Here is a 57,671-nt window from a genome sequence, read left to right as displayed (position 1 = left end):
GCGCGCAATACACAGGCGCTGTTGCTGGCCGCCGGACAGGTTGGTGGCCGACTCGGTTATCCGGTCCTTGACCTCGTTCCAGATGGCCGCGGCCTTGAGCGCGGCCTCCACCTTGTCTTCCAGGTAGCTCTCCGATTTTTCACCACGCACACGCAGGCCGTAAGCCACGTTTTCGAAGATGGATTTCGGAAAAGGATTGGGCTTCTGGAACACCATGGAGATACGCATGCGAACCTCGATGGGGTCCACCGCGTGGTCCAGGATATCCACATCGTCGGGGTAGAGCTCGATCTTTCCGTCGTAGCGGTGGCCCGGGTACAGGTCATGCATGCGATTGAAGCAACGCAGGTAAGTTGATTTGCCGCAACCGCTGGGCCCGATCAGGGCCGTCACACGGTTCTCGTATATCGGCATGCTCACACCCTTCAGGGCTTTGAAGGCACCGTAATAAAAATCAAGATTCTTGGACTGAGCCTTGAGCCCGGGGGCGTTCTGGGGAAGCGTGATGGTAGATGGCATGGTGTTGTGTGTTCTCTGAGGAATTACCACTTGATGTTCTTGCGAAGGCGATAACGCAGCCAGATGGCCAGGCCGTTCATGCCCAGGGTCAGGAACACGAGGACAAGACTGGCCGCAGCGGCGTTGGCATGGAAGGCCGGGTCGGGCCGCGAGGTCCAGTTGAAGATCTGGATGGGCATGACGGTGAACGGTGAGAAAAGCCAGTCAAACAGGCCCGCCGCGGGATCACCGGCGAAGGGCACGGGCGGCAAAAAGGCAATGAAGGTCAGCGCACCAATAGTAATGATGGGTGCCGTCTCACCGATGGCCCGTGACAGCCCGATGATGACGCCTGTCAGGATGCCCGGCATGCCATAAGGCACCAGGTGGTCGCTGACCACCTGCCACTTGGTGGCGCCGCAGGCATAAGCGCCTTCGCGCACCGTCTGGGGAATGGCCCGCAGCGCCTCACGTGTCGTCACGATCACGATGGGCAGAATCAGCAGGGCCAGCGTCAAACCGGCTGACAGGATACTCTGCCCAAAGCCGAAGGTGTAGACAAAGAGGCCAAGCGCCAGCAGACCATAAACAATCGAAGGCACGCCGGCCAGGTTGCTGATGTTGATCTCGATCACATCGGTGAACCAGTTTTTGCGCGCGTACTCTTCCAGGTAAATCGCGCTGGCAATACCGACCGGAATGGCGAACAGCGCGGTGACAATCATCACGAAAAAGGAGCCGACCCAGGCCGACAGGATGCCAGCTTCTCCTGCCCTGCGTGACGGAAAGTTGGTGAAGAACCCCGAAGACAGGCGCGGGAAACCCTCAATGACCATTTCCGCAAACAGGGCCATCAGGGTCAGGATGGCCAGTGCGATGGCAGCCAGGCCCATCAAGCCAAAAATAATGTCCCAGCGCTTGTGCGACTTGATAATGGCGCGGAGTTCATCCGTGCGTTTGACATTGGGATTCATATCAATAGGCCTCCCGATATTTGCGGCGCATCCAGTGGCCCAAGAGATTGAACATCAGGGTAATGAGCATGAGCGTCAAACCTGCCGCAAAAATGGTCTGATAACCCACGCTGCCGTGCGGCAAATCACCCAACGCCACCTGCACGATGAACGACGTGATGGTGGCTGCGGGCTCCAGCGGATTGAGCGTCAGGTTGGGCTGCATGCCAGCCGCCACCGCGAGAATCATGGTCTCGCCCACAGCGCGCGAGATACCCAGGATGTAAGCCGACGCAATACCGGAGAACGCGGCCGGTACCACCACCCGGGTGGCCGTCTGGAACCGTGTGGCACCCATGGCGTAAGACCCCTCGCGCAGGCTCATGGGCACCGCGCGCATGGCGTCTTCGGACAGGGACGACACATAGGGAATGATCATGATGCCCATCACAATGCCCGCCGAGAGGATGTTGAATGTGGGCAGGTCGGGGTAGATCGTTTGCAGCAGCGGCGTGATGACCAGCAGGGCAAAAAAGCCGTAAATAATCGTCGGCACACCAGACAGCAACTCAAGCACGGGTTTGAGCACCTCGCGCAGGCGATGGTTGGCAAACTCGGACAGATAAATCGCGATGATGGTTCCCAGCGGTATCGCAATGGCCAAGGCGACCAGCGAGCTCGACAGCGTGCCCGAAAGCAGCACGATGATGCCGAAGTGCGCGTCGTCGAACAACGGCGTCCATTGCGTATCGGTCAGAAAGGTCCAAAGCGGGACATGACTGAAAAAAGAGAGCGATTCCTTGACCAGGATATAAACGATGGCCAAGGTGGTGAATACCGAGACACAGGCTGCCATGAGCAGCACAAACTCGATGATGTGGTCCTTGCGCTTGCGTGCAGCCTTGATTTGCGCAAGTTCGGCGAGGCGGGCAGCGCCCGTCAGTCGTTCAGCGATCACAATGCGGTCCGAAGTGGTGGAGGCGCTCATTGTAGGTTTCGTTTCATGAAAGCAGCTCTACAAAAAAGCTGCCTGAAGCTTCGGGGGAAGCCAGCAGGCAGCTCATGTTCAAGCCGTTGGGTAAATAGGCTTAAAGCTTCGCTTCGCGCTTGGCCAGCTCTTCGATGCTGATACCCACTTCGTTTTTACCGCCAAAAACGCTGCCTTTCCTGACTTCGGCGATGTGCTTCACGTTCGAGGCATACACGCTGGCCGGCAGGGGAACGTACTTGACCTCTGCGGCCATCTTGGCACCATGGGTCATGTAAAAGTCCACAAACTTCTTGACTTCAGGCTTGGCCAGCGATTTGACATTCACGTAGATGAAAATCGGACGGGCCAACGGCTGGTAAGTACCCTTGATCACTGTTTCAGCGCTTGGCGAGACGGCAGGCTTACCTTCTTTTTCGACGATGGGCAGGGCCTTGAGCTTGCCGGTATTTTCTGCGTAGTACGCATAGCCGAAGTAACCGATGGCATTGACGTCGCCTGCAACGCCCTGCACCAGCACATTGTCATCTTCCGAGGCCGTGAAGTCGCCGCGGCTGGACTTGGACTTGCCCACGATGGCTTCGGTGAAGTAATCAAAGGTGCCGGAGTCGGACCCTGCACCGAACAGCTTCATCGGCTGGTCAGGCCATGTCGGGTTGATCTGATTCCAGCGCATGATCTTGCCCTGGGCTGCGGGTTCCCACATTTTTTTCAGCTCGGCGACCGTGGCCTGCTTGAGCCAGGTGTTCTTGGGATTGATCACAACGGTCAGCGCATCAAAAGCCACTGGCAGCTCGACGTACTCGACACCAATTTTCTTGCAGTCGGCCATTTCAGAAGCCGTGATTGGTCGCGAGGCGTCGGAGATATCAATCTCGCCGCGGCAGAACTTCTTGAAGCCACCGCCCGTGCCGGACACGCCGACAGTGACCTTCAGGCCCTTGTTGGCCTTCTGGAACTCTTCGGCAACCGCTTCGGTCACGGGATACACCGTGCTGGAGCCGTCAATCTTGACGACTTGGGCCAGGCCAAGCGCGGGCATGGCGCCCAGAAAAGCCAACGCAGAGGTGGCCAGCAGGGATTTGAGAGGGGTAGATTTCATGATTTTCCTTTCAGGAAAGTAAGAAGCACTGGGAGAAGTTTATGACTCTAATATGACAAAACGGTGACAGAACTCAGACTGCCTTGCAGTTCTTCTGAATGGTTTTGCCGTTGTGAATCAGTTCCGCTGCGCCGGGGCCTTGTGTCACCAGTTTCCAGCCGTCGGATTCATAAACGCCGGCGCCTTTGTTGTCCAGTTCGTAGCCACCGTCATAACGTACGCGCACCGTGGAGCCGTCGGCGGCAGCACGTGCCTGGAAGCTCTTGCCACCTTCGCAATTGAAGGTGACAAACTGGCCTGCTTTCATGCCCGTGGGCACGGCAGGGCCGGTGGCGCAGCCGGCGAGCAGGGCAAGCGTGATCAGGGGGGCTGTAAATGCGAACTTCATTTCCGGAATCTCCTGTAGTAGGTTGGTAACAAGGCGTAGTTTCAAGGGCCCGCGTGACAAAGGCGTGACAAAACCATGAAATCCCGCAAGCTCAAAGCGCAAAAAAACAGATGCCCGGACAGACGGACTAGGAGTCTGCGCGGCAGAAGGCGTCGAAGCGAAAAGTGGCCCCGGCGAGCACAGTTTTTGCCGGGTTTGCAGCGCCATAGCCGTAGCTATGGGGCAAAAATCCGGTGAAAAATGGGCCGTCGCGGCCGCTTTGCAGCCGGCGCTCCTTCTGCCGTGCAGCCTCCTAGGCTGAGCCGGCCTTGCCCATGCGCACCACCAGATGCGCCTCATACCGGTCCCACAACATGGGAATCACGAAAGGTGCCGCCGCAAAACCGGGGGGTGCTACGCCCTCGCCTTGCGTGATCACACGAGGTGGCGAGATATCCATAGCCTCGCCAAAATGCCGCCGTGCGTAACCTGACATCTGGTTGGTGATCTCGCCGACTACATCGCGGTGGCTGGCATCGGTGTAGCTGCTCTCTCCCATGGTCAACAGCAGATGCGTCAGCAGACCCCGGGGCGCCGAGAAGGTGACGCTGCCGCGGTAATGCCCGCCGAGTTCGATGCGCCCCTGGAAATCATTCCAGACCACCGTCTCAGCCCCCTCCAGCAGATAGGCCGTTCGAACGGCCGCCTTGTGCCCGGTGGTCTGGGAGAAAAAAGCCATGGCTGCATCGGAAAAAATCTTGATGTCGTCGACTTTAAGCCGGTTGGTTGTCATGCCATCAACTCCTGCAGGGATTCGACCAATTGCGTATCCGAAAAAGGTTTCAGCAAAAACCCGTGGGCTCCTTTGGTCATGGCCTTCAGTGCGGTGGCCCGGTCACTCAGCGCCGACACGACCAGGACACGCGCATCCGGCAGTACCGTACGCAGGGCCTCCAGGCAAGCCGGGCCGTCCATCACAGGCATGGTCAAGTCCATCGTGACAAAGTCCGGCTTGTGCAGCTTGGCTTGCGCAATGGCCTGGCTGCCGTCTCCGGCCAAAGCAACCACCGTGACTCCGGGAAGGCGCTGGTCAGTCGCCAGCCGGGCGATCCGGTTGCGGAAGATCATGGAATCGTCCACCACCATCAGGCTTCTGGTCTTCATGACACCACCCCAAACTTGAGCACAAACTGTGTAGATACGTTGGGCCGGGTCATCACCCTCAATTTGGCTCCAGCCTTCTCCGCAATCTGCTTGACCAGGGACAGGCCCACGCCACGGCCCGCATGTTCAGTCACTTCGCTGGCTGTCGAAAAATGGGGGTCAAAAATAAACCCGAGCACCTGGCTGTCGGTCAGCTGGGTGGCGTCGGTCCGCAGTTGAGCCACGCGCTGCCGGACCTCGGGAACCATGATCCCGCGCCCGTCGTCGCTCAAGGTCACCTGGATGGCACCGTCCTCGGCTCGCCCGATATCCAGCCGAAGTTCACCTACGGGTGGCTTGCTGAGTTTTTGACGCTCCAGCGGCAATTCAATCCCATGGACCACCGCGTTGCGAACCAGTTGCGGCAGCGCCTCGCGCAACACCTGCTCCACCCCGGCGGGCAAAACCGTCTCGTTGACGTAGGCGGTCAAGCGAACCTGCTTGCCGAGCGAAAGCGCTACGCGCTCCGACAGCGACCGGAGATTGCCGACCATGGCGTCCAGCAGGCGCGGCTCATCCTGCTGGACCGCAGGCGATGCCTGGCCAATGCGTGCAAACACCCGGTGCAGGCGCTCAGCCTGGTCCTGTACCTTGGAGAGCTCAAACACGATCGGAATCAGGTCTTCACCGGACAGGTCACGACGCTTGAGCAGGGGTGCCAGTGCATTTTCCATTTCATGGCACTGGCGCGCGATGGCCGTGAGGCTGAGCGCGGCGCCCTCGCCCTTGATGCCGTGGATCAGCCGTGCTGCATCATCGACCAGGGCCCGGTAGGCCTCGGGGCGCCGCCCGACGGTGCGCATGGACTGGTTCAGGTCCGCCAGCCTGGCACGGGCACCGAGCAGGAACTCCTGCAGCAGCAGTGGCTCCTGCTCCAGCACACGTATCAGGTCTTCCACATCGCTCTTCGCAGCCTCCTGGGTCGCTGCCAGCTCGCGCTCCAGCTGGACTTTCCGTGTCACATCAAACACGGTCACCAGCAGTTCCTTGATGCGGCCCGCCTCGCGCAGCTGCGTGATCTGGAATGTCAGGAACCGGACTGCGCCGGAAGCGCCTGGTGCGGTGACCTCCACATCTTTCAACGGGTCCAGTTGCGTCAGCAAGGCCGGTTTGACCTTGGGGTCAAACAGCAGCTCCAGGTAACTCTGCGCCTCTTCGGCCCGCTCCGGCGTCAACACGCTACGCAGCAATTGGCGGAAGTCCTCCCCCGGCCGTATCTCGCGCATAAACAGTTTGTGTACCGACGCTGAAAGCTGGGTGCCCACACTGCCATCGGAGCGCACCAGCAGCAAACCTTCGGACACCGTTTTCAGGATGTCATCGGTTTCCTGACGGGCCGCGTCCGCCACGCGGTCGCTGGCATTGAGGCGTCGCAGAAACTTGAAAACGATGTAAACAAAATTGATCAGGGCAAGAACAATGGCCGCCACCTGAATCTGCCGCATGCGTTCCGTCTTGGTTCTGGCCGCAGCCTCGACACCGGTCGCGAGGTCATCACTGAGCGCCATCAGGCGAATGTTGCGGGCCACCGCCTTGGTGGCGGCAATATCAGTGTCTTCAAGCGTAGGGTCCTGCGCGGCGATCACCGGGTCAATGCTCTCCTTGAGCGGCAGCCATTCCCGCTCCAGTTTTCGAAGGGTGTCACGCAAATCATCCGGGTTCAGCCCGAAGATGGTGAACTCGGCATCCCGGCTCATGGCGTTTTTCAGTCCCGCCAGACCTTCAACAAAGGCGCCCGTTCCCTGGGTCAGCTGGGCCATGCTGGTCTGGATCGGAAGCTCTCCTTTTTTTTCAACCTGCAGGGTCAGCAGCGATTTGGTGATCTGCTGCGTGAGCATGCGAAGCTCACCCGCAGTATTGATGCGGCTGGCGTCGCGCTCCAGCTGCAAGGACGCAAAGAAGTTGAAAAACAGGATGCCCAAGTCCAGGACAATAAATAGGAGAATGGCGAACAGAAGATCGCGGTACTTGCCCAGGCCCAGGGAAGATTTCATTGTGTGGTTACGGAGTTGGAACGCACAATGTTGCAACTTCCAGGTGACCGAGCTGTGACAAACACAGAAATTTTCACGCCGCTGGTTTTCATTTTTCCCTGAATTGCTATCTTTTTAATAGCTGATTTCGCAGTATGGACGGCGGCTACAGCTCGATTTGTTCATGAAATGGCGCAGCCGCTCGATCTGGAGGCAGGCAACTGCCACGCGCGGCAAGTCCAGTTACCCCTCAAGGTGGGTTCATCCTTTGAAGTACACAACTCCCGGAGGATTCACAGTCTGGTCACATGGTGGCAGCACAATGCGCCTTTTGCCATTCCCGGGACGGCTCCGGCTGTCCGCGCTTTCCGCCTATGAACGCCAGCCCATGAGGCTCCCGCGCGAGTGCTATGCTGGTCGCGCCTCCAACAGCCGCACACTCTCCCCTACATGCAAAATGGAACTCGCCTCGCTGCGGTGGACCTCGGGTCCAACAGCTTTCGCCTTGAAATAGGCCGCCTCGACCACGGGCGGATTCACCGCACCGAATACCTCAAGGAAACCGTTCGCCAGGGCAACGGCCTGGACGAAGACCGCAACCTGACACCCGAAGCCATGCAACGCGGCTGGGAGTGCCTGGCGCGATTCGGGGAACGCCTGGCGGGCTTCAAAAAAGGCGAAGTCCGTGCCGTCGCTACGCAAACACTGCGTGAAGCGCGCAACCGCGACGAATTCCTTGCCGGTGCGCACCGCGTGCTGGGATTTCCCATCGACGTAATTTCCGGCCGCGAGGAAGCCCGACTGATTTACCAAGGCGTGGCGCACATGCTGCCGCAGTCCGATGAGCGCCGCCTGGTGATCGACATCGGCGGGCGCTCCACCGAAATGATTCTGGGCAAGGGCCTGGACGCGCTGGTCATGGAGTCCTATCGCGTTGGAAGCGTGGCCTGGTCCATGAAGTATTTTCCGGAGGGCCAATTCAATACACGGGCCTTCAATGCCGCCGAGGTGGCCGCCAAGGCGGTGCTCGACGAAGCCCTCAACCTGTACCCGGCCGGAAGCTGGGAGGTCGCCTATGGCTCGTCCGGCACAGTTGGCGCCGTCGCCGACGTGCTGGGCGCAGGGGGCTGGCCGCAGGGCCTGGTCACCCGCGAAGGCCTGGACTGGTTGCTGGACCGGCTGCTCAAGGCCCAAAGCGCAGACCGCCTCAAGCTGGAAGGCATGAAGGACGACCGGCGGGCCGTGATCGGCGGCGGCATCAGTGTGCTGCGGGCCGTATTCGATCTGTTGGACATTACCCAGATGCAGGCCGCACAGGGCGCCCTGCGCCATGGCGTGCTGTACGACCTGCTGGACCGCGAGCACGACACCACCGACCTGCGCTCGACCACGGTTCAGAGGCTCGCGCGCAAGTTCGACGTGGACGCGGCCCAGGCCCAACGCGTCAGCAAGACGGCCCGCACCTTGTTCCAGCAGGCCAGCAATGCCCTGCCACCGGCGGAACTGGCCCGTGTACAGCTCAAGCTGAACTGGGCGGCGCAACTCCATGAAATCGGCAGCCACATCTCGCACAGCGACTATCACAAGCACGGCGCCTACATCCTGGACAATGCCGACGCACCAGGCTTCGCACTGCCTGAACTGCACCGGCTGAGCCTGCTGGTGCTGGGCCACCGCGGAAAACTGCGCAAGCTGGATGTTGACTTCGAAGACCCTGTCTTCGTGCAACAACTGCTGTGCCTGCGGCTGGCCGTGATCCTGTGCCATGCCCGCCGGGACCCCGACCTCAAGGGCATGCAGATCGACAGCACTGCGGACAGCCACCGGTTCGTGCTGGGTTGCCGCACCGGGTGGGCAGCCGCTTATCCGCAGTCAGCGCATTTGCTGCGTGAAGAAGTGGTGGCCTGGCAAAAAACGCCGTGGACATTGATTGTGGCCAACCTGTAAATTTGCCGGATTGACCTCCCCGAATTGAACGGTATAAACTATATAAACCGTTTAACCAAAAGGACATCACCCATGGCAACCACGAAAAAAGCAGCGGCTCCCCGCAAACAAACAAGCACCACCGCCAAAAAAGCGCCGGCAAAAAAACCGGCACCGACTCGCCCAGCGGCAACACCCAAGCCGGTCAGCAAAACTGCCATAGCCAAAAAGCCCGCAGCCAAACCATCCCCGGTGACCAAGGTGGAAAAACCGGTAAAGACAAAAAAGCCCAAGCTGGTCCGCGACAGCTTCACCGTACCCAAGGCCGAGTATGTGGTGCTTGACGAACTCAAGCAGCGCGCCGCCCGGCTGACCCGTCCTGTGAAGAAAAGCGAATTACTGCGAGCCGGTATCAAGGCGTTGGCCGCCATGAGCGACACAGCCTTTCTGTCGGCACTGGACCAAGTGCCGGCGATCAAGACCGGCCGGCCCGCGGCCTAAGGCTTATTAGCCCTTAAAGCAGTTCCGGCGACTGCACCGTCACCACCACGGTCTGCAAAACCGCTTCACGGTCGCGCGCGCGCAACCACCAAAGTGCGCCCTTCTTGACCGCGCACTCCTCTTCCCGCAGGCCGAGTAACTGCGAGATCACCTGACCCAGCGTGGGCTGATGGCCAATCACAAGAATAGGCAACTTGTTGATCGGCCATTGCACCAGCTCCAGCAGCTGCGAAGGAGGCGCGTCGGGACCAAGCTCCGCGCGCACCTTGTACTTGCGGCCCAGCGCCAGTGCCGTCTGTTCACAGCGGCGTGCCGGACTCACCAGGATGCGTGTCCGCTCGGGCAATTGCCTGTCCAGCCAGCTGGCCATCCGTGCCGCCTGCTTTTCCCCGCGCGAAGTCAATGATCGCTCCAGGTCGCTCGCATCGCGAGAGTCTGCAGTCAACTCTTCGGCTTCAGCGTGGCGCCACAGGATCAGGTCCAAGGCTTAGCTCCGTGTGACGGCGCCACCGGCCGAGTAACGGGCCATCAATGCCTGCTGGGCGCCGTGCTGCTCCGCGGAGCCGCTGGCCCCAACCCGCAGATAGCTGCCATCGGCCTGCAGGTCCCAGGCGTCCCGGCTGTCGTGCAGGTAAGCCACCAGGCATTCGTCCACGATGCGCCTGAGCAGCAGCGGGTCGGTGACGGACCAGGCAAGTTCGACCCGCCTGAACATGTTGCGGTTCATCCAGTCGGCACTGGAGAGATACAGTGCCTCGTCTTCCTCGCAACGGAAATAAAAAACACGCGAATGCTCAAGAAAGCGGCCAATGATGGAACGCACGCGGATGTTGTCGGTCACGCCCGGCACACCGGCCGGCAGCATGCAGGCGCCGCGCACCACCAGATCAATCTTGACGCCGCGCTGTCCGGCCCGCACAAGTGCCAGCATCAGAGCCTCATCGGTCAGCGCATTCATCTTGGCGACGATACGCGTGTCCTTGCCGCCGGCCGCCGCCTCGCCCAGCGCATCGATTTTTTCAATCAGCTTTTTATGCAGCTGAAACGGCGCCAGCCACAGGCGATTGAGCTTGGGTAATTTGCTCTGGCTGGCCAGGTGCACAAACACGTTGTCCACATCTGCCGTCAACGCCGGATCAGCGGTGAAGTAACTCAAATCGGTGTACAGGCGGGCAGTCTTGGGGTTGTAATTGCCCGTGGACAAATGCGCATAGCGCCTGAGATGCTGGCCTTCGCGGCGCGTCACCAGCAGCATCTTGGCGTGCGTCTTGAGCCCGACCACGCCATACACCACCTGCGCGCCTATCGACTCCAACATTTCGGCCCAGTTGATATTGGCTTCTTCGTCAAAACGCGCCTTGAGCTCAAGCACCACCATGACTTCCTTGCCGCGCCGCACCGCCTCACGCAACAACACCATCATTTCGGAATCGGTGCCGGTGCGATATATGGTCTGTCGAATGGCCAACACCTGAGGGTCATTGATGGCCTCGCGCAGGAAATCAAGCACCCCGTCAAAGCTCTCAAAGGGCTGGTGGACGGAAACGTCGCCGCGCTTGAGCCGTTCAAAAAACGACTCGCCCGGCACCAGCTGCGTCGGATAGCAGCCCTTGTGCGGGGGAAACAGCAGGCGCGGATCGTTGACCAGATCCACCAGTTGGGTCAGGCGTACCAGGTTGACGGGGCCATGCACGCGGTACAGCGATGCTTCCGGCAGGTTGAACTGGCTCAGCAGAAAGTCCGACAGGTGCTTGGAGCACCCAGCCGACACCTCCAGCCGGACAGCCTGGCCGTAATGCCGCTGCTCCAGGCCCAGACGCAACGCAGTGCGCAGGTTCTTGACGTCATCCTCGTCCACCGCCAGGTCGGAGTGCCGCGTCACGCGGAATTGCGAGAACTGGCCAACCTCACGGCCGGGAAACAGCTCGCCCAGATGCGCGCGGATCACGCTGGAAAGCGACACGAAACAGGTGCGTTTACCCGCCACCTTGTCGGGCATGCGGATCAGGCGAGGCAACACCCGCGGCACCTTGACGATGGCGATGTCGTTCTCGCGTCCAAAAGCATCGTGCCCGCCCAGACGGACAATGAAATTGAGCGACTTGTTGGCCACTTGCGGAAACGGATGCGAAGGGTCCAGTCCAACCGGGATCAGAAGAGGCCGGACCTCTCGCTCGAAATAGGCCTGGACCCACTGCCGCTGCGCGCTGTTGCGCTCACCGTGCGAGACAATTTTGATGCCCTGCTTTTCAAACAGCGGCATGAGTTCGTCGTTGTACAGGGAGTACTGCCGCGCCACCATGTCATGCGCGGCTCCGGCCAGCGCCTCGAAGGAAGCCGAGGTGTAGGCGCCCTTCTGCTCCCCGGCCTGCGCGGCGGTCAGATGCGGGGCAGCGCGAACCTCGAAAAACTCGTCCAGGTTGGAGGAAACAATGCACAGGAAGCGCAGCCGCTCCAGCAAAGGCACCTCCGCACGCTTGGCCCAGTCCAGCACCCGCTCGTTGAAGGCCAGGATGCTGTGGTCGCGGTCCAGAAATTCAACGGTCGCTGCTGGCGGCACAGCCGGATCCATGGGGGGAGAGGAAGAATTCTGAAACATACCGGGCAAAGTGTTTTTTGTCATCTGTTTGACTTGTCAGTGTGCGCCGACTTGATGACAAATGCGTGACAAAGGCATGACAACCCTTTCATGCGCGTGCCTGTGCCGCAAGAAGTTCACCGCCCCTGGCCTTTTCGTGGGCAGACACCAGGTTGCCCTCGAAAAGCCGGGCCGCCTGCAGCCAGCTGAAATCCAGCGCTCGGGCTCGTGCCGCATGGCGTGGCACGGCCATTGCGCTGTAACAGGCTTGTTTCAAATCATCCTGCATGACACCGCCATGACAGCTGCCGTCAGGTTTTCCCAGCACTTCCAGCGGGCCATCCACAGGGTAGGCTGCCACCGGTGTGCCGCAGGCCATGGCCTCGAGCATGACCAGACCGAAAGTTTCGGAGCGGCTGGGAAAAACAAACACGTCGGCGGCGGCATAAACCCTGGCCAACTCATCCCTGGGCAGTACGCCGAGCCAGCGCACCTGCGGGTAGCGCTCTTTCAGCGAAGCTTCCAGCGGCCCGACGCCGCAAACCACCTTGGTGCCGGGAATATCCAGCCCCAGAAAAGCTTCAATGTTCTTTTCATAAGACACCCGCCCCACAAACAGAGACACAGGCCGGACCAGCGTGCCCATGCGCGGATACAGGCGCGCCTCCGGCTGATATGAAAACAACTGCGTATCCACACCATGTGTCCAGTTGCGCAAATTGCGGAACCCGCGTTTCTCAAGCATGCGCAGCACACCCTGTGTAGGCACCATCACCCCCGCAGAAGGTTTGTGGAAATGCCGGAACAGCGCATACCCCCAGGAAAGCGGAATTTTCAGGGCAGCGTTGAGAATCTCGGGAAACTTGGTGTGAAAGGCGGTGGTGAAACGCAGGCCACGCTTGACGCAATAACTGCGCGCAGCCCAGCCCAGCGGCCCCTCGGTGGCGATGTGCACGGCCTCGGGCGCAAACTTGTCGAGCTTTTCACGCAGCAGTGCTTTGGGACGCACCGCCAGGTCAATGCCGGCGTAGCCGGGGCAAGGACGCGTTTTGAACAAGCCCGGATGGACCACCTCGACCTGGTGCCCCAGGGCTTCCAGTTCGCGTACGAGTTCGACCAGCGTGGTGACAACCCCGTTGACTTGCGGCAGCCAGGCGTCGGTGATCAGCGCGATCTTCATGCAGTCACCATGGCGGCAACATGGCCACGGCCCTGAGTCTCGTGGGCGGGTGCCCAGTGCAGCAACTCCAGCTTGCCGTCGTAATGCTCGACCAGCGCGGTGCGGCTTTCGACCCAGTCGCCGTCGTTGCAGTAAAGCACGCCGTTGATGTCGCGCACCTCGGCCCGGTGAATGTGGCCGCAAACCACACCCTGGTGACCGCGCCGGCGCGCTTCGTTGGCCACAGCCACCTCAAAGTCGGTGACGTAATTCAGCGCACTCTTGACCTTTTGCTTGAGGTAAGCGGAAAGCGACCAGTACGGCAGGCCCATGCGCGCTCGCAGGCCGTTGAGGTAGCGGTTGAGCTTGAGAGTGAATTCATAAAGGTTGTCTCCCACGATGGCCAGCCATTTGGCGCACTGCACCACAGCGTCGAAGTAGTCGCCATGGACCACCCAGAGCCGGCGTCCATCGGCCGTGGTGTGAACCGCCTCGTCAATAACCTCAATGCCGCCAAACTGGTGACCAATAAATTCACGCGCAAATTCATCATGGTTACCGGGCACATAGATTACGCGGCAGCCCTTGCGCGCACGCCTGAGTAGTTTTTGAACCACGTCGTTGTGCGACTGCGGCCAGTACCATTTGCGCCGCAACTGCCAGCCGTCCACGATATCGCCCACAAGATACAGGTAGTCGCTCGGATGTGCTTTCAAGAAATCAAGCAACGCGCTAGCCTGACAACCCGGCGTACCGAGATGCAAGTCCGAAATGAAGATAGTGCGGTAACGCTTGCGCAACAGACCTTCGTCATGGTCGTCGCCGCCTTCCGGCAGATAACCTTGATTCAGGGGCCCCAACTTGTCAAACAGCGTGCGCATCAATCCCCCTTGCCCGAGAAGTGCTTGCGGTAGCGGGGCGGCAAATCGGCAATGCGCATCATCATGGGCAGGTCGGCCGAGTTGAACTCCGGGTCCCAGGCCGGTGGGCCCAGTACTTTGGCCCCGAGCCGCAGATAACCCTTGATCAGCGCAGGCGGTTCAACATCCAGCGAGTCATCAAGCCGGTCTATCGGCAACGGCAGGCGCGGCGTCACGTGAAACTCGATCGGGGCCAGATGCGCCTGGCGGACCTGGCGCCAGATACTGGCAGCGGCCTGGCCCATCGAAGCACCACTGTGCTGCATCGGAATACTGGCGCAGCCGATCATGGTGTCGAGCTGGTTGCGTGCCATGAACTCGGCCAGCGCCCCCCACAAGGCCAGGATCACACCGCCGTGGCGGTGATCGGCATGCACGCAGCTGCGGCCCAGCTCGACCATGCGTGGCCGCAAGAACCGCAGGCGCGTTAGGTCGAACTCGGTGTCGCTGTACGTGCTTCCGGCGCGTTTCGCCTGGGTAGGCGTCAGCACGCGGTAGGTACCGATGACCTCCTGCGTGGCTTCGTCGCGAACCAGCAGGTGCTCGCAGAAATCGTCGAACAGGTCGATGTCGTGACCGGGTAAGGTGTTGGGCAGTGTCGCGCCCATCTCGAGCGCGAAGACCTGATACCTCAGACGCTGCGCCTGCCGGACCTCATCCTGGTGCCTGGCCCAGCTGACCTGGATTTTCCCCAAGACAGGCCCTTGAACAGCGGCTGGAAGGGGAGCATGAGAGCTTTGATGAAGTAACCCCCGTGGCATTGCGACTGGCGACAATGCAAAGGTGGGATTGGGCAGTTCTTTCATGGTGGACTCCTTGTTGTCTTTCGATAAATCAAGTGAAAACGCTGTAAAAAAAACCCGTTGCAAGGACTGATGGAATGTTGAATTTCACTTAACGGCATTTGAATAATTTGCCCGACACAACCGTCGCGGCGCGCCCGGCAACATGGTGCCGGCACCCGGGAGACCGTCAAGCCAGGGGTGGGCCCCCGGCCGATACCTCAAACCACCGGGACTCGCAGCCATGGCTTTGGCTGTACACCGCAAAACGCGCAGACACTGCGCATAAAAATCGTGCGCATCGAACAAGGCCTGTCTATAGGTAGATTGCTTATCGGTGTCGAGATCAAATGTCATTGAGCACTCCAGGTCATGCTGTGGCGTAATTTTGCGCAGTGGAAGTGACGCGGACATGTCATTTGAATGGCACTTCCATGACAAATGACGGATGCTCGAAACGGATGGAGACGCCTTGTCTGTCACCGATTTGTCATGCCCGTGCTTCAGACTGTCGACGCCTTGATGCCTTGCAGGCTCCGATTTATCAACCCTCTCTGAAATATAAAAAATGACGCACACCCCTCCACGCCCATCCGATATCTTCAACAACGAAGACTCCAACACCACATCCAACCCCACCTTTGACTCGGTCCTGAGTGCTCGCCTCAGCCGCCGCAACATGCTGCGCGGGGGCGCAAGCGCTGCTGCATCCGCCGTGTTGGGTGGCGCCGCGTTGACCGGTTGCGCAACCGGCGCTGGCGATGCAATGACCCACTCCATGGCATTGCCTGGCGAAAAACTCCTTGGGTTCCCGGCAGTCGCCAAAAGCCTGGCCGACGTCGTCAGCGTGCCACCGGGCTACAAGGTAGAAATCATTTACGCCCTGGGTGACCCGATTCTGGGCAACGCAACCCCCTTTAAAAACGATGGCTCCGACGCTGATTTCGATAAACGTGCTGGCGACCATCACGATGGCATGGAGTGGTTTGGCCTGAGCGAAAGCGGTCAGCCCTCGCGCTCATCCGTGAGCCGCGGCCTGCTCGCCATCAACCACGAAGCCACGACCGACGAAAAGTTGACTTCTTTTTTCATTCACACCGATGGAGGCAAGGCCAGCCTGCCCCGACCGGCCGCCGAAGTGGACAAGGAAACAGCCATTCACGGCATTGCAGTCGTCGAGGTGCGCAAGTCTGGCGACAAGTGGAACTACCTGGCCAGTTCACCATTCAACCGCCGCCTGACGCCGCAGAGCGACATCGAAATCTCCGGCCCGGCACGCGGTAACCGCTTGCTGGTCACCAAGTATTCTCCGACCGGCACAAAAACACGCGGCACCATCAACAACTGCGGTACCGGTCTCACGCCGTGGGGCACCTTTTTGACGGGCGAGGAAAACTGGGCGGGCTACTTCCACCGCACCGCTGGTGACGACGCGCGCCGCAACAACGACAAGTCGGCCACTTCGCTGCGCCGCTATGGCCGCGGGCAAGGTGCAGCGTCCCGTCACGGATGGGAAACCGCTGGCACGGAAGACAAATATGCCCGCTGGAACAACAGCAAAACCGGGACCTCTGCCGACGGCAGCGATGACTACCGCAATGAATTGAACGGTCAGGGCTATGTGGTCGAGGTCGACGTGTATGAGCCCACCAAGCTGGCCAAAAAACGCAGCGCACTCGGTCGCTACGCGCATGAAAGCGCAGTGTTTGGTAAAGCGGTCGCTGGTCAGCCATTGGCTGTGTACATGGGTGACGATTCCCGCAACGAGTACATCTACAAATTTGTGTCCGATGCGAAATGGGATCCGGCCGATGCCAACCCAGCCAACCGCATGGGTGCCGGCGACAAATACCTGGATAGCGGCAAGCTCTATACGGCCAAGTTCAACAGCGACGGCACCGGTCAGTGGATCGAGTTGTCACTCAACACCCCGGCTGTCAAAAACTACACCGCCTATCCCTTTGCAGACCAGGCCGACATCTGTGTCAACACGCGCGTGGCCGCTGACGCAGTGGGCGCCACCAAGATGGACCGGCCTGAGTGGTGCGGCGTCAATCCAAAAAATGGCGAGGTTTACTTCACGCTGACCAACAACAGCAACCGCAGTCTCACCCCCACGGGCTCGTCGCAGTTGCTGCCTGACGCGAGCAACCCGCGTGTTTATACCGACATGAAGAACGGCAAGCCACAAAGCGGCAACCCCAATGGCCACATCCTGCGCCTGCGGGAAGCCGGCAACTCGCCATCGGCCACCACCCTGACCTGGGACGTGTACCTGTTTGGCGCAGAGGCGGGTGCACCTGCAAGCCCTGTCAACCTGTCCAACCTGACCGATGACCAGGACATGTCCAGCCCTGATGGCCTTTGGTTCAGCCCATACACCGGCATCTGCTGGATCCAGACAGATGACGGGGCCTACACCGACAAAACAAACTGCATGATGTTGGCCGCCCTGCCAGGGCAAGTAGGTGATGGCAAACAGGTGACCCTGAACTACCCGGGCGCCAATGGCAACCTGGCCGTTCAGACCCAGGTTGGCAAGGCACCAACCGCCAACACGCTCAAGCGTTTCCTGGTGGGCCCTGCAGGTTGCGAAATCACCGGCGCGTGTGAGACGCCGGACGGCAAAGCGCTGTTTATCAACATCCAGCACCCTGGTGAGGGCACTCCCATGGCTGCGATTTCCGATCCAGCCAAGTACCAGAGCCAGTGGCCGGGCAACGCGGGTTATGGTCCAGGGAAGCGCCCGCGGTCAGCCACCATCGTGATCACCAAGGCTGACGGGGGCCGCATCGGTACCTGAGGGATCCTGTTTCCGCCAGGTTATCGAGTGAAGAAGTGCAATCTGGCTTTTGCGGCCACGTGGCTTCGTCTTGGGAAGTAGTGGTCGCCCTCACTGAATGCTAAGCCCCCACACTTCCTCCCAACGCTCGCTGAGCCTCGTTTTCGAGCGCGATGGCATCGTCGAAGTGGCGAAGGCCGGTTTCGTTGAGCACCCGCTTGAACCTGGCAGCAACCGCCGGTAGAAGCGACGCCAGCTTGGCGCTGATTTGCTGGGAAGCCGATTCGAGCTCCTGATCGGGAACAACTTTCCAGACAAGTCCCCAAGCCTGCGCCTGTGCTGGCGAAAATTCCTCGCCCAGAAGCATCAGGGCCTTGGCTCGCGCAACACCTGCGTAGGCAGATAGTGTTGCGGTCAATCCGCCAGTCACGAAAACCCCGATCGATGCCTCCGGCAGCTTGAAGCGAGCGCTCTCCCCTGCGACCACGATGTCGGCATTGAGCATCCACTCGAACCCGGCACCAACGGTCCAGCCTTGAACGGAAGCGACGACCGGCTTGGGCAAGCTCACAAGCGCTTTGGCCACAGCCTGAACCAAAATCAGGTCATCCTCTGTTGGTGGACTGGTGACGTCCCTGCCTGCACAAAATGCCCGGCCGTTACCGCGCAGCAGAAGCACCCGAACAGCAGCATCACGCGAGGCCAGGTCAATGGCGGCAAGCAGTGCACGGGCAAGCTCATTGTCAATGGCGTTGAGTTTTTCGGGGCGGTTCAAGGACACAGTCATGATGCCGTCCGCGAACCCGGTCAGTAGCTTGGGAGTTGTCATGGGTGCGATTCTGGCCTACGCCCGTCTTCACGGTTCTAAGGACGAACCGTGGTGTGGGGCTCAAATCCGTCGAGCTTACCCAACACGTCGCAAAGAATGTCAAGGTAGGCATTGATTCGCGCTGGTCGAAAGCGGCCCGCTACAGTGACAGCTTCGATGGAAATCGGTTCCAGTTCCCATCCAGGAAGGATCCGCTTGACTCGCCCCTTTTCCAGATCGCCTTCGCAGAGCCAGCGCGCGCTGGCGCCAATTCCCAGTCCGTCGAGCACGGCCTTGTAGCTGGCCAGCAAACCATCGGTGGACACTGGCGTTTTGATGGCAATCTCTCTGCGATCTCTGCCCTTCGCTGAAACCAGAACCAGCTTGTCCGTAATATGTGGAATAAGGCCGACAAACGGCAACGCCAGCAGATCATTGGGGCCTGCCACCTTGTGTTTGGCGGCAAACTCCTTCGAAGCCACCAGGATTCTGCGCATTTTTCCAATGCGTCTGACGTGCAGCGACTGGTCGGGACTGCCGCCCACCCGAATCCAGCAATCAACGCCTTGGCCAATGACGTCAACATGCCGGTCAGTCAGACATAGTTCCACCTCCACTTCCGGATAAGTCTTGCGAAAAATTGTTACCGCGTCCATCAGGAAAGCATTCCCGTATCCATAGGGACCAATCAGCGTGAGTTTTCCTTTGGGCAGCATGGATGTCGTCTTGAGAACCTGCTCCCACTCGTTCCAGACGTCGGCCCAGGACGCAGCCCGGCGCAGAAGTTCATCACCTTCAGGGGTGAGATAAAAGCGATGCGTTGTCCGCGTAGCCAGGCGGGCTCCAAGCAATTGTTCAAGGTCCCGAAGCCGCCGGCTCACGGTGGGTTGTGTGGTTCCCAGTACCCGCGCCGCCAGCGACAGATTACCCGCCTCCGCGACGGCCAGAAAGGTCGTGATCAGTTGCAAACGGTCCAGCTTGGTGGTCATACGCGCCGTGCATGAGTGATATTGGCATCAGCATACTACCCGCCGGAAATCATTCACCAGACACTATGGTTTCATCCGCAACCCAGCGGCGTCTTTACCTGCTCATGTCAAAGGATTGGTCATGAATGTTTTCAAATTCCTGCTTTGCGCAAGTGCGTCCGTAATGGCATTCAGCCCTACCCTTGCCCAGACGCAGGATCGCCCACCACTGCGTCTGGTCGTCGGCTATGCCGCCGGCGGTTCCTCCGATGCTTTGGCGCGCATGGTGGCCGAGAGGCTTAAGGACGAACTGGGCCAGGCCATCATTGTCGACAACCGGCCAGGCGCGGGGGGCCAAATAGCGGCGGACTATGTGCGTAACGCGACCGGGGACGGAACGACCATTCTGGTGGCAAACAGCCACATGATGGTAATGCTGCCGTTGACTTCGCGGGCCGCGAAGTACAACCCTACGACAGACTTCAAATCCGTCGGACGGATGACGAGCTTTTACGAAGCTGTCACTGTCCCGGCCTCATTGCCCGCCACATCGGTGGCTCAATGGCTGGAACTGGCGCGCCGAGACCCCAAGAATGGGAATTTTGGAGTCCCTGCCCCAGGTAGCGTCTCTCATTTCCTCGGTTATCGTCTCGGCGTGGACGCAAAGGTTGGCCTGCAAGCCATCCCGTATAAAGGTGCCGCCCCACTGGTACAAGACTTGTTGGGTGGACAGATCAACGCCGGCATTCTCCCGGTCCTTGACGTCGCACCGCATCATGAAGCCGGCAAACTCCGGGTGCTGGCTGTGAACGGAGATAAGCGCGCACAGCTGCTGCCCGGTGTCCCGACGCTCAAAGAGCTGGGCATCCCTGGTTTCGAAACCCTAGAGTGGACCGCCTTGCTTGCTCCCGCTTCCACAGCCAGGCCGGTTGTCGAAAAACTGAACGCTGCACTCAACAAGGTGCTGGCGCAGAAGGAAATCCAGGAGCGACTTCTCAAGCTGGGCATGGAAGCCAACCCGAGCACTCCCGATGAATTGGGGCAACTTGTTGCGGGCGACATGAAGCGATGGGCGCCCGTCATCAAAGCTTCCGGCTTCACCGCCGATTAGTTACACCCAGCCTCATCGCCTGAGTCCCTGCGCCGCAGGGACGGTTTCTCTTCGACCCTTCAAAATCCATGTCACAACATACAAGCGCAGCACGAACTGTCGGCGACACACCGAAGGGTGGCTCGGTACTCGGTTTTTACGCTCCCAAGGGGACGCCCCGGCCACCACAGGTTGCGCACGCTGCAGGCGTGTACCTGTGGGACGTGCACGGGAAACGCTACCTTGACGCGACATCGGGCGCCGTGGTAACCAACATCGGGCACGGCAACCCCCAGGTTCTTCAAGCGATGCAGGAACAGGCGCGAAAGGTCACCTTTGCCTATCCGCGCTTCTTTGAAAGCGAGTTGAGCATCCGCCTCTCGGACAAGGTGTGCGAGCTCGCTGGCGAAGGATTCGATCGCGCATTCTTTGTGTCCGGTGGTTCAGAAGCCAACGAATCAGCCATCAAACTCGCGCGTCAATACGCGGTGGTAAGCGGTCAGGCAAGTCGGGTCAAAGTCATATCGCGCAACCCGAGTTATCACGGCGCCACCCTGGGAGCACTGGCAGTCACAGGAGACTCGAGCACGCTCGCTTTGTACGGGCCCATGGTCAAGACACTCCCCAAGGTAGCAGCTCCGCTGTCCTATCGCCTGCCCGAGGGTCACAGCGTTGAAAGCTTTGAAGAAGCCTGCGCAGCCAAGCTGGAAACGATCATCCTGTCGGAAGGGCCGGCGAGCGTACTCGCTTTCATCATGGAGCCGATCGGCGGGCTCTCCACCGGTGGGGTTGTTTCTTCACCCCGCTATTTTCAGTCCGTGCGAAAGATCTGCGATCACCATGGAGTGCTGCTGATTTTCGACGAGATCATGTCCGGGGCCGGCCGAACCGGTGAGTTCCTGAGCGCCCACCACTGGGCCGATTCGCGGCCCGACCTGGTAACGCTGGCCAAAGGTTTGGCCGCCGGGTATACGCCGCTGGGCGCAGTTCTGGCACCCAACCACATCGTTGATGCAATCGCCGGTTCCGGCGGGTTCGTCCACGGCCACACTTATTTCACCAACCCCCTGTCGTGCGCTGTTGCAAATGCCGTATTGGATGAGGTAACCCGGTTGAATTTGGTCGAGCAAGCCCGCGACAACGGCTGTTATCTGGAAAACAAACTCCGGGCGATGGCTGAGCGCTCTGCGCTGGTCGGCGATGTGCGGGGAAAGGGCCTTCTCCTGGCTATCGAACTGGTTGGTGACAAGGAAAGCAAAAAACAGCTCCCTGTTTCGTTCAACGCACCGGCTCGCTTGACGGCCCATGGGCTGAAGCGGGGCATTGCGCTGTACAACCGTCGCGCCAACAAGGGGGAATTTGGAGATTTTCAGATGATCACGCCTCCGCTCACATCAACGCGTGCAGAACTCGATGAACTGGTCGAGTTGCTGGAGCAGTCGCTATCCGATCTGCAGGCTGAAATCCATTCGGTGGGCCTGATTTGAAACTCGGAATATCGCTGGAACGCCGTGCGGACGGCACGCTGATCTTTGGCGACAACCAGCCGCTCGGCGACTACCAAAGAACGATGGTGGATTGGCTGGAAATATGGGCTGCCCAGTACCCGGATCGGGTCTTCATCGCCGAGCGCAAGTCGGAAGGTGGGTGGCGTACGCTGAGCTACGCACAGGCGTTGGATGGTGCCGCTCGCACGGCTGAACGATTGCTTGAGCTGTGATGGTCAGATGAAATCTCCTATTCCCCCGCACCGGGCGATCGAGCTGCCTGGGTTGCACGCCTATTCAAGCCGCATCAGTATTGCTGCCGGTGACAGCATTGGTTTTCACGTCAGCAGCACCGTCCCGTATCGATTCTCGCTCTGTCAACTGGGACCCGACGTTGACAATTTCTCAAGCGATATCGTTATCCACACCCTGGAATGTTCATCGCCGGTAGTCCAGGCCATTCATCCAGGCTCGTATGTGGCGGTTGATCAGGGGTTGCCCTCCGACGTGGTACTTGATGCATTGACACTGGAATGCTGGATCAAACCCTGGAGTTTTGAAAAGCGTCAGAGTGTCATTAGTCAATTTGACTGGCCACACCAATGCGGCTTCCAGCTTTCCATCGCACGTGACGGCGGTATCGAGTTCTATTGCGGTTCAGGTGGTGAATACGAGCCTGCCTGCCTGCTGACTGGGCCGAGGCTGGTGGAAATGCAGTGGACTCATGTCGTCGCCACCTTTGACCGGGGTGCGTTGACGCTTTGGGTCAACGGCCAAAATGCGGCCGTCGGGCGTGGCCCGGTATCCTGCTTGCCGGGACGATCGCCTCTGCGACTGGGTGCCTGTGCGATACACGGTTCCGCTGAGCATTTTCTTGATGCCGATCTCACCATGCCAGTCCTGTATGCAGAACGTCTGAATGATGCAGCGATCCGGCAGCGCTATTCCGAGTCAGGGTTGCACGCCGCAACGGGTAACAACGTGTTGGCATGTTGGCCTCTGTCTGAAGAAAATGGAGACTGTATCTGCGATGTGAGCCAGTACGGCCGGAAAGGCCGCATCATTAATCACGCCACCTGGATGATCGTCGGTCCGGCTTTCAATCCCGCCAAAGTGAACCGTTTCACCGGCCGAACCGGCGCCTACGAACCCAGCGACGATCCGAGCCGCGGCCACGGGTTACGGCTGGCCAGCGACGACCTTGTCGATTGCCGCTGGACCGAAACCCATCGTGTCGCCATCCCCAGTGACGCCAAGCCTGGGATCTATGTGGGTCGTTTCGATTTCGAGCTGGACGGCGACCGCATGCGCAATGACGTTACCTTTATCGTCAAGCGGTCATCGGAGCGCTCTGCTGCACCATGCATGGTGCTGTGCGCTACCAACACTTGGCTGGCCTACAGTTCATCTCCATTCGCAAAAAACCGGTCGGCGCCAGCGACCTGGCCGCGGCGCGGCGTGGGCCTTCCCAACAGCCACCCCGAGGCTCCCACCTACAACACCTACACAGCGCATAGCGGCGGACAGCCAACGTATTACGCCGGGCTGCGCATGCCCTGGCCCAATGCTTCGCCCACGGCGCTGTACGCCCCGGATGGAAGTGGCTTCAGTCAGTGGAGCCGTCTTGAGCGCCATTTGCACGTATGGCTGGACAGTCACGGCTACGACTATGACGTTATCACCGACCTGGATTTGCACCGCGATCCTGACTTGCTTACCGCCTACCGCACTGTCATCGTCAACGGGCACAGCGAGTATTGGTCGGCACCGGCTTACCAGGGCCTTGACGACTACCTTGCCAAAGGCGGCACGGCGATTGTCCTTTCGGGAAACACGATGTACTGGCGAGTCAGTTTCAACGCCGACGGCACCGTGATGGAGCAACGCAAGACAAACACACCGCAGCATCCCGGCGAAGGGCCCGGTGAAAAGCACGCAGCCCCCGGTGGGATTCACGGTGAGCAGTACCACAGTCAGGACGGCAAGCGCGGTGGGCTGTGGCGCTTTAACGACCGCACCTGCTCCAATGTCATCGGACTTGAGTCGGCTGGCTGGGGCTTTGCCAGCGCAGAGGACTTCGGCACCTACAGGGTAAAGGACGCAAAGCACTTCCTTTTTCATGAGCCATTTGAAACCAGCTTGACCGCCGGCGCCTCGTTTGGGCATGGGCCTGGCGGGTCTCTCCCCCGCGCCGTGGGTCATGAGTGGGATCTAACCATGGCAAGCATTTCCAAAATGACCCGGCACATTCCCCCAGATGCAGTGCTTCCTGCCACACAGGACGGCATCCAGGTCATTGCCCAGGGTATGCGACCGGTGCCGGGTCCCATGGACGCCTACATGGACTACTTCGAAGGATCGACAGCTTCGCTGGATGGGTTGTCAGCCGAGATGATCTATTGGGAGCGGCCCCAAGGTGGCCGGGTGTTCAATGCCGGAGCGGTCGGCGCAAGCTGGGTGCTGGCAGTTGACCCACATATGGATGCACTGGTGCGTAACGTACTGCATCACTTCGGCGTTTGTCCTGTGACAACACCATTGCCGAAGCCGTAGAAAAGCCCCCCATTAACGTATGGTGCATTCACGTTCGGCCCAAAAGGAAAGTATCTTTGCAACCCTCGTTCGCCGGCAGAGCGTCACCAGAGAGCCGAGTCGCGCAAGCTTTCGGTTTGCTCACGCTCTCGCCAGAGCCGGTGCCGTCGCCACAACTCCAAAAGTGCAAAGATCGCGACAGCAACAACAACCCCTTCCCAGAGCATGAGGGGGCGCCCCATAGCGACTGGAGCCACCGCCCAGAGCAAAGCGCCCAGCAGGACGGCGAGGACAAAGGTGCTGATAGGCGTAAGACGCATGGTTCGAATAGTCACAAGACCATTCTCCACATGAAAGGCGTCAAATTGTTGGGGAAAACTCAGATCGTGGCCTGAACGCAACGCGAGCGAATGTGACAAAAAGTGTTTTTCGATCGACCGACGCTATGTCATCCGGCCACCTCACACCTTTTCGCATTTTTAGGGGGGACAGATTAAAGTGGGACGCCATGGAAGCTCACCGCGTTGCTGCACACTCCACTCATGCTCATCACCCTCGCCCTTCCGGAACAACGTTTGAACAGCCGCCTCTCTCGCGTCGGTAGCATGCAGCGCCACAGTTTGGGCAACCTGAGTCAACTCAGGCACCCCTGACCATGAACCTGCGCAAGCACCTTCATCTTTTCCTGCAGGCGGTGTGTGCCTGGGCTGCGTTCTGGCTTGCCGGCCTGCCTTCCTACTACCAGCAGTACTCGCCGGTCGGGCAGGCTGTTGGCGCTATCCTTTTGTCAGTCGCCATTTCACTGGCTGCGATCTTCGTGCTTCAGCGTGGAAGAGTCGAAACCAGACTTAGCCGTGCCTTCTGGATCTCCACTTACTACACCATTCCGTTTGCCGTACTCGACGCGTTGTATTGCGGCGTGTACCTTGGCCATGGCCCGAGCTTTTTGTACAAGTACTGGTATCTCTCGGTCTTCTATGTCACGCCATGGTTGACCTTCATCCCCACTGCGCTGCTGCTTCGTAAAGAAGTTGTGCGCCCAGGAACGCAGCCTGCCCGGCTGCGTAAGGACGCCTGAGTCTTCCGACTCGGCTACCGGGCCGATGAGCTGTTCAGCGCGGCGGCGGCGCGTATGAGCGTCTTCAACGCCTTTTCATCAATCTTGTCACCTTCGTGGAAATCGATGGCGCGCCTGGTGTTGCCTTCGAGGCTGGAATTGAACAGGCCTGAAGGATCCTCCAGCGATGCGCCCTTGGGAAAGGTCAGTTTCACGGCTTTCTTGTACGTCTCCCCGGTGCAGATGATTCCAGCGTGAGACCAGACCGGAACGCTCCACTTCCACTCCTCAACGACGTCGGGGATGGCCTGCTTGACGAGCGTCCGGACCCGGGCCAGCGTCTCGCCCCGCCAGTCACCCAGTTCGCTGATTTTTGCGTCTATCAGCTGGGAGGCAGAGGCTCCGTCTTTTTCTTCCGTTGAGCTGCTCTTGCTTTTGCTCATGCCTGTTGCTCCATTTCTCATGGTTGTTGTTGTTCGCCCTTTCGCACTTGCGAAGGGAGATGACCGGGGTCCGCTCACATTCGTTCGCCGGGCAATTGGCTTGCCTGCTTTACCCAGTCGGAAAGCTGAGCTTCGTCGAACAGGTCGTCCTCGTGGATGTCGAGATAGCGCACTTCCTTTTGCTTGGACTCCCCGGGCGGTACAGGTCGTAGCAACGTGCCGCGGAAGAAAGCTACTTTGACGTACTTCGTGAAGACATGGATGCTGAGGAACCAGCCCTCGTCTGCGACACCGTAAACCGGCGAGTTCCATTTGACGGCCTTGCGCACACCTGGCACGGTGCGAACAATGAGCGCATCGAGGCGGCGCCCGAGCTCGCTTTTCCAGCCCGGCATGGCCGCGATGTAGGCCTGCACGGGGGCGTCGCCGTAGCCCTTTGCGATCTGCGGATTGCCGCCTGAAAGAAGAACCGGCTTGGCAGCCTGGGGCGGCTGCACCTTCGGCGCCGTCTTGCCCGGTTTGGCTACCTTGGCGCTGACTTTTTTTGCGGCCGCCCTCGGTGTCTCTGATGTACTTTTAGCCATTGCGTTCACTCCACGGGTTGGCTTTGAATGGTACTGCCCATGGGTTTCGTGTTTTATATTTGAATCACGAATATCCATAGCTTTCGACAAACGCAGGACCATCCTTTGACATAGTTTTCATTAAATTGTCCCACTCCGCCGACAGAACATTTCCATCTTTACGGACCACTCTTTGCATCAGTTCGCACATGCACAGAACACATAAGGAACAGAGCATCTCAACTATTGCTGCGATCTCTTGCATGCTTTTATCCCGGGGAGACCATTCGCCGTGTAATAGCGCGGAGCGCGCCTCATACACCTTTAACGGATCGTTCTGGAAGTCCACATCTTGGTAGTCTTCAAAACAGTTCAAGACTGCTCGGATAAGGACATATATCGCTACTCGTCACTATAGCGACAGGTCCATCCGGCAAAGGCACAAGGCAATCCGCTATAAATTAAATAGCTGTTTCTGCCTACCCCTGAAGGGCCAGATGCGGATTTAATTCATAAAACTCAGAGACCCCACTGATTCACCGACTTGGCCAGCGCCTTCTTGCGCTCGCCGTACCGGCCCAATCATGTAAGACGCGACGTCGCGCTTGGTCAGTGTGAACTTAACGATCTCTTCCATCGCGCCACCACGTGGCCGCAATACGAAGAAAGTTCCACACACCCGCCGCATCGAGCTACACAAACGCCTTGACCACTGGCGATTGGTTGAGCATCGTCAGTACGCGCAACTGGTTGATGTCGCCACACTACCAATTTTGGTGTGATTTATTTACACCCTCATTCATAACCGATGCAAGCGCCACGAAAGCGGACTAGCATGAAATCGAACGCATCGTCCCCAACGTCCCCGACATCCGCACGCCCGGCGTCTGAATATGTCGACGTGTGAAAGATAAAAGCCATGAACCACAAGCGCCATTCCCGGCCTGATTTGAAGTACCAGGCTGCAGCCTGAACCAGACAAACATGCGCAGTTTGACCTCTCAACAATTGGAGACACTCAAGGAAGCCGGCGCCTCTGAACCGAAGCCGTTCCACCTTGCCGATCTGAGTCGTCCGTTTGTTTACGACAGGGCTTTTGGTGTTTTTTACTGCGTTCCAGGCCACCATCGCTGCACCATGTCACTTCTGCTCGCTTATGCCAAAGGATATGAAAGCGGAATTGACGCCGCTGAAGATCTCGATTTGGACTTCCCCGACGAGACAGCAGACAGATGGCTGGAAGAAGTTCAGGGAACCGCTTTTCGCAGCTCTGTAGGTCACCGGGTACAGGTTGGAAAGCGGGCCAATCTCACGCTCATCGAAAAGCGCTGGTTGGGTGAGGTGGAGTATGTATTTGACTGAGATCTAAGTCCGCTCGACCACGCGCTACCAATTCAATAGCTGCTTGCGCCCGCACCTAAAGGGCTAATGGCCGATTTGGCTTATAAACCTCACAAACCTCGCTGGTTCACCCTTTTCGCCAGCGCTTCCGCACTCTCCTTGCGCTCGCTGTACCTGTCCACCAGGTAAGGCGCCACGTCACGCGTGAGCAGCGTGAACTTTACGAGTTCTTCCATCACGTCCACCACGCGGTCGTAATACGCCGAGGGTTTCATGCGCCCTGCCTCGTCGAACTCCAGGAAGGCCTTGGCCACCGATGACTGGTTGGGAATGGTCAGCATGCGCATCCAGCGACCCAGCACGCGCAACTGGCTGACGGCGTTGAAAGACTGCGAGCCGCCGCTGACCTGCATCACCGCGAGAGTTTTGCCCTGCGTCGGCCGCACCGCGCCCTGCGCCAGCGGGATCCAGTCGATCTGCGACTTCATGATGCCGGTCATGGCGCCGTGGCGTTCGGGCGAGGTCCAGACCATGCCTTCGGCCCACTGCGCAAGTTGCCGCAGCTCCTGCACCTTGGGGTGGCTGTCGGGTGCGTCGTCGGGCAACGGCAGGCCGCTCGGGTTGAAGGTGCGCGTTTCCGCGCCCATGGCCTGCAACAGGCGCGCGGCTTCTTCACTGAGCAGGCGACTGTAGGAACGCTCGCGCACCGAACCATACAGAAGCAGAATGCGCGGCGCATGCGCCGAAGGGCGAAAGGCCTGCAGTGCGCTGCTTGATGGCGGCGCAAACAGGGCTTTGTCTACGTTGGGAAGATCTTCAAGCGCCGGCAACACGTTCTCCCTTGTCATTGATGACTTGCTCGCCGTCTTCCTTGGTGAAAGCGCCCCGCTGCGGCGCAGGCAGGATGTCCAGCACCGCTTCAGAGGGACGGCACAGGCGCGTGCCCAGCGGCGTCACGACGATCGGCCGGTTAATCAGAATGGGGTGGGCGAGCATGGCGTCCAGCAGTTGTTCGTCGCTGAGGGCCGGATTGTCGAGCTGGAGTTCGGCATACAGCTTTTCCTTGCTGCGCATCAACGCCCGCACCGGCTCACCCGTCTGTGCCGCGAGCTGCTTCAGCGTTTCACTGCTGGGGGGTGTCTTCAAGTACTCAATGACTTCGGGCTCGGCGCCGCTGTTGCGGATCAGCGCCAGGGTGTTGCGGGAGGTTCCACACTGTGGGTTGTGATAAATCGTGATGTCGGCCATGCGCATTTCTCCTTGTTCGATTGCTTCAATTCGATAATTCAATTATATTTGAATTATGAAAATAAAATCCCTCGATGAAGCCGCCGCCGTCAAGGCGCTGGCCGCACTGGCCCAGGCGCAGCGCCTGCGCACCTTCCGCGCACTGGTGGTTGCCGGCCCGGACGGCCTGACCCCGGGCACCATTGCCGAGCAACTGGAAGTGGCGCCCAGTGCGCTGTCTTTTCACCTGAAGGAGCTGGCGCACTCCGGCCTCGTCAGCAGCGAGCCACGCGGCCGCAACCTGATTTACCGCGCCAACTTTGAGCACATGGTGGAGCTCATGAACTACATGACCAAGCACTGCTGTCAGGGTGAGGCCTGCGAAGTGGCCGACGCTGCTTCCTGCGCAACCTGCTGACAAGGCCGCCGCCATGAACCTCGCCGAGACCTTGAACCTGGGGTGCCTGTGCCGCACCCTCAACCCCGACCGCTTGCGCAAGCAGCTTGAAACCGACCCCTGCCTGCAAGGCATGCTGGACGGGCTGGCCACGACCCACCCGCACCTGTTTTCTGAAACTGCCGTGTTTGTGGACCCGGGCATGCGCGCCGCATTGGGACAGGCCATTGCGGCCATCGAACGTGTGGTCGCCCTGCCCGCCTACCAGCAACTGGTGCTGGCCCATGCACCCGAAACCGCCCAGCACAACTTTGGGCCCGCGAGCGTTTTCATGGGCTACGACTTTCACCTGGGTGAAGACGGCCCACGGTTGATTGAAATCAACACCAATGCCGGCGGCGCGTTGCTTAACGCCGCGCTGGCGCGTGCGCACCGCGAATGTTGTGAGCCGATGCAGGGGCTGATGGACGCGTCCGGCGACCTGCCGCAAATCAACCAGACTTTTGTGGACATGTTCCGCGCCGAGTGGCAGGCGCAGCGCGGCACGCAACCACTGCGCAGCATTCTGATCACCGACGATGCGCCCGAAGCGCAATACATGGCGCCTGAATTTGCCCTGGCGCGGCAGCTGTTCATCGCGCACGGCATCACGGCGGCTGTGGGCGATGCGAGCGAGCTGCAGTGGAAAGACGGCGCACTGTGGCACCCGGCCCTGCCGGGCGTGGCGGTCGATCTGGTTTACAACCGCCTGACCGATTTCAGCCTGTCTGAACCCAGCCATGCCGCACTGCGCAGTGCCTATGTGGCCGGCGCGGCCGTGGTGACGCCGCACCCGCGTGCGCATGCACTGTTTGCCGACAAGCGCAACCTCATCACCCTGGGCAACGATGCATTGCTAGCCTCATGGGGCGTGTCCACTGAAGATCGACGCGTCCTGCAAGCCGTGGTTCCGCACACCGAACTCGTCACAGCCGAACATGCTGATGCGCTCTGGGCCAAGCGGCGCCAACTCTTCTTCAAGCCCGTGGCAGGTTACGGCGCCAAGGCCGCCTACCGCGGCGACAAACTCACACGCGGCGTCTGGACCAACATCCTCGCCGGCGGCTTTATCGCGCAAGCCCTGGTGCCGCCGAGTGAACGGCTGGTGGATGTTGATGGCGTGCCCACCCGGCTGAAGCTGGACCTGCGCGCCTACACCTATCGCGGCCAGGTGCAGTTGCTGGCGGCGCGCACCTACACCGGGCAAACCACCAACTTCCGCACCGCCGGCGGCGGCTTTTCGCCGGTGGTGGTGTTGCCTGCGGTGGAGGGGCTTTCGCCAGCACCGCGACCGGGCGTGCCCGCCAGCGAAGGCCCCTGCGCCACGGCAGCAGGCGCGGTTTGCTGAGTTACGAACACTGCAATGAAAAGACAACGCGCCCCTGTCATACCGCCGTCATGGATTCCGGATCAAGTCCGGAATGACAAGCGGGCGAAGAGCTTCTCTGATCGATCGTCCTGTCAACAACCATTCTTGATGGAGAATTTCCGATGCCCGCGCGCCCCCTCAATGTCCTCTTTTTATGCACCCACAATTCGGCCCGCAGCATCCTGGCCGAGGCCACGCTGAACCACATTGGCAAAGGGCGCTTCCGGGCCTTTTCCGCCGGCAGCAGCCCGCGTGAGAACCAGCAGCCGAACCCGTTCGGGCTGAAGGTGCTGCAAAACGCGGGCATCTCCACCGAAGGCCTGCGCAGCAAAAGCTGGGACGAGTTCGGCAAGCAGGACGCACCCCACATGGACCTCGTGATCACGGTTTGCGACAACGCGGCCGGCGAGGTCTGCCCTTACTGGCCCGGCCAGCCGGCCACCGCGCACTGGGGTTATGCCGACCCGTCCGAAGGCGACGGTGACGACGTGCAAAAACTGGAGGCCTTCCGCAAGACCCTGATCGAGATACGCCATCGCCTGGAAATTCTGATCAACCTGCCGCCCGAGAAGCTTGAGCGAAACATGGTGCAGCAGACCGCACGCGATCTGGCCGGATCCTCCTGATTTTTCTTTACATCACTTCTTACCTGTCTCATGAAAAACATCATCTCAAGAAGCCTGTTGCCTGGCGCGCTATTGATCAGCGTTGGCAGTTTTCTTTATGCGCGGCACATCGGCGCCAACCTGGAACTGCCAATTTTGCTGAGCAGCCTGGGCGCCCTGGGGCTGGCCATGCTGCTGGAGCGTTACATGCCGCACCAGGCCGCGTGGAATGTGCCGCGGAGCGACGCCAGAACCGACTGGGTGAGCTTCGGCTTGCTGGCCGGAGCGGTGCAGCCATTGCTTAAATGGCTGTCGCCGCTTGCCGTCGTGGCGCTTTACGGAACGAGCGAGCCGGCAACCGGCGTGTTTCCCGATGGCACGCCCTTCGCCTTGCAGGTGCTGCTGGTCACGCTGTTGGCCGAGTTCGGAAAGTACTGGGTACACCGCTGGCACCACACCCAGACCAGCCTGTGGTGGCTGCACGCTCTGCACCATGGCAGCGAGCGTCTTTACGCCATCAACAATTTCCGCGTTCATCCGCTCGAATACGCACTGAAGCACAGCTTGAGCATGCTGCCCTTGATGCTTCTGGGAGTCCCCGCCGATGTTTTGCTCGGCTACATCGCGCTGACCCAGCCGGTGCAGATGCTTCAGCACGTCAACCTTCCACTGCGCCATGGCTGGCTCAACTATGTTTTCAGCACCAACGAGCTGCACCGCTGGCACCACTCGAACCGGCCAGAAGAAGGCAACAGCAACTACGGCAGCGCGTTGATGGTCTGGGATCAGATTTTTGGCACCTTCCACTACCCGCGCGGCGCCACAGGACCTGAAACCATCGGGCTGTTTGCCACCAGCAAATACCCCTCGCGCCGATCCTATTGGGCGCAGGTGCTGTCGATGTTCAGCCCGGCGTGCTGCAAGGCATGAGCGCGGCCACCACGCCGCCGCTGGTGCAACGCCTGTTGGCAGAGTTTCTGGGCACGGCCGCCTTGCTGTGCACCGTCATCGGCTCGGGCATCATGGCCGAACAGCTGTCCGGCGGCAACATGGCGATTGCGCTGCTCGCCAACACCCTGGCGACAGTGTTTGCGCTTTATGTGCTGATCGAGGTTCTGGGCCCGATCAGCGGCGCCCACTTCAACCCGGTGGTGACGCTGGTTATGTGGTCAAAAGGCATGTTCCCCCACGAACGACGGGCGCAAGCAGCTCTCTTTTTCATAGCAGCCCAATTGCTGGGCGCTGTTGCCGGCGCCTGGCTGGCGCACGCCATGTTTGACATGGAAGTGCTGCAGTTCAGCAGCAAGCTGCGCGGCGGCTGGAATGCCGCCGGCCAGTTTGCAGGCTGGGGCCAATGGCTGGCCGAAGCGGTGGCCACCGCCGGGCTGGTGCTGGTGATTCTTCGTGCACCGCCTGGCAAAGCTTCGGCACTGGTGGCCTGCTACATAGGCGCGGCTTACTGGTTCACGGCCAGCACCTCGTTTGCCAACCCGGCGGCGGTGCTGGGCCGCATGCTCTCCGACAGCTTTGCCGGAATCGCGCCCGCCAGTGCGCCCGGTTTCGTGATGGCCGAAGTTGCCGGCGCTGCGATAGGTACGTTGCTGGCCCGAGGGCTGGGAAGGACTGAAGCCAAGACCGGCTAGTGCCAGGTCAGCACGCGCCAAGTTTCACGCCAGCCACTTCTGAAGAAATTGCGCCTGCCCCATCGCCGGGTCAAGCTGGTAGCCAGCAAAGCCAATTCTCTCGTAGAGCGTGATGGCACTCCGGTTGCCCTGCAGCACTTCCAGCGTCAGCTTGCAGGCGCCGCGTTCGCGCGCAATCTGCTCAACCAGCGCCAGCATCTGCGCGCCGACGCGCTGGCCGCGGTGGCTGGCCAGCACCACCACGTCATGCACATTGACCAGCGGCCGACAAGCAAAGGTTGAAAAGCCTTCGATGCAATTGACCAGCCCGACCGGCTCCGTGCCGTCAAAGGCCAACACGCTGAAGGCCTGGGGCCGCGCGGCCAGCTCCGCCACCAGGTGGTTTTTGGCAAAGTCGCTGAGCGGCTGGCCGCCGCCTGCGGCGTCGCGGGCATAGGCGTCAAGCAGAAACACCAGCGCTTGGGCATGCGCGGATTGGTGGTAGTCGGCGCGGCAGATGCGCAGGCTGGAAGCAACAGGGTCGGTCACAGGCAGGTCTCGGTCAAAAGGGATGCGTTGATTCTAAGCATGCCCTCCTGATTCGCAGTCGTCGCCCCTGTTCCTTTTTTGCGTCCAATCTGCCTCTAGCCAAGACGATACGGACGCGAGCAGCTACCAATATGATAGCAATGCGCTTTAACACACAGTCGGCCTGCGGGTTCGTGCCACGGTAGGGAAACCGTCCCGCTTCTTTACAGGACGTTTACTTGGCTCTTTCGCACGCTACATCTCCCTGCGAGGGCTTGAAGTGATAATTCCTGAGCGCTGACGCAAGATCCCTGAGATCGCCAGCGGTGCCGATGACAGCACCATCAAAACAAAAATGCCGCATTGAATAGCGGCAGGCAAAAAAAGGACAGCTGATGGACCCGAAACTTGAGGCGCCTCCCGGCCCTGAAACTCTTCCCCACAAACGTCTGAGCCGACGCGCCATCATCATCGGCAGCCTGATCGCCGTGTTGTTCCTGGCCGGCATGGGCTGGCTGGCCTGGCACCTGACCCGGCCCGCATCCGACACGGCCACCGCAACCGGCCCGGGTGCACCCGGCGGCGGTGCCCGCCGCGGCGCACCGGCCACCACGGTCGGCATTGCCACCGCCGAAAAAACCAGTATTCCCATCATCCTCGACGCATTGGGCACGGTCACGCCGCAGGCCACGGTGCGGGTGCGCCCGCAGGTCACCGGGGTGATGCAGAAAGTCCTGTTCAAGGAAGGCCAGATGGTCAAGGCCGGCGAACTGATGGCCGTCATTGACCCGCGCCAGTTTGAGTTGGCCCTGCAGCAGGCTACCGGCCAGCGCCAGCGCGACGAGGCGCAGCTCGACAGCGCCCGCGTCACGCTGCAACGCTACAGGACGCTGCTGGGGCAGGATTCGATCGCACGCCAGGAAGTCGACACCCAGGCAGCCCTGGTCAAGCAGCTGGAAGGCACCGTGGTAATCGACAGGGCCAACGAAGGCGCTGCCCGCCTGAACCTGGGCTACACCCGCGTGGTCGCACCGGTCAGCGGCCGCGTCGGCCTGCGTGCAGTGGACATCGGCAATGTGGTGAACCCCAGCGATACCAACGGCATCGCCCTGATCACCCAGGTCATGCCGATCGACGTGGTGTTCTCCATCCCGCAGGATCAGGTGGGCGAGCTGCAGCAGACCGCAGCTTCGGGCGCCACGATGAAGGTAACGGCAATGGACCGCACGCGCGCCAACACGCTGGACACCGGCGTGTTCGCCTCGCTCGACAACCAGGTGGACACAACCACCGGCACCGTCAAGGCCAAAGCGCGTTTTGCCAACAGCAAGCTCGCCCTTTTTCCCAGCCAGTTTGTGAATGTGCAGTTGCTGGTCCGCACGATTGAAGACGCCGTGGTGGTACCCGTCACGGCCATTCGGCTGGGCAGCAGCGGCGACTATGTCTATGTGCTCAATGCGGCCGAACGCACCGTCAGCCTGCGGCCCGTCAAGCGCGGGCCAGCCACGGTGGACAAGATCGTGATCACTTCCGGGCTGGAGGCGGGCGAGCGCGTGATCACCGAGGGCGCCGACCGGTTGAAAGACGGCGCGCGCGTTGTGTTGCCGGGTGATGCGCCAGGCGCTGGTGGTGGCATGGGCCGCCAGGGCCGACGGGCACAGGGCGGCGCGTCGGCACCGCGCGGCAGTGATGCCGGCGCAGCAGCACCACAAGGTGCCGCGTCCGCAGCTCCCCCGTCTTCGGCTGCACCTTCTACCCCGGCCGCGGCTTCAGCTTCACCGACCGCTGCAGTGGCAGCGCCCTCTCCTGCGCCAGCACCCGCGCCGGCTTCCGCCAGCGCAGCGCCCACGCCCGAGCAACTCAAGCGCTTCCTGGACCAGGTCAAGGACGACCCGGAAGCCCTGGCGCGCCGCAAGTCGCTGGTCGAAAAAATCCAGAAGGGCGACCCTGCCGCGCTGGAACGCTGGCAGCAAATCAGGGAGCGGCGGCGCCAGGGTTCCGCTGCACCGGGCCAATGACGGCCGCCGGGCGGCTGCACCCATGAGCCCATCCAGTCCTTTCATCCTGCGGCCGGTGGCCACCGCGCTGCTGATGGTCGCCATCGTGCTGGCCGGCTTGCTGGGCTTCAGGTTCCTGCCGCTGTCAGCCCTGCCGCAGGTCGACTACCCGACCATCCAGGTGCAGACGCTGTACCCCGGCGCCAGCCCCGAGGTGATGGCGCAAACCGTCACCGCGCCACTGGAGCGCCAGTTCGGCCAGATGGCCGGCCTGCAGCGCCTGAGTTCCACCAGCGCGGCAGGTGTTTCCATCGTCACGCTGCAATTCGGCCTGGGCTTGGCACTCGACGTGGCCGAGCAGCAGGTGCAGGCCGCCATCAACGCCGGTGGTTCGCTGCTGCCGGCAGACCTGCCCGCGCCGCCGGTGTATGCCAAGGTGAACCCGGCCGATGCGCCGGTGCTCACCCTCGCCATCACCTCCGACAGCCTGCCGCTGACAGAGGTGCAGAACATCGTCAATACCCGGCTGGCACTGAAGATCAGCCAGGTCAGCGGTGTGGGCCTGGTATCGCTCAGCGGCGGCCAGCGCCCGGCCGTGCGCATCCAGGCCGACACGCGCGCGCTGGCTTCTTACGGCCTGGGGCTGGACTCGCTGCGCAGCGCCATCAGCTCGGCCAATGCCAATGCGGCCAAGGGCAGCATCGACGGGCCGACGCGTTCGTATTCCATCAATTCCAACGACCAGCTGCTGGCAGCGCCCGACTACAAAAACCTGATCATCGCCTGGCGCAACGGCGCTGCAGTGAGGGTGACCGATGTGGCCAAGGTGGTGGACAGTGCCGAGAACGTCAAGCTGGGTGCCTGGTCAGGACTGAAACCCGCCATCATCCTGAACGTGCAGCGCCAGCCCGGCGCCAATGTGATTGCCACGGTGAATGCCATCAAGGCGCGCCTGCCCGAACTGCAGGCTGGGCTGCCGACAGCCATGAAGGTCGATGTGCTGAGCGACCGCACCACCGGCATACGCGCCTCGGTGCTGCATGTGGAGATCGAGCTGCTGCTGGCTGTGGTCATGGTGGTGCTGGTGATTTTTGCGTTCTTGCGCAACCTGCGCGCCACCGTGATCGCCAGCCTGGCGGTGCCGATCTCGTTGATAGGCACCTGCGGCGCCATGTACCTGCTGGGCTACAGCCTGAACAACCTGAGCCTGATGGCGCTGACAATTGCCACCGGCTTCGTGGTGGACGATGCCATCGTGATGATCGAAAACATTTCGCGCTACATCGAAAAAGGCGAAACCCCGATGGCCGCCGCACTCAAGGGCGCACAACAGATCGGTTTCACCATCATTTCGCTGACGGTCTCGCTGATCGCCGTGCTGATTCCGCTGCTCTTCATGGGCGACGTGGTCGGCCGGCTGTTCCGCGAATTCGCCGTGACGCTGGCCATCACGATCCTGATTTCTGCTGTTGTCTCACTCACCTTGGTGCCCATGATGTCGGCTAGATGGCTCAAGCGTGATCCTGAAGCCGACAGCAGCCCGACCGGTGCGAAGCTGCAGAAATTTTTCGATGGGGTGATCACGCGTTATGACGATTGGCTCAGCTGGGTGCTCAGGCACCAGGGCGCCACGCTGGTGGTGGCACTGGCCACCCTGCTGCTCACTGTGCTGCTGTATGTGCTGATTCCCAAAGGCCTGTTTCCGACACAGGACACCGGCCAGCTGCAGGCCCGCATAGAAACTGCTCAGTCGGTCTCGTATGGACGCATGGCCGATTTGCAGCAGGCGGCGGCGCGGGCCATCCTGGAAGACCCGGATGTGGCCAGCCTGAGCTCCTTCATCGGTGTGGACGCCGCTAACAACACCATGTTGCACACCGGCCGCATGCTGATCAACCTCAAGAGCGCGCGCACCACCAGCCAGCAGGAAACCATGGACCGGCTGCAGCGCCGCGCCGCCGCGGTGGCCGGCGTCACCATGTATCTGCAGCCCACGCAAGACCTGACCATCGACGCCGAAACCGGGCCAACGCAGTTTCGTGTGTCTGTGGAAGGCTCGGACAACGCCACGGTGGCCCTGTGGGCGACCAAGCTGGCGCAGCGCATGCAGCAGTCGACGGCCCTGCGCAACATCGCGTCGGACGCCGGTGCCACGGGTGCGTCGGCTTATATTTCGGTCGATCGCGATACCGCTTCTCGTTTAGGCGTTACCACCTCGTCAATTGACGACGCGCTGTACAGCGCTTTTGGCCAGCGCATCGTATCGACAATTTTTACCGAGACCAACCAGTACCGCGTGATCCTGGAAGCCCTGCCGGACCCGCAGATGTCGGTCGCATCGCTGGGCACCCTACCATTGAAAACCGGCTCGGGTGCCACCACGCCGCTGGCGAGCATTGCCACCATCACCGAGCAGCCCGCACCGCTGCAGATCACCCGCGTGGCCCAGTACCCGGCCACCACGCTGGGCTTCGACACGGCGCCCGGTGTCTCCCTCGGCAAGGCGGTGAGCGAAGTCAAACAGGCCGCCAAGGACATCGCCCTGCCGGCCAGCGTCAGCCTGACCTTCCTGGGCGCAGCCGGCGCTTACCAGTCCTCGCTGTCCAGCCAGCTCTGGCTAATTTTGGCGGCTGTGATCTGCGTCTACATCGTGCTGGGCGTGCTGTACGAAAGCTACATTCACCCACTGACGATTCTCTCGACCCTGCCCTCGGCCGGCGTGGGCGCGCTGCTGGCGCTGATCATCAGCGGCTCCGACCTCGGGGTCATCGGCATCATCGGCATTATTTTGCTGATCGGCATCGTGAAGAAAAACGCGATCATGATGATCGACTTCGCCATCGACGCCGAACGCAGCGAAGGCAAGTCGCCGCAGGAAGCCATCCACCAGGCAGCGCTGCTGCGCTTCCGGCCGATTCTCATGACCACCCTGGCCGCGCTGTTTGCCGCCGTGCCGCTGATGCTGGGATGGGGCGAAGGGGCGGAGTTGCGCCGGCCCCTGGGCCTGGCCATCTTCGGCGGGCTGATCGTCAGCCAGATGCTCACGCTGTTCACGACGCCGGTGATTTATTTGGCGTTTGACAGGATGGGGCAGAGGTTTGGGCGAAGGGGTTCGGTGTGATTCCGAGCCCTCCCCGGCTTGTCATCCCGGACTTGATCCGGGATCCATCTGCATGTGCCTGTTCGCCGCTCAACGTCGGTGCAAGCCCGCGCTTTGCAAGTGCTTCGAACAAGCCGGGTCTCGCCCCGGCGGGCGAGGCACTTTTCTTTGCGTCGCCAAAGAAAAGTACCCAAAAGAAAGGCGACCCGATGGTCCGGGTCCCTCCGCTTCGCTGCGGGCAACCTGCGGTGCTCGCCGAAAACGGGGTCGAGCTCGAACTCGCTGCGCTCAGACAATCGCTCGCCCTGATCCGCTTTCGGCTGCGCTCCTCGGCCCAGCCCGACGGGTGGGGGAACAAATGCGCGCACGGGTTCGGGGAGGCGGGGACGCGCTTTGCGCGTCCCCGCCGGAGCCCGATGGCGTATCCGAATCCGATCCCGACCCCACCCCCCTTCTGTATGCGCCGAGGAGCGCAGGTCCAGACGGATCAGGGCGAGCGATTGTCTGAGCCGAAGGCGAGTTCGAGCTCGACCCCGGCTGGACCGAGCACCGCAGGTTGCCCCGTAGCGTTAGCGAAGGGGACGCAGACAGTAGGGTCGCCTTTTCTTTGCTTACTTTCTTTTGGCGAGACAAAAGAAAGTGAGTTGCCGCCGGGCAACCCCCGGCTTGCAGGCACACCACAAACAGTAGAAACAAAGACAGCTTCGACAGGCTCAGCCCGAACGGTTGAAGCAACACCTCCCGGCCAAGCGGCTGAGGCACCACCCTCAAAGCGGCAAACCGCCGCCGATGCAAGGGGCGCGAAGAAATGAACCTCTCCGAACCATTCGTCCGCCGCCCAGTAGCCACAGTCCTCCTGACCATAGGCCTCGCCCTGGCCGGCATAGGCGCCTTCTTCGTACTGCCAGTCTCTCCGCTGCCGCAGGTTGATTTCCCGACCATCTCGGTCAGCGCTTCGCTGCCGGGCGCGAGCCCTTCCACCATGGCCAGCAGCGTGGCCACGCCGCTCGAGCGACGCCTGGGGACGATTGCGGGTGTCAACGAGATGACGTCCAACAGCAGCAACGGGTCGACGCGGATCAGCCTGCAGTTTGACCTGAACCGCAAGATTGACGCGGCGGCACGGGAGGTGCAGGCGGCCATCAACGCCTCGCGCGCAGACTTGCCCTCAACCCTGCGCAGCAACCCGACCTACCGCAAGGCCAACCCGGCTTCTGCGCCCGTCATCATCCTTGCGCTGACTTCCAAGACCCGCGCGCCCGGGCAGATCTACGACGAGGTCTCCAACCTGGTGCAACAAAAAATTGCGCAGGTCCAGGGTGTGGGTGATGTCGAACTCGGCGGAGGCTCGCTGCCTGCCGTGCGGGTGGACTTGCTGCCGTTTGCGCTGAACCGTTACGGCGTGAGCATGGAAGATGTGCGCGCAGCGTTGCAGGCCTCCAACGCCAACCGGCCCAAGGGTGCCATTGAAGGCAATGGTCAGCGCCTGCAGATTTATTCTGGCGCGAACACCGCCAGTGGCGGACGCAAGGCAGCGGACTACCGCGACCTCATCGTCGCCTGGCGCAACAACTCGGCCATCCGCCTGCGCGATGTCGCCGAGGTGGTCGATGGCGTGGAAAACATCAACACCCTGGGCCTGTTCAATGGCGAGCCGGCGGTGATCGTGCTGGTCACGCGCCAGCCTGATGCCAACGTGATTGCCACAGTAGACGGTGTGCGTGCGCTGTTGCCCGAACTGCAGGCCCAACTGCCGCCGGACGTGGTGCTGCATGTGGCATCGGACAGCACCAACTCCATCCGCGCCTCGCTGAAAGAGATTGAGATCACGCTGCTGATCTCGATAGTGCTGGTGGTGCTGGTGGTCAGCGCCTTTTTGCGAAGCGCGCGTGCGACCATCATTCCCGCCGTGGCCACGGTGGTCTCGCTGCTGGGCACTTTCGGCGTGATGTATTTCCTGGGCTTCAGCCTGAACAACCTGAGCCTGATGGCGCTGACGGTGGCCACCGGCTTTGTGGTGGACGACGCCATCGTGGTGCTGGAGAACACCAGCCGCCACATCGAAGCCGGCATGGACCGCTTCAAGGCCGCGCTGCTGGGCGCGCGCGAAGTTGGCTTCACCGTGCTTTCCATCAGCCTGTCACTGGTGGCGGTGTTCATTCCGCTGCTTTTCATGGGTGGGCAAACCGGGCGGCTGTTCCGCGAGTTTGCCGTCACGCTGTCGGCAGCCGTGCTGATCTCACTGCTGATATCCCTGACCACCACACCCATGATGTGCGCCTGGCTGCTCAAGCCCGATGCGCACACGCGTCCGCCGGGACGGCTGGCGCGCTGGTTCGACGCCGCGTTCAAGCGCGTGCATCGCGTCTACGAGATCAGCCTGGACTGGGCACTGGCCAGCCGCGCAATCGTGATGCTGAGCCTGGTGGCGGTGATCGCGCTCAATGTCTACCTGTTTATCTCGATTCCCAAAGGTTACTTTCCGCAGCAAGACACCGGGCAGATCAGCGGGGGCATACGCGCCGACCGCAGCATCTCCTTTCAAGCCATGCAAACCAAGCTCAAGGCCATCGTGGACATCATCCGCGCCGACCCGGCGGTCGACACCGTGGTCGGCTTCACCGGCGGCTCGCGCGCCGGCGGCGGCTTCATGTTCATCAATCTCAAGCCTGTGAACCAGCGCACCGACAAGGGCCAGGCAGTGATCACCCGACTGCGTCCGCAGTTGGCACAAATTACCGGCATCAGCATCTTCCTCAACCCGGTACAAGACCTGCGCGGCGGCGGGCGGGCCAGCAACTCCACCTACCAGTACACCCTGAAAAGCGACAACAACAACGACATGAAAATCTGGGCCGTGAAACTGGCGGAACAGATGAAGCTGCAGCCCGCGCTGACCGACGTGGATACCGACCAGCAGGAAAACGGCGTGGAGACCATGGTTACCGTGGACAAGGAAAGCGCCGCGCGCATGGGCATCAGCTCGCGCGACGTCGACAACGCGCTTTACAACGGTTTCGGCCAGCGCCAGGTGGCCACGATTTATGCCGATTTGAACCAGTACAAGGTCATCATGGGCGTGGCGCCACGCTACATCCAGAGCCCGGAGGCGCTGAAAGATATTTACATTCCCGCCAAGGGCGGCAGCGGCACGACGCTGGCCAGCGCGGCACCGGCCGCCAGCACCAGCGTGGTCAACCCGGCCCTGCGCGACCCTTCTTCCGGCCAGGCACTGAGTGCAGCGGTCACCACCATGGTGCCGCTGTCGGCAATTGCGCGTTTCAGCGAGAACCCCACGGCCGCATCGATCAGCCATGAAGACGGCGAGCTGTCGACCACCGTGTCTTTCAACCTCGCGGAAGGCGTTCCGCTCAGCGAAGGTCAGGACGCGGTGAAACAGGCCGAGGCAGAAATCCGTATGCCAAGCAATGTGCGCGGCAGTTTCTCCGGCACTGCGCGTAATGCGCAGCAGTCGCAGAACGAGCAGCCGCTGCTGATTCTTGCGGCGCTGGTGGTGATCTACATCGTGCTGGGCATCCTGTACGAAAGCCTGGTGCACCCCGTCACGGTGTTGTCCACTCTGCCCTCGGCCGGCGTGGGTGCCGTGCTGGCGTTGATGCTGTTCAAGATGGATTTTTCCATCATCGCGCTGATCGGCGTTTTCCTGCTGATCGGCATCGTCAAGAAAAACGCCATCCTCATCATTGACTTTGCCATTGAGGCGGAACGTTCACGTGGCCTGTCCGCCGTGGAGGCGGTGCGGGAGGCCTGCCTGCTGCGTTTCCGGCCTATCCTGATGACCACGGTGGCCGCGATCCTCGGTGCGCTGCCGCTGGCCATCGGTTTCGGCGAAGGTGCCGAGCTGCGCCGCCCACTGGGCATTTCCATCATCGGCGGCCTGATTGCGAGCCAACTCCTGACCCTGCTAACCACCCCGGTGGTCTACATCCTGATGGACAAGCTGCGGCGGCGCAGTCCGCTGGAGCGCCAGCTCGGCCGCCACCCTGACGAGCCCGGCATGCCTCCGCCCGGCGCCCCGCTGCAACTGCAATGACAGGTACCGCCATGAACACCCTGAACACTTTCCCGGACACCCACTCCGCGCGCTCCCCGCGTAGCCATCGCTTTCCACTCCGCCTGATCACTGCAGCCTTGATGCTGGCGCTGGCTGGTTGTGCGGTTGGTCCGGACTACAAGCGCCCGGCGACCGTCGATGTCAGCGCTTTCAAGGAGGCTGAAGGCTGGGTGCCCGCTGCACCGGCTGATGCGCTGGAGCGCGGTCCGTGGTGGTCGCTGTTCAACGACCCCGTGCTGAACCAGCTGGAAGCGCGCGTGGTCGTGTCCAACCAGAACGTGGCATTGGCGGTGGCTGCCTATGCGCAGGCGCGTGCGCTGGTTCGTGAGCAGCGCGCTTCACTTTTCCCAACGGTCACGCTGGACGGCGGCGCCTCTCGCTCGCGCAGCAGCGGCAATACCACCACCGGGACTACCGGCCGCGTCGGCAACAACTACCAACTCAGCATAGGCGGCAGCTGGGAGCCCGACGTGTGGGGCCGCCTCGGTCGTGCAGTGGACAGCGCCACCGCGGGCGAGCAGGCCAGCGCCGCCGATCTGGCCTCGGCCAAGCTCTCGGCGCAGGGAGAGCTTGCGGCCAACTACTTCTCGCTGCGCCAGACTGACGCGCAAAAGACACTGCTGGAAAGCACACTGGCCGGCTACCAACGGGCGCTGGAGATCACGCAAAACCGTTATGCCTCCGGCATTGCCGCCAAGACCGACGTGTTGCAGGCGCAAACCCAGCTTGCCAATGCGCAGGCCGACAACGCCGGGCTGCAGCGCCAGCGCGCGCAGCTTGAGCACGCCATCGCCGTGCTGGTGGGCGAGGCGCCCGGCAACTTCACGCTGCCGCCGGCAGAGTGGAAGCCATCCGTTCCCGACGTTCCCCTGGTCGTGCCTTCCGAGTTGCTGCAGCGCCGGCCTGACATCGCCGCCGCCGAGCGCCGGGTGGCTTCGGCCAACGAACAGATCGGCATTGCCAAAAGCGCCTACTTCCCCAGCCTGTCGCTAAGCGCTTCCGCCGGATCCAGCGCCAGCCGCGTCGCCGATCTCTTCAAGGCTGCCACCAACGTCTGGTCACTGGGCCTCTCGGCCGCCCAGCTGATTTTTGACGCAGGAGCCACCGGCGCCCGTGTAGACGGCGCGCGCGCCGCGCACGAGCAGGCGGTGGCGCGTTACCGCCAGACCGTACTTGTTGCCTTCCAGGACGTGGAAGACCAACTGTCGGCAACCCGTGTGCTGCTGACCCAGCAGGAGCTGCGTCGGCAAGCCTCGGAGGCGGCCGACCAGGTGGAGCAACAGGTGCTCAACCGCTACCGCAGCGGCCAGGTCGGCTACACCGAAGTCATCACCGCGCAGGCCACAGCACTGAGCGCACGCCGCGCGCTGGTGCAGGCCATGGCCGACCGCCAGACCACCGCCGTGGCGCTGATCCAGTCGCTGGGTGGCGGCTGGCAGGTGCGGCCGGCGCCCTGAGCAATCAGGCCGCAGCTGGTTTCAGGCACCAACTGTTGACCTGCGTCAGGATGTATTTCAGGCAGAAAAGCCATAGTGATGGCAACACCAACAAGGAGTTTTTGCCATGAAACTGCTGACTGACCTGTTTTCCACCGACTACGGCCTCATGAGCATCATCGGAATTGCCTTCATGATTGGCATGGGTGTATTTTTCCTCATGCTGTTCATGGGCAAGATGGATCAGAATGCAAAACGCAACGGCAAATAGGTCGATCCGGCTCATGCCGCTTCCCCGGCGGCATCGAAGGGGCGGATCAGCGCATCGCTCTCTGGCAACCGCGCGTGGCTGGTGCCCAGCGCCAGGTTCAGTGCCGGCTTAAGCTTCAAAACTCCGGCTGGGGGACTCGCCGGACAGCGCAGCGAATGTCGCAGCTACGCGGTGTTTCGCTGCCTGAAAACACGGGCTGAGCCGGATGGCGAATAGGCTTTCAGCCCCGGGTGAATGCCTTCTGGCGTATGCTGGACGGTCTCACCCCCGATCAACAGCAAGCCGTGATGAGCGGCAATGCCCTGCGTTTTTACCGCATTGATCTTCCACCCTCTCCGGAACTGACACCATGAACGACTTCAACAACCTGATCAATGGCCAATGGCTTGCCGGTACCGGCACCAGCGCCAACCGCAACCCGTCCAACATCGCCGACGTGATCGGTGAATACGCCCAGGGTGATGCCGCCCAGGTGGACTCCGCGGTGGCTGCGGCCCAGGCGGCTTTTCCTGCCTGGAGCACAGGCTCCATCCAGGCCCGCTCGGACGCGCTCGACAAGATCGGCACGGAAATCCTGGCGCGCCGGGAAGAGCTGGGCACCCTGCTCTCACGCGAGGAAGGCAAGACCAAGGCCGAAGGCATGGGCGAAGCCACCCGCGCCGGCCAGATTTTCAAGTTCTTCGCGGGTGAGTGTTTGCGCCTCTCCGGCGAAACACTGCCTTCGGTGCGCCCCGGCATCGGCGTGGAAATCACGCGCGAACCCGTCGGCGTGGTCGGACTGATCACACCCTGGAATTTTCCGATTGCCATTCCGGCCTGGAAAATTGCGCCAGCACTGGCCTTCGGCAATTGCGTGGTGTTCAAGCCGGCCGACCTGGTGCCGGGCAGTGCCTGGGCGCTGGCGGAAATCATTTCGCGCTCGGGCATCCCGGCCGGCGTGTTCAACCTGGTGATGGGGCCCGGCCGAGTAATCGGCGATGCGCTGGTCAACCATTCCGGCATCCAGGCCATCAGCTTCACCGGCTCGGTTGGCGTGGGCAGCCGCATTGCCGAGACTTGTGCCAAAAGCCTCAAGAAGGTCCAGCTCGAAATGGGCGGCAAAAACCCGCAAGTCATTTTGGACGATGCCGACCTGACCCAGGCGGTTGAGCTGAGCGCGCAGAGCGCCTTTTACTCCACCGGCCAGCGTTGCACGGCTTCGAGCCGGCTGATCGTGACCGAGGGCATCTACCCGGCGTTTGTGAAGGCGCTGCAGGAACGCATGGCGCGCATCAAGGTGGGCGACGCGCTGGCGGCCGGCACCGACATCGGGCCGGTGTCCTCGCAGGCACAGCTTGAGCAGGACCTGAGCTACATCGAGATCGGCCAGTCCGAAGGCGCAACGCTGTCATTTGGCGGCGATCGCGTGCAGTGCCACACCGCCAGCGGCGCGGAAGGCTACTTCATGTCGCCCGCGCTGTTCACCGACAGCACGCCTGCCATGCGCATCAACCGCGAGGAAATTTTCGGCCCGGTGGCCAGCGTGATCCGCGTGAAAGACTACGAAGCAGCGCTGGCCACGGCCAACGACACGCCCTTCGGCCTGTCGGCCGGCATTGCCACCACCAGCCTGAAATACGCCACCCATTTCAAGCGGCACAGCCAGGCCGGGATGGTCATGGTCAACCTGCCAACGGCGGGCGTGGACTACCACGTGCCTTTCGGCGGTCGCAAGGGTTCAAGCTACGGCCCGCGCGAACAGGGCCGCTATGCGCAGGAGTTTTTCACGACGGTGAAGACGGCGTATACGCTGGCCTGACGCGGAGCGGGCGGTGGGCGGCATTTTTCACATCTGCGGGCAATTCCGCGTGGAGTAAGCTCATTACATGAACCACCCGTTGCGCTGCCAATGCGGCACTTTACGCGGCCACGTCAGCCGCCCCGAAACAGTATGCCGAGGCGTTTGCTACTGCAAGGACTGCCAGGCTTACGCGCACTTCCTTGGCAAGGCCGATGACATTCTGGATGAGATAGGCGGATCGGACGTGATCGCCACGCTCCCCCAGCATGTCACCTTCACCCAGGGCCTGGAAGCGCTGACCTGCATGTCGCTCAGTGACAAAGGCATGCTGCGCTGGTATGCAAGTTGCTGCAACACACCTGTTGGCAATACGGCGCGGGATTTCAGGATCTCACATGTCGGCCTGCTGCACAACTGTCTGGAAGACCCGTCGACCAGTCTGGACAGCGCTTTCGGCCCCGTGCGGATGCGCGTTGGCATGAAGAGCGCCAAGGGTACGCCCAAGGCCATGCCGGTCAGCACCACCGTGTCCCTTCTCCGGTTCATGGCGACGCTGGTACGCACAAGACTCAATGGAAGCTACAGGATCACGCCCTTCTTTAATCCGGACGATGGGACACCACGCGTACAGCCCAAGGTGCTCACGCCAGACGAACGGGCTCGCTTGACGGAGGCCCTCTAGGCCTTCCGGTTCGTTGACAACGCGCTATCGATTCGATAGCAACCCGCACCCATATTTAAAGGGCTACAGGTACTTTTTTCTGTAAGTGCGAGGTAAAAAGCCCCTCACATCGCCATGTAGCGGCCGGGCCGGTGGTTGATGGCCAGCGCCAGATTCAGCACCACCGCGCCCAGGACCGACAATGCAACGCGCTCCCAGTCGGTGACCCACAGGGCACCCAGCACGATCAGGCCGTCCATCACCATCTGCACTTTGCCGGCGCGCCAGCCGAAGCGTTCCTGCAGGTACAGCACCACGATGTTCAACCCACCCAGGCTGGCACCGTGGCGGAAGATAATGAGCATGCCCGCGCCGCATAACAAGCCGCCCAACACGGCTGCCAGTGCCGGCGACAGATGACCAAAGGCGAGGCCTTGCGGCAGCAGCCAGCTGAAAAGCGACAGCAGGCCCACGGCGGCAAAAGTCTTGAGGGTGAACGCCGGACCCATGCGCCGCCAGGCAAACGCGTAGAACGGCAGGTTCACCATAAAAAAAGCCAGGCCGAAACTCAGGCCGGTGGCGTAATGAATCAGGAAGGCGATGCCGGCCGTGCCACCCGTGAGCAGGCCGGCGTGGCCGAACATCACCACGCCCAGCGCCACGAACAGGGTGCCCGTGCTCAGGGCCTGGATGTCTTCGTGCAGGCGGTGGCGCAGTACCGCCGGTGCGCGGACGCATGGCACGGTGCTGGCCGGCGCGGTGGTCATGCCGCTTGGGCAGCGGGGACGGCAGGCTGTGCGTCGTCGGAGCAGCTGGCGCCGCCGCAACCGTGAATGATCTCCCTGGGCAAGGCCTCGGGCATGCTCACCACACCCGTGGCCGGGTCGTACCCGATGCCGCGCAGGTGCAGGGCCAGTGCGGCGTCCATGGTCTGCGCATGCTGTGGAAACCAGAGAGCCAGCTCGCGCGCCATATGGCGCAGCGTCTCCTGCTTGCCCGCCTCGGCAGCCGCCAGCCCTTCACGCATGACCTGCAGAACCACCTTGTGCTGCACGCTGTGGCAGTTGGTGGACGAAAAGCGCGTGTCCTGCATCCAGCGGTCTTCGCGGGCGAAGTGCTCGCCGGTGTGGTCCAGCAGCACGCGCCAGTGGTCCAGCAACGCGGCGTCTGCCGCCGTTTCCACCTGCGCCAGCAGTTCCACAAATTCACGGTGGGTGTCGTCCATGGCGGGCAGCTCGAGCGCCAGCGCATCGGACCATTCAAGACTCGGCATGTTCAGGGCTCCTTCAGGCAATGCACAAGCTTACGAAAAGGCCGCCTGAGGAAATTTGATCCATGTCATGGTTTCATGCGCCGGACACAATGAGTTTGCGTCTGCAGAAAGACCGGATTACTATGCTTTTTATAGCTACTTGCGCGCGAAATGATTGGGCTAACGGCCTGTTTGGCTATTGGATATCGGCTAGACCGGCACCAATGACCGGTGCGGCTGGGGCGGCAGCGCGATGCGGATGACATCACCTGCACCGACGTCGCCGCCGGCAAGCACCACCCCCATCACACCGGCCTTGCGTATGAGCTGGCCGCTGCTGTCGCGGTCCAGCACGGCGGCCATCAGGCCTTGCTGGAAGCGGTCAATCTGGCTGCAGGGGTTGCGCAGTCCGGTGATTTCCACCACCGCATCGCGGCCCAGATGCAGCAACGTTCCCGCGGGCAAGGCCAGCAGGGCCACACCATGCGTGGTGAAGTTTTCGCCGAGATCGCCGGGGCGCACGGTAAAACCAGCGCCCCGCAGTTCTTCGAACAGTTCGGCGTGCAGCAAGTGCACCTGCCGCAGGTTGGGCAGGCTCGGGTCGCGCGCCACGCGCGAGCGGTGCTGAACAGTCACTCCTGCATGGGCGTCACCCTCCACGCCCAGGCCAGCCACGAGTTTGACGGTGGCCTCTGGAAATTTGCTGAAATCGTGGCGGCTGCTGCGGTGAACCGCAAGAACCGTGGCCATGCCCGCAGCACCCGCCATTTGCTTTTAGCCGGCCTTGACCGCCGCGACCAGGCGCTCGGCGCAGGCCAGCGCCTGCTGCGCTTCGCGTGCTTCCACCATCACGCGCAGCAGTGGTTCGGTGCCGCTGGCCCGGATCAGCACGCGGCCGTTGTTTGCAAGCTCGGCCTGCACGGCCCTGGTTTCCGAGGCCAGCAGGGCATTGCTGGTCCAGTCCTGCCCCGGCTGCAGTCGCACATTGAGCAGGGTCTGCGGAAACAGGGTGACGTCGGCCAGCAACTGGGCCAGGCTTTTGCCGCTGCGCACACAGGCCTGCAACACCTGCAGGGCGCTGATCAGACCATCGCCGGTGCTGTGTTTGTCGAGGGCCAGCAGATGGCCGGAACCTTCGCCGCCCAGAAGCCAGCCTTTTTTCTCAAGCTCTTCAAGCACGTAACGGTCGCCCACCTTGGCGCGGACAAACTCGACGCCCCTGGCTTTCAGGGCCACTTCAACCGCCATGTTGGTCATGAGCGTGCCGACTGCCCCGGGCACCACTTCGCCGCGCGCCAGTCGCTCGGCCACCATCAGGTAAAGCACTTCGTCGCCGTTGAAAAGCCGGCCATCAGCGTCTACCAGCTGCAAGCGGTCGGCGTCGCCGTCAAGTGCCACGCCATAGTCCGCACCATAGGCCTTGACGGCCTTGATCAGCGCCTCGGGATGGGTCGCACCGACCTCGTGGTTGATGTTCATACCGTCGGGCGAGCAGCCGATGGCGATGACCTCGGCACCCAGCTCATGAAAGACCTCGGGTGCAATGTGATAGGCCGCACCATGGGCGGCGTCCACCACGATTTTCATACCCTTGAGCGTGAGGTCGTTGGCGAAGGTGCTTTTGCAGAACTCGATATAACGGCCAGCGGCATCGTCGAGGCGGCGCGTTTTGCCCAAACTCGGAGAGTCCACCCATACCGGTGGTTCTTCGATAACGGCTTCGACCTCCTGCTCCCAGTTGTCCGGCAGCTTGGTGCCCTGGGCGCTGAAGAACTTGATGCCGTTGTCAGGAAAGGCGTTGTGGCTGGCACTGATGACCACGCCCAGGCTGGCACGCTGCGTGCGCGTGAGGTAGGCCACGCCGGGCGTCGGCAAGGGCCCCAGCAACACCACATCGACACCGGCGGAGTTGAACCCCGATTCGAGGGCGCTTTCAAGCATGTAACCGGAAATCCGGGTGTCCTTGCCGATCAACACGGTAGGCCGCGCTTCGGTTTTTTTGAGCACCCGGCCAACTGCGTGCGCCAGGCGCAGCACGAAGTCTGGCGTGATGGGCGCCTGCCCTACCGTGCCGCGGATGCCGTCGGTGCCGAAGTATTTTCTAGTCATTGTTGTTGTCCCTTGGGTTGTCCTTGTTCTCTATCCCCGAATTTTAGAGGTGTCTACCTTGGCTCTACCGGGGGCTTCAGAAATTTGATTTCCGGGATGCAGGGCAAGACGCGCGGCGCGCAGGAACCGGAACGTACTCAGGTACGTGAGGATTCCGAGCACCGCGCAACGCCGCCATGCGCCCGGCAATCGGATTTATGAAGTCACCCGAGCGGCCGACCAGACTTTGAGCGCCTGCACGGTCTCCCGCACATCGTGCACCCGCACGATACGTGCACCGCGATCCACCGCCAGGACGGCAGCGGCAATGCTGGGCACCATGCGGTCCACGATGTCCAGCTGGGCGACGCTGGCCAGCGAGGTGCTGGTCACCGCGGCCAGTGAGGACTTGCGCGACCAGCCTGCCAGCAGCGGATAACCGGCAGACAGCAGCTCCCGCTGACGCGCCAGCAATGAAAAATTCTGCGCCACGGTCTTGCCGAACCCGATGCCCGGGTCCAGCACGATGCGGTTGGCGGCCACGCCCAGGGCCTGCAGCTCTTTGGCCATCTGCGCGAGGAAAGACAGCACCTGCGGCAGCACGTCGCCCGCCATTGGCTCGGCCTGCATGGTCTGCGGCTCGCGGTGCATGTGCATCAGGCAAACACCGCAGGCCGGATGCGCGGCCACCACGGCAGCGGCCCCCGGCTGGCGCAGGGCCCAGATGTCATTGATGATGTCGGCCCCCAGGTCCAGCACGGCTTCCATCACTTCGGGCTTGTAGGTGTCCACCGAGACCGGCACGCCCAGGGTGACGGCATGGCGTACCACAGGCAGCACACGCGCCAGTTCCTCGGCCAGCGGCACCGGGGGCGCGCCGGGGCGGCTGGATTCGCCGCCTATGTCGAGCATGTCTGCGCCGTCTTTCAGAAGCTGTTCGCAATGCTCAAACGCGGCCTGCTGCTGTCCGTTCACGGAGAAAAACTTACCCCCATCTGAAAAGGAGTCAGGCGTGACATTGACGATGCCCATGACACGCGGCTGGTTCAGGTCAATTTGGAAGCGTGAGGTTTGCCAGATCATCAAGTTCTCCTCCAGACAAAAAAACCGGGGACTTGCCCCGGTTGTTACTTTGGATTGCAGCTGTATCAGGCTACGGTGGTTGCCGGGTCGGTGCTGACCGCCGGCGTGCCGCCGCTTGGACCACCGCCGCCCACGGAAGGATTGCGCGGTGTCCAGTCTTTAGGTGGGCGCGGGTCTTTGCCGGCGATGATGTCGTCGAGCTGGTCCCCGTCGATGGTTTCCCATTCCAGCAGGGCCTTGGCCATGGCGTGAATCTTGTCCTTGTTGTCTTCAATCAGCGTGCGTGCCACGGTGTACTGTTGATCGATGATCCGGCGAACTTCGCCGTCGACTTTTTGCAGGGTGGCTTCGCTCATGTTGTTGGTTTTGGTCACCGAACGGCCCAGAAACACTTCACCTTCGTTTTCGGCATAAACCATGGGGCCCAGGGCCTCGGTCATGCCATAGCGGGTGACCATATCGCGGGCCAATGCGGTAGCACGCTCGAAGTCGTTGCTGGCGCCAGTCGTCATCTGATTCATGAAGACTTCTTCAGCGATTCGGCCGCCGAACAGCATGCTGATCTGGCTGAGCATGTACTCGCGGTCGTAGCTATAACGATCCTGCGCCGGCAGGCTCATGGTGACCCCCAGGGCGCGGCCGCGCGGGATGATGGTGACCTTATGCACCGGGTCACACTTGGGCAGCATCTTGCCGAGCAGTGCATGGCCGGACTCGTGGTAAGCCGTGTTGCGGCGCTCTTCCTCGGGCATGACCATGCTCTTGCGCTCGGGGCCCATGAGAATCTTGTCCTTGGCTTTTTCGAAGTCCTGCATCTCCACAGTGCGTGCACTGCGGCGCGCGGCCATCAGCGCGGCTTCGTTGCAAAGATTGGCAAGGTCAGCGCCGGACATGCCGGGTGTGCCGCGGGCGATCACGCTGGCGTTCACGTCCTGGCCGAGCGGAACCTTGCGCATGTGCACATTGAGGATCTGCTCGCGGCCGCGGATATCGGGCAGCGTTACATAGACCTGGCGGTCAAAACGGCCGGGGCGCAGCAAGGCAGCGTCCAGAATGTCGGGGCGGTTGGTGGCGGCCACCACAATCACGCCGACATTGGTTTCAAAGCCGTCCATCTCGACCAGCATCTGGTTCAGGGTCTGCTCGCGCTCGTCATTGCCGCCACCCAGGCCGGCGCCACGCTGGCGACCGACAGCGTCGATCTCGTCAATGAAGATGATGCAGGGTGCGTTTTTCTTGGCGTTGTCGAACATGTCGCGCACGCGGGCTGCGCCCACGCCGACAAACATTTCAACGAAATCGGAGCCGGAAATCGAAAAGAAAGGAACCTTGGCTTCGCCGGCAATGCCTTTGGCGAGCAGGGTTTTGCCGGTGCCTGGAGGGCCGACCAGCAGCAGGCCGCGCGGAATGCGGCCGCCGAGTTTCTGGAATTTCTGTGGGTCTTTGAGGAAGTCGACGACTTCCTTGACCTCTTCCTTGGCCTCGTCGCAACCGGCGACATCGGCAAAGGTCACGGGATTGGTGGACTCGTCCAGCATGCGAGCCTTGGATTTGCCGAAGCTGAATGCGCCGCCCTTGCCGCCACCCTGCATCTGGCGCATGAAGTAAATCCAGACGCCAATCAAAAGCAGCATCGGGCCCCAGCTGACCAGCAAGGTCATGAGCAAGGAGCCTTCTTCACGTGGTTTGACGTCGAACTTGACGTCGTTGGCAATCAGGTCGCCGACCAGGCCGCGGTCAAGGTAAGTGGCTGTAGTGCGGATTTTGCGGTCGTCCGTGGTGGTTGCCGTGATTTCGGTGCCGCCCTGGCCTTCTGCAATCGTCGCCGTCTTGATGCGCTTGCCGCGCACCTCTTCCAGGAATTCGGAATATCCAAGGTAGTTGGTACCAGCGCCGCCGCGTGTATCAAATTGCTTGAAAACGGTGAACAGCACCATGGCGATCACCAGCCAGATTGCAATTTTGGAAAACCACTGATTGTTCAAGGATGTCTCCGATAGAGGAACACAAGGCACATGCGCCTGATTTTAGGCGTTTCAAGGGCAGAAACCGTCCCGGCGTCCCGGGACATCCCTTGGTTTGGGACGGGATTGCGGTAATTGTTGCGTTTCAGCAAGCTCAGGAGGCTTCTTTGGCTGGCCTGTTTTTGAGACCCATGCCGACCAGAAAGGTTTCCGATGAATTGGAGCGTGAGGCCTTGGGTTTGAAGGGTTTGACCACCTTGAAAGTCTCCTTGAACAGCTTGACCAGGGGGCTGTAGGCGCCGCCATGAAACAGCTTGGCGACCAGCGCGCCTTCGGGTTTGAGGTGTTGCACGGAAAAATCCACTGCCAGCTCCACCAGATGGGCAATGCGGGCCGCATCGGCCGAATCAATGCCCGAAAGATTCGGCGCCATGTCGGAAATCACCACATCAACCTTGGTAAACCCTTTGTCGGCGGACAAAGTCTGCTCCAGAACCTGTAGCACCCCGGGCTCCCGGAAATCACCCTGGATGAAAGCCACACCCTCGATCGGATCCATCGGCAGGATATCCAGCGCGACGATACGGCCGTTCAGGGCGCCAGCCGCGGCGCCCGACGGCGACAGCTTGCGCCGCGCGTACTGGCTCCAGGCGCCGGGCACGCTGCCCAGGTCCACCACGCAGTTACCGGGCCTGATCAACCCCAACGTTTCATCAATTTCCTTGAGCTTGTAGGCCGCCCGCGCCCGGTAGCCCTCTTTCTGGGCCAGCTTGACGTAGGTATCGTTGACGTGGTCGTTTAACCACGCTTTATTGACCTTTTTGCTTTGGGTTTTTACTTTCATGCCCGTATTGTCCTCTCACCGATAATCGGGGCATGGCTCAAATACTACTTACCCCCGCCCAACGCAAAGATCACCGCGCCGAGGCCCACCACCTGGATCCGGTTGTCATGGTCGGCTCGGACGGCCTGACGGCTGCCGTCAAAAAGGAAATCGACGCCGCTCTCAAGGCGCACGGCCTGATCAAGGTCCGCGTGCAGTCAGACGACCGCCCCGGCCGCGAGGCCATGTTCCAGGCTCTGGCCGACGAACTTGGCGCTGCGCCCATCCAGCACATCGGCAAACTGCTGGTGCTCTGGCGGCCCATGCCGGAGAAGGAAAAGAAGGTCAACGAAGACCGCATGCCCGGCCCGCGCGACGTGAAAGTCCTGAAAAACAGCAGCCGCTACGGCCAGCGCCCTGAAGTCAAAACCCTGCGCGTGCTCGGCAACCAGCGCCTGACACCGGGTGGTACGGTCAAACGGGCCAAGCCCAAAAAACAGCAAAGCGTCAAGAAACGTGCTCAGGGTTAAACCACAGGCCGGGTCTTCTGGCCCGGCTTTTCCTTTTTAGTCACCACATCTCTTTAGATCCGGTGCCAGCGCCCACAGTTGATTGCCATGACCTCCACGCCCTCCATGTCCGCATCCAACCCGCTCCTCGATTTTTCCGACCTGCCGCTGTTTGATCGCATCACGCCTGAGCATGTCGGGCCCGCGATCGATGTGCTGCTCGGGCAGGCTGAAACGGCCCTTGAACAGGTCACGGCAACGGCTTTCCCGGCGCGCTGGGCTGACATTGCCGGAGTGCTCGACATTGCCACCGAGAACCTGAGCCGGGCCTGGGGCGCCGTTAGCCATCTCAACAGCGTGGCAGACACACCCGAACTGCGCGCAGCCTACAACGCGGCCCTGCCCCGTGTCACCGAGTTCTGGACGCGTCTGGGCGCGGATGAGCGGCTTTACGCCAAATACAAGGCCATTGATGTCGCCACGCTGAACCCCGAACAGCGCCAGGCGCACAAAAACGCCATGCGCAACTTTGTCCTGTCAGGCGCCGAGCTGGTTGGCGCAGCCAAGGAGCGTTTTGCCGCCATTCAGGAACGCCAGGCCGAACTGAGCCAGAAGTTCAGCGAAAACGCGCTGGACGCGACCGATGCCTACGCCTACTACGCCAGGGAAGACGAGTTGGCGAGCGTGCCGGACGACGTGGTTCAAACGGCACGCGCGCAGGCTGCAGCCGAGGGCAAAGATGGCTACAAGCTCACGCTCAAAATGCCCTGCTACCTGCCGGTCATGCAGTTTGCCGACAGTTCCGCGCTGCGCGAAACTCTTTACAAAGCCTACAGCACCCGCGCCAGCGACCAGGCAGCGCCCGAGTTCAGCCGCTTCGACAACAGCGCCGTGATGCAGGAAATCCTCGCGCTGCGCCTGGAAGAGGCGCAGTTGCTGGGCTATCGCAATTTCGGCGAAGTGTCGGTGGTCGCCAAGATGGCCGATTCGCCGGACCAGGTAATCAGCTTTCTGCGCGACCTGGGACAACGCGCCAAGCCTTATGGCCTCAAGGACGTGGCCGACCTGCGCACCTTTGCCGCGGAAAAGCTGGGGCTCAAGAATCTGCAGCCCTGGGACTATGCCTTCGTTGGCGAAAAGCTCAAGGAAGCGCGTTATGCCTTCAGCGAGCAAGAGGTCAAGCAATACTTCACCGCACCCAAGGTGTTGGCCGGCCTGTTCAAGATTGTCGAAACGCTGTTTGAAGTGGCGATCCGTCCCGACAGCGCCCCGGTGTGGAACCCTGGCGTCGAGTTTTACCGCATTGAGCGGTACCCGGAAGCAACAAGCGACCGCTCGTTGCCGGGCCAGCTGGTCGGCCAGTTCTACCTGGACCGCCCGGCCCGCACCGGCAAACGCGGCGGCGCCTGGATGGACGACGTGCGCGCCCGCTGGCTGCGGCCCGACACCGGCAAGCTGCAAACACCGGTGGCGCACCTGGTCTGCAACTTCGCCGACGGCGTGGGCGGCAAACCGGCCCTGCTAACGCACGACGACGTGACCACCCTGTTCCACGAGTTCGGCCACGGCCTGCACCACATGCTGACCCAGGTCAACGAGCGCGATGTCTCGGGCATCAGCGGCGTTGAGTGGGACGCGGTCGAGCTGCCCAGCCAGTTCATGGAGAACTTCTGCTGGGAGTGGGACGTGCTCAAACACATGACATCCCACGTGGACACCGGTGAACCACTGCCGCGTGCGCTGTTCGACAAGATGCTGGCCGCGAAAAACTTCCAGAGTGGCATGCAGACCCTGAGGCAGATCGAGTTTTCGCTGTTCGACATGCTGCTGCACACCCGGTGGCAGCCGGGCGGCGACGTGATGGCCCTGCTGGCCGAAGTTCGCAAGGAGTATGCGGTGATCACACCGCCGCCTTACAGCCGCACCGCGCACACATTCAGCCACATCTTCTCGGGCGGTTACGCGGCGGGCTACTACAGCTACAAATGGGCCGAAGTTCTCTCGGCCGACGCCTATGCCGCCTTTGAGGAAAGTGCACAAATCGCCACACCTGCAGGTATAAACACCGATGCCGAAGCCCTGCCCAGCACCGTTACGGTAGAAACTGGCAGAAAATATCGCCAGGCCATCCTGGAAGCGGGCGGCAGCCGCCCGGCGATGGAATCCTTCAAGGCCTTTCGTGGCCGCGAACCCTCGATCGATGCGTTGCTGCGCCACCAGGGCATGGCATAAGAGACCCAAACGGAGCTGGTATGACCCTATCGAACGCTATTAAATTTGCAGCAATCACTGCAGCCGTGGTGCTGGTTTCTGGCACTTTTCCTTCCCCTTCACAAGCCCAGCAGGTGTACCGCATCGTCGGCCCGGACGGCAAAGTGACCTTCTCCGACCAGCCGCCGCCGGCTACAAGCAAGGCCAAGGTCACAGCGGCCGGTGCCGGTGGCGCCGGGGGTATCTCGACCGCTTCGCTGCCTTTTGAGTTGCGCAAGGTCGTCGGCCAATACCCGGTAACCCTGTACACGGGCGCGAACTGCGGCCCCTGCGGCTCGGCTCGCACGATGTTGACTGCGCGCGGCATCCCATTCGCGGAAAAAACAATCTCAACAATTGAAGATCAGCAGGCCTTGCAGCGCATCAGCGGCGACAGCTCCGTGCCCTTCCTGACCATCGGAAGCCAGCAGCTCAAGGGCTTCTCGGATGCGGAATGGACACAGTTTCTCGACGCGGCGGGTTATCCGAAATCATCGGTGCTTCCGGCCAATTACATCCAGGCCGCTGCCACGCCCCTGGTCACAGTCGCTCCAGCACCCGCCCCCACCGCGGC

General features: G+C 61.3%; 51 protein-coding genes (1 of these 51 running past the window's edge). 24 read left to right on the top strand and 27 right to left on the bottom strand.

Annotated elements, in window-relative coordinates; translation table 11 throughout:
- From pstB to B0B52_RS13380, 8 genes are all read right to left on the bottom strand, one after another.
- Positions 1 to 519, bottom strand: partial view of a phosphate ABC transporter ATP-binding protein PstB gene (gene pstB / locus B0B52_RS13415; RefSeq protein WP_077594155.1) — the 5' portion only. Its footprint begins 276 nt before the window's first position; only the first 519 of its 795 coding nucleotides appear in the window; its start codon is at positions 517 to 519; the stop codon falls past the left edge of the window.
- 23 nt (positions 520 to 542) lie between these two features.
- Positions 543 to 1,472: a phosphate ABC transporter permease PstA gene (pstA, locus tag B0B52_RS13410; protein ID WP_077594154.1), complete on the bottom strand. Its 930-nt coding sequence runs from the start codon at positions 1,470 to 1,472 to the stop codon at positions 543 to 545.
- A gap of 1 nt (position 1,473) precedes the next feature.
- On the bottom strand, positions 1,474 to 2,439 hold the full coding sequence (gene pstC / locus B0B52_RS13405) for a phosphate ABC transporter permease subunit PstC (RefSeq protein WP_077594153.1): 966 nt from the start codon (positions 2,437 to 2,439) through the stop codon (positions 1,474 to 1,476).
- Positions 2,440 to 2,539: 100 nt separating this feature from the next.
- A complete protein-coding gene (locus tag B0B52_RS13400; protein WP_077594152.1) occupies positions 2,540 to 3,541 on the bottom strand; it encodes a PstS family phosphate ABC transporter substrate-binding protein in 1,002 nt (333 codons plus the stop codon).
- Between the two features lie 73 nt (positions 3,542 to 3,614).
- Positions 3,615 to 3,929 (bottom strand): hypothetical protein, encoded by a 315-nt coding sequence (locus B0B52_RS13395; RefSeq protein ID WP_077594151.1) that lies wholly within the window; start codon positions 3,927 to 3,929, stop codon positions 3,615 to 3,617.
- A gap of 292 nt (positions 3,930 to 4,221) precedes the next feature.
- Positions 4,222 to 4,701, bottom strand: coding sequence for a chemotaxis protein CheX (locus B0B52_RS13390; RefSeq protein WP_077594150.1), 480 nt, complete (start codon positions 4,699 to 4,701; stop codon positions 4,222 to 4,224).
- Positions 4,698 to 5,072 (bottom strand): response regulator transcription factor, encoded by a 375-nt coding sequence (locus B0B52_RS13385; protein WP_217349800.1) that lies wholly within the window; start codon positions 5,070 to 5,072, stop codon positions 4,698 to 4,700. Before B0B52_RS13385 ends, B0B52_RS13390 begins: the two co-directional genes overlap by 4 nt.
- On the bottom strand, positions 5,069 to 7,105 hold the full coding sequence (locus tag B0B52_RS13380) for an ATP-binding protein (protein ID WP_077594149.1): 2,037 nt from the start codon (positions 7,103 to 7,105) through the stop codon (positions 5,069 to 5,071). The genes B0B52_RS13385 and B0B52_RS13380 overlap by 4 nt, the downstream gene beginning before the upstream one ends.
- Before the next feature lie 429 nt (positions 7,106 to 7,534).
- Here B0B52_RS13380 and ppx point away from each other — a divergent pair, with 429 nt between their 5' ends.
- The gene (ppx, locus tag B0B52_RS13375; RefSeq protein WP_077594148.1) at positions 7,535 to 9,031 is read left to right on the top strand and encodes an exopolyphosphatase; all 1,497 of its coding nucleotides are present in this window, start codon (positions 7,535 to 7,537) and stop codon (positions 9,029 to 9,031) included.
- Between the two features lie 72 nt (positions 9,032 to 9,103).
- Entirely contained in the window at positions 9,104 to 9,511 is a 408-nt protein-coding gene (locus B0B52_RS13370) for a hypothetical protein (protein ID WP_077594147.1), read from the top strand.
- Between the two features lie 13 nt (positions 9,512 to 9,524).
- Here the strand turns inward: B0B52_RS13370 and B0B52_RS13365 are convergent, their stop codons facing one another.
- The 5 genes from B0B52_RS13365 to B0B52_RS13345 form a co-directional block, all read right to left on the bottom strand.
- Positions 9,525 to 9,995: a histidine phosphatase family protein gene (locus B0B52_RS13365; RefSeq protein ID WP_077594146.1), complete on the bottom strand. Its 471-nt coding sequence runs from the start codon at positions 9,993 to 9,995 to the stop codon at positions 9,525 to 9,527.
- A gap of 3 nt (positions 9,996 to 9,998) precedes the next feature.
- The gene (gene ppk1, locus B0B52_RS13360; protein ID WP_371327399.1) at positions 9,999 to 12,110 is read right to left on the bottom strand and encodes a polyphosphate kinase 1; all 2,112 of its coding nucleotides are present in this window, start codon (positions 12,108 to 12,110) and stop codon (positions 9,999 to 10,001) included.
- Between the two features lie 88 nt (positions 12,111 to 12,198).
- Positions 12,199 to 13,269, bottom strand: a complete 1,071-nt coding sequence (locus B0B52_RS13355) for a glycosyltransferase family 1 protein (protein ID WP_077594144.1) — start codon at positions 13,267 to 13,269, stop codon at positions 12,199 to 12,201.
- Entirely contained in the window at positions 13,266 to 14,129 is an 864-nt protein-coding gene (locus tag B0B52_RS13350; RefSeq protein WP_077594143.1) for a UDP-2,3-diacylglucosamine diphosphatase, read from the bottom strand. The genes B0B52_RS13355 and B0B52_RS13350 overlap by 4 nt, the downstream gene beginning before the upstream one ends.
- A complete protein-coding gene (locus B0B52_RS13345) occupies positions 14,129 to 14,974 on the bottom strand; it encodes a GNAT family N-acetyltransferase (protein ID WP_077594142.1) in 846 nt (281 codons plus the stop codon). Before B0B52_RS13345 ends, B0B52_RS13350 begins: the two co-directional genes overlap by 1 nt.
- A 544-nt stretch (positions 14,975 to 15,518) precedes the next feature.
- Here B0B52_RS13345 and B0B52_RS13340 point away from each other — a divergent pair.
- Positions 15,519 to 17,753 (top strand): PhoX family phosphatase, encoded by a 2,235-nt coding sequence (locus tag B0B52_RS13340; RefSeq protein ID WP_077594141.1) that lies wholly within the window; start codon positions 15,519 to 15,521, stop codon positions 17,751 to 17,753.
- Between the two features lie 100 nt (positions 17,754 to 17,853).
- On the opposite strand, the gene B0B52_RS13335 is transcribed toward B0B52_RS13340, so the two are convergent.
- Both B0B52_RS13335 and B0B52_RS13330 read right to left on the bottom strand, forming a co-directional pair.
- Complete coding sequence (locus B0B52_RS13335; RefSeq protein WP_077594140.1) at positions 17,854 to 18,561, bottom strand: enoyl-CoA hydratase/isomerase family protein; 708 nt, start codon at positions 18,559 to 18,561, stop codon at positions 17,854 to 17,856.
- Between the two features lie 35 nt (positions 18,562 to 18,596).
- Entirely contained in the window at positions 18,597 to 19,529 is a 933-nt protein-coding gene (locus tag B0B52_RS13330; protein WP_077594139.1) for a LysR family transcriptional regulator, read from the bottom strand.
- Positions 19,530 to 19,650: 121 nt separating this feature from the next.
- On the opposite strand from B0B52_RS13330, the gene B0B52_RS13325 reads away from it, so the two are divergent.
- The 5 genes from B0B52_RS13325 (at position 19,651) to B0B52_RS13300 (ending at position 25,695) form a co-directional block, all read left to right on the top strand.
- The gene (locus tag B0B52_RS13325) at positions 19,651 to 20,619 is read left to right on the top strand and encodes a Bug family tripartite tricarboxylate transporter substrate binding protein (RefSeq protein WP_077594138.1); all 969 of its coding nucleotides are present in this window, start codon (positions 19,651 to 19,653) and stop codon (positions 20,617 to 20,619) included.
- 68 nt (positions 20,620 to 20,687) lie between these two features.
- On the top strand, positions 20,688 to 22,085 hold the full coding sequence (locus B0B52_RS13320) for an aspartate aminotransferase family protein (protein ID WP_077594137.1): 1,398 nt from the start codon (positions 20,688 to 20,690) through the stop codon (positions 22,083 to 22,085).
- Complete coding sequence (locus B0B52_RS13315; RefSeq protein WP_077594136.1) at positions 22,082 to 22,318, top strand: hypothetical protein; 237 nt, start codon at positions 22,082 to 22,084, stop codon at positions 22,316 to 22,318. The genes B0B52_RS13320 and B0B52_RS13315 overlap by 4 nt, the downstream gene beginning before the upstream one ends.
- Complete coding sequence (locus B0B52_RS13310) at positions 22,278 to 24,638, top strand: LamG domain-containing protein (protein WP_077594135.1); 2,361 nt, start codon at positions 22,278 to 22,280, stop codon at positions 24,636 to 24,638. The genes B0B52_RS13315 and B0B52_RS13310 overlap by 41 nt, the downstream gene beginning before the upstream one ends.
- Before the next feature lie 634 nt (positions 24,639 to 25,272).
- A complete protein-coding gene (locus B0B52_RS13300) occupies positions 25,273 to 25,695 on the top strand; it encodes a hypothetical protein (RefSeq protein WP_077594133.1) in 423 nt (140 codons plus the stop codon).
- 14 nt (positions 25,696 to 25,709) lie between these two features.
- Here B0B52_RS13300 and B0B52_RS13295 read toward each other — a convergent pair whose 3' ends face one another.
- Entirely contained in the window at positions 25,710 to 26,117 is a 408-nt protein-coding gene (locus tag B0B52_RS13295) for a DUF1801 domain-containing protein (RefSeq protein WP_217349799.1), read from the bottom strand.
- 74 nt (positions 26,118 to 26,191) lie between these two features.
- Positions 26,192 to 26,701 (bottom strand): DUF1801 domain-containing protein, encoded by a 510-nt coding sequence (locus tag B0B52_RS13290; protein ID WP_139351935.1) that lies wholly within the window; start codon positions 26,699 to 26,701, stop codon positions 26,192 to 26,194.
- A 963-nt stretch (positions 26,702 to 27,664) separates the two neighbouring features.
- Between B0B52_RS13290 and B0B52_RS13285 the strand changes: the two genes are divergently transcribed.
- Positions 27,665 to 28,042, top strand: coding sequence for a hypothetical protein (locus tag B0B52_RS13285; RefSeq protein ID WP_077594131.1), 378 nt, complete (start codon positions 27,665 to 27,667; stop codon positions 28,040 to 28,042).
- Between the two features lie 89 nt (positions 28,043 to 28,131).
- On the opposite strand, the gene arsH is transcribed toward B0B52_RS13285, so the two are convergent.
- On the bottom strand, positions 28,132 to 28,869 hold the full coding sequence (arsH, locus tag B0B52_RS13280) for an arsenical resistance protein ArsH (RefSeq protein ID WP_077594130.1): 738 nt from the start codon (positions 28,867 to 28,869) through the stop codon (positions 28,132 to 28,134).
- Entirely contained in the window at positions 28,838 to 29,269 is a 432-nt protein-coding gene (gene arsC / locus B0B52_RS13275) for an arsenate reductase (glutaredoxin) (protein ID WP_077594167.1), read from the bottom strand. The genes arsH and arsC overlap by 32 nt, the downstream gene beginning before the upstream one ends.
- 55 nt (positions 29,270 to 29,324) lie before the next feature.
- On the opposite strand from arsC, the gene B0B52_RS13270 reads away from it, so the two are divergent.
- The 5 genes from B0B52_RS13270 (at position 29,325) to B0B52_RS13250 (ending at position 33,301) form a co-directional block, all read left to right on the top strand.
- Positions 29,325 to 29,666, top strand: a complete 342-nt coding sequence (locus B0B52_RS13270) for a helix-turn-helix transcriptional regulator (protein WP_077594129.1) — start codon at positions 29,325 to 29,327, stop codon at positions 29,664 to 29,666.
- A gap of 13 nt (positions 29,667 to 29,679) precedes the next feature.
- Complete coding sequence (locus B0B52_RS13265) at positions 29,680 to 31,032, top strand: hypothetical protein (RefSeq protein ID WP_077594128.1); 1,353 nt, start codon at positions 29,680 to 29,682, stop codon at positions 31,030 to 31,032.
- A 143-nt stretch (positions 31,033 to 31,175) separates the two neighbouring features.
- Positions 31,176 to 31,679, top strand: coding sequence for an arsenate reductase ArsC (locus B0B52_RS13260; protein ID WP_077594127.1), 504 nt, complete (start codon positions 31,176 to 31,178; stop codon positions 31,677 to 31,679).
- A gap of 30 nt (positions 31,680 to 31,709) precedes the next feature.
- A complete protein-coding gene (locus B0B52_RS13255; RefSeq protein ID WP_077594126.1) occupies positions 31,710 to 32,588 on the top strand; it encodes a sterol desaturase family protein in 879 nt (292 codons plus the stop codon).
- Positions 32,585 to 33,301 carry an MIP/aquaporin family protein gene (locus tag B0B52_RS13250; RefSeq protein ID WP_077594166.1) on the top strand — a complete coding sequence of 239 codons (717 nt, stop codon included), beginning with the start codon at positions 32,585 to 32,587 and terminating at the stop codon, positions 33,299 to 33,301. The genes B0B52_RS13255 and B0B52_RS13250 overlap by 4 nt, the downstream gene beginning before the upstream one ends.
- A 24-nt stretch (positions 33,302 to 33,325) precedes the next feature.
- On the opposite strand, the gene B0B52_RS13245 is transcribed toward B0B52_RS13250, so the two are convergent.
- Entirely contained in the window at positions 33,326 to 33,829 is a 504-nt protein-coding gene (locus tag B0B52_RS13245; RefSeq protein ID WP_077594125.1) for an N-acetyltransferase, read from the bottom strand.
- A gap of 374 nt (positions 33,830 to 34,203) precedes the next feature.
- Between B0B52_RS13245 and B0B52_RS13240 the strand changes: the two genes are divergently transcribed.
- The 7 genes from B0B52_RS13240 (at position 34,204) to B0B52_RS13205 (ending at position 47,149) form a co-directional block, all read left to right on the top strand.
- A complete protein-coding gene (locus tag B0B52_RS13240) occupies positions 34,204 to 35,826 on the top strand; it encodes an efflux RND transporter periplasmic adaptor subunit (protein WP_077594124.1) in 1,623 nt (540 codons plus the stop codon).
- A 22-nt stretch (positions 35,827 to 35,848) separates the two neighbouring features.
- Positions 35,849 to 38,926 carry an efflux RND transporter permease subunit gene (locus B0B52_RS13235; protein ID WP_077594123.1) on the top strand — a complete coding sequence of 1,026 codons (3,078 nt, stop codon included), beginning with the start codon at positions 35,849 to 35,851 and terminating at the stop codon, positions 38,924 to 38,926.
- 787 nt (positions 38,927 to 39,713) lie between these two features.
- Entirely contained in the window at positions 39,714 to 42,959 is a 3,246-nt protein-coding gene (locus B0B52_RS13225) for an efflux RND transporter permease subunit (RefSeq protein ID WP_077594122.1), read from the top strand.
- Between the two features lie 11 nt (positions 42,960 to 42,970).
- Positions 42,971 to 44,437 (top strand): efflux transporter outer membrane subunit, encoded by a 1,467-nt coding sequence (locus B0B52_RS13220; protein WP_371327398.1) that lies wholly within the window; start codon positions 42,971 to 42,973, stop codon positions 44,435 to 44,437.
- 106 nt (positions 44,438 to 44,543) lie between these two features.
- Entirely contained in the window at positions 44,544 to 44,687 is a 144-nt protein-coding gene (locus tag B0B52_RS13215) for a DUF3149 domain-containing protein (protein WP_077594121.1), read from the top strand.
- Between the two features lie 349 nt (positions 44,688 to 45,036).
- Entirely contained in the window at positions 45,037 to 46,485 is a 1,449-nt protein-coding gene (locus B0B52_RS13210; protein WP_077594120.1) for an aldehyde dehydrogenase family protein, read from the top strand.
- A gap of 67 nt (positions 46,486 to 46,552) precedes the next feature.
- Positions 46,553 to 47,149, top strand: a complete 597-nt coding sequence (locus B0B52_RS13205) for a DUF6151 family protein (protein ID WP_077594119.1) — start codon at positions 46,553 to 46,555, stop codon at positions 47,147 to 47,149.
- A gap of 104 nt (positions 47,150 to 47,253) precedes the next feature.
- Here the strand turns inward: B0B52_RS13205 and B0B52_RS13200 are convergent, their stop codons facing one another.
- The 7 genes from B0B52_RS13200 to B0B52_RS13170 all read right to left on the bottom strand — a co-directional run bounded on the left by B0B52_RS13200 (position 47,254) and on the right by B0B52_RS13170 (position 54,359).
- Entirely contained in the window at positions 47,254 to 47,895 is a 642-nt protein-coding gene (locus B0B52_RS13200; RefSeq protein WP_077594118.1) for a YitT family protein, read from the bottom strand.
- Positions 47,892 to 48,401 carry a hemerythrin domain-containing protein gene (locus B0B52_RS13195; RefSeq protein WP_077594164.1) on the bottom strand — a complete coding sequence of 170 codons (510 nt, stop codon included), beginning with the start codon at positions 48,399 to 48,401 and terminating at the stop codon, positions 47,892 to 47,894. The genes B0B52_RS13200 and B0B52_RS13195 overlap by 4 nt, the downstream gene beginning before the upstream one ends.
- Positions 48,402 to 48,590: 189 nt before the next feature.
- Positions 48,591 to 49,130, bottom strand: coding sequence for an MOSC domain-containing protein (locus tag B0B52_RS13190; protein WP_077594163.1), 540 nt, complete (start codon positions 49,128 to 49,130; stop codon positions 48,591 to 48,593).
- A 24-nt stretch (positions 49,131 to 49,154) separates the two neighbouring features.
- The gene (glmM, locus tag B0B52_RS13185; protein ID WP_077594117.1) at positions 49,155 to 50,489 is read right to left on the bottom strand and encodes a phosphoglucosamine mutase; all 1,335 of its coding nucleotides are present in this window, start codon (positions 50,487 to 50,489) and stop codon (positions 49,155 to 49,157) included.
- 195 nt (positions 50,490 to 50,684) lie between these two features.
- A complete protein-coding gene (folP, locus tag B0B52_RS13180) occupies positions 50,685 to 51,551 on the bottom strand; it encodes a dihydropteroate synthase (RefSeq protein ID WP_077594116.1) in 867 nt (288 codons plus the stop codon).
- Between the two features lie 65 nt (positions 51,552 to 51,616).
- Positions 51,617 to 53,536, bottom strand: coding sequence for an ATP-dependent zinc metalloprotease FtsH (ftsH, locus tag B0B52_RS13175; protein WP_077594115.1), 1,920 nt, complete (start codon positions 53,534 to 53,536; stop codon positions 51,617 to 51,619).
- Positions 53,537 to 53,669: 133 nt separating this feature from the next.
- Complete coding sequence (locus tag B0B52_RS13170; protein ID WP_077594114.1) at positions 53,670 to 54,359, bottom strand: RlmE family RNA methyltransferase; 690 nt, start codon at positions 54,357 to 54,359, stop codon at positions 53,670 to 53,672.
- Positions 54,360 to 54,391: 32 nt separating this feature from the next.
- Between B0B52_RS13170 and yhbY the strand changes: the two genes are divergently transcribed.
- From yhbY to B0B52_RS13155, 3 genes are all read left to right on the top strand, one after another.
- Positions 54,392 to 54,868, top strand: a complete 477-nt coding sequence (yhbY, locus tag B0B52_RS13165; protein ID WP_077594113.1) for a ribosome assembly RNA-binding protein YhbY — start codon at positions 54,392 to 54,394, stop codon at positions 54,866 to 54,868.
- Between the two features lie 87 nt (positions 54,869 to 54,955).
- Positions 54,956 to 57,079, top strand: coding sequence for a M3 family metallopeptidase (locus B0B52_RS13160; protein ID WP_254425706.1), 2,124 nt, complete (start codon positions 54,956 to 54,958; stop codon positions 57,077 to 57,079).
- A gap of 20 nt (positions 57,080 to 57,099) precedes the next feature.
- Positions 57,100 to 57,671 (top strand): glutaredoxin family protein (locus B0B52_RS13155; RefSeq protein ID WP_139351933.1); only part of this gene is annotated, 572 nt, incomplete at its 3' end.

Origin of the sequence: Polaromonas sp. A23 (assembly GCF_002001015.1) — a bacterium.
Lineage (GTDB): Bacteria > Pseudomonadota > Gammaproteobacteria > Burkholderiales > Burkholderiaceae_C > Polaromonas.
The sequence above is the reverse complement of the archived record's forward strand: the minus strand, read 5'-3'. Positions and strand labels throughout refer to the sequence as shown.

Coding starts and splice junctions, on each gene's coding strand:
- ppx (WP_077594148.1), top strand. CDS start 7,535: ATGCAAAATGGAACTCGCCTCGCTGCGGTGGACCTCGGGTCCAACAGC.
- B0B52_RS13220 (WP_371327398.1), top strand. CDS start 42,971: ATGAACACCCTGAACACTTTCCCGGACACCCACTCCGCGCGCTCCCCG.
- arsC (WP_077594167.1), bottom strand. CDS start 29,269: ATGGCCGACATCACGATTTATCACAACCCACAGTGTGGAACCTCCCGC.
- B0B52_RS13255 (WP_077594126.1), top strand. CDS start 31,710: ATGAAAAACATCATCTCAAGAAGCCTGTTGCCTGGCGCGCTATTGATC.
- B0B52_RS13195 (WP_077594164.1), bottom strand. CDS start 48,401: ATGCCGAGTCTTGAATGGTCCGATGCGCTGGCGCTCGAGCTGCCCGCC.
- B0B52_RS13300 (WP_077594133.1), top strand. CDS start 25,273: ATGAACCTGCGCAAGCACCTTCATCTTTTCCTGCAGGCGGTGTGTGCC.
- B0B52_RS13170 (WP_077594114.1), bottom strand. CDS start 54,359: ATGAAAGTAAAAACCCAAAGCAAAAAGGTCAATAAAGCGTGGTTAAAC.
- arsH (WP_077594130.1), bottom strand. CDS start 28,869: ATGACAAGGGAGAACGTGTTGCCGGCGCTTGAAGATCTTCCCAACGTA.
- B0B52_RS13270 (WP_077594129.1), top strand. CDS start 29,325: ATGAAAATAAAATCCCTCGATGAAGCCGCCGCCGTCAAGGCGCTGGCC.
- B0B52_RS13225 (WP_077594122.1), top strand. CDS start 39,714: ATGAACCTCTCCGAACCATTCGTCCGCCGCCCAGTAGCCACAGTCCTC.
- B0B52_RS13235 (WP_077594123.1), top strand. CDS start 35,849: ATGAGCCCATCCAGTCCTTTCATCCTGCGGCCGGTGGCCACCGCGCTG.
- B0B52_RS13295 (WP_217349799.1), bottom strand. CDS start 26,117: ATGAGCAAAAGCAAGAGCAGCTCAACGGAAGAAAAAGACGGAGCCTCT.
- B0B52_RS13160 (WP_254425706.1), top strand. CDS start 54,956: ATGACCTCCACGCCCTCCATGTCCGCATCCAACCCGCTCCTCGATTTT.
- B0B52_RS13210 (WP_077594120.1), top strand. CDS start 45,037: ATGAACGACTTCAACAACCTGATCAATGGCCAATGGCTTGCCGGTACC.
- B0B52_RS13290 (WP_139351935.1), bottom strand. CDS start 26,701: ATGGCTAAAAGTACATCAGAGACACCGAGGGCGGCCGCAAAAAAAGTC.
- glmM (WP_077594117.1), bottom strand. CDS start 50,489: ATGACTAGAAAATACTTCGGCACCGACGGCATCCGCGGCACGGTAGGG.
- yhbY (WP_077594113.1), top strand. CDS start 54,392: ATGGCTCAAATACTACTTACCCCCGCCCAACGCAAAGATCACCGCGCC.
- B0B52_RS13250 (WP_077594166.1), top strand. CDS start 32,585: ATGAGCGCGGCCACCACGCCGCCGCTGGTGCAACGCCTGTTGGCAGAG.
- B0B52_RS13205 (WP_077594119.1), top strand. CDS start 46,553: ATGAACCACCCGTTGCGCTGCCAATGCGGCACTTTACGCGGCCACGTC.
- pstA (WP_077594154.1), bottom strand. CDS start 1,472: ATGAATCCCAATGTCAAACGCACGGATGAACTCCGCGCCATTATCAAG.
- B0B52_RS13265 (WP_077594128.1), top strand. CDS start 29,680: ATGAACCTCGCCGAGACCTTGAACCTGGGGTGCCTGTGCCGCACCCTC.
- B0B52_RS13350 (WP_077594143.1), bottom strand. CDS start 14,129: ATGCGCACGCTGTTTGACAAGTTGGGGCCCCTGAATCAAGGTTATCTG.
- B0B52_RS13390 (WP_077594150.1), bottom strand. CDS start 4,701: ATGACAACCAACCGGCTTAAAGTCGACGACATCAAGATTTTTTCCGAT.
- B0B52_RS13335 (WP_077594140.1), bottom strand. CDS start 18,561: ATGACAACTCCCAAGCTACTGACCGGGTTCGCGGACGGCATCATGACT.
- B0B52_RS13370 (WP_077594147.1), top strand. CDS start 9,104: ATGGCAACCACGAAAAAAGCAGCGGCTCCCCGCAAACAAACAAGCACC.
- B0B52_RS13340 (WP_077594141.1), top strand. CDS start 15,519: ATGACGCACACCCCTCCACGCCCATCCGATATCTTCAACAACGAAGAC.
- B0B52_RS13380 (WP_077594149.1), bottom strand. CDS start 7,105: ATGAAATCTTCCCTGGGCCTGGGCAAGTACCGCGATCTTCTGTTCGCC.
- B0B52_RS13385 (WP_217349800.1), bottom strand. CDS start 5,072: ATGAAGACCAGAAGCCTGATGGTGGTGGACGATTCCATGATCTTCCGC.
- B0B52_RS13395 (WP_077594151.1), bottom strand. CDS start 3,929: ATGAAGTTCGCATTTACAGCCCCCCTGATCACGCTTGCCCTGCTCGCC.
- B0B52_RS13345 (WP_077594142.1), bottom strand. CDS start 14,974: ATGAAAGAACTGCCCAATCCCACCTTTGCATTGTCGCCAGTCGCAATG.
- B0B52_RS13400 (WP_077594152.1), bottom strand. CDS start 3,541: ATGAAATCTACCCCTCTCAAATCCCTGCTGGCCACCTCTGCGTTGGCT.
- B0B52_RS13260 (WP_077594127.1), top strand. CDS start 31,176: ATGCCCGCGCGCCCCCTCAATGTCCTCTTTTTATGCACCCACAATTCG.
- folP (WP_077594116.1), bottom strand. CDS start 51,551: ATGATCTGGCAAACCTCACGCTTCCAAATTGACCTGAACCAGCCGCGT.
- B0B52_RS13240 (WP_077594124.1), top strand. CDS start 34,204: ATGGACCCGAAACTTGAGGCGCCTCCCGGCCCTGAAACTCTTCCCCAC.
- B0B52_RS13190 (WP_077594163.1), bottom strand. CDS start 49,130: ATGGCCACGGTTCTTGCGGTTCACCGCAGCAGCCGCCACGATTTCAGC.
- B0B52_RS13320 (WP_077594137.1), top strand. CDS start 20,688: ATGTCACAACATACAAGCGCAGCACGAACTGTCGGCGACACACCGAAG.
- B0B52_RS13215 (WP_077594121.1), top strand. CDS start 44,544: ATGAAACTGCTGACTGACCTGTTTTCCACCGACTACGGCCTCATGAGC.
- B0B52_RS13330 (WP_077594139.1), bottom strand. CDS start 19,529: ATGACCACCAAGCTGGACCGTTTGCAACTGATCACGACCTTTCTGGCC.
- B0B52_RS13310 (WP_077594135.1), top strand. CDS start 22,278: ATGGTGCCGCTCGCACGGCTGAACGATTGCTTGAGCTGTGATGGTCAG.
- B0B52_RS13355 (WP_077594144.1), bottom strand. CDS start 13,269: ATGAAGATCGCGCTGATCACCGACGCCTGGCTGCCGCAAGTCAACGGG.
- B0B52_RS13285 (WP_077594131.1), top strand. CDS start 27,665: ATGCGCAGTTTGACCTCTCAACAATTGGAGACACTCAAGGAAGCCGGC.
- B0B52_RS13325 (WP_077594138.1), top strand. CDS start 19,651: ATGAATGTTTTCAAATTCCTGCTTTGCGCAAGTGCGTCCGTAATGGCA.
- ppk1 (WP_371327399.1), bottom strand. CDS start 12,110: ATGTTTCAGAATTCTTCCTCTCCCCCCATGGATCCGGCTGTGCCGCCA.
- B0B52_RS13200 (WP_077594118.1), bottom strand. CDS start 47,895: ATGACCACCGCGCCGGCCAGCACCGTGCCATGCGTCCGCGCACCGGCG.
- pstC (WP_077594153.1), bottom strand. CDS start 2,439: ATGAGCGCCTCCACCACTTCGGACCGCATTGTGATCGCTGAACGACTG.